The sequence below is a fragment of the Streptomyces sp. NPDC024687 genome (assembly GCF_055559055.1).
Genome location: NZ_JBVHLJ010000005.1, coordinates 410785 through 467262 on the forward strand (window position 1 = coordinate 410785; position 56478 = coordinate 467262).

The window sequence follows — 56478 nt, forward strand, 5'->3', positions numbered from 1 at the left end:
GTCACCGTGGGGGCGACGAGTCCCGGCAGTTTGTCGGCTCCGATTCCCGCCCGTGCGCTGGCACCGTCGAAGACCAGGCTGAGCTGCCGGGCCAGCAGGTCGGGATCGGCTGCCCCGCCCTGTTCGGCCTCTCCGCGGAAGTAGGCGGTCAGGTTCTCCTTGACCCGGTGGGCCACCCGGCTCGCGGGATGGTTCTGGTCCTTGAGCTCGATCTGCGCGGCCAGGTAGGGACAGCCGTGGAACTCGGGCGCGGCCGACTGCGACTCCACCTGCGCGAAGACGTGCAGGATCCGCTCCCGGGGCGAACGGTCGTCGTCCGCCGCGGGCAGGAGGGTCGCCACATAGTCGGAAGTACGCTGCTCCAGACTCGCCGCGAGCAGTTCGTCCTTGCTCTCGAACAGCTGGTACATGGAGCGCTTGGACACCCCCGCCGCCTTGCACAGCGCCTCGACGCCGATGTTGACACCGGATCGGTAGGTCAGCGCGGCCGCCGCGTTCAGCAGACGCTCTCGGGGGCTCGGCTTCGCTTGGGTGGTCATACCGCGAGATTAGCTCGATTCCGACAGAATAGAAACTGATCGGTTTCCAGGGGTGTCGGTCGGGGAGCATGGTGAGATGTCCGACTTCACGGATCCACCGCTCGTGGTCGACAACCGCGGCAACGCCCTGGTCGCGTTCGTCCGCGGCACCGAGGGAGCGCCACCGCGTGACGCCCCGCTGCCGGCGTCGTTGGTCGCCCTCTGGCACGCCGACCGTGTCCTCCTGGTCCTCGACCGGTACCGCGGGCACTGGGAACTGCCCGGTGGGCGTATCGAGGACGGGGAATCTCCTCGTCAGGCGGCCGCACGCGAGTTGTCGGAGGAGAGCGGTCAGGTGTTCGACGGGCCGCTCCGGTTCATCGGTTACGCGGGCTTCGTTCTCGCGCCGGACCGTCGAGCCGAGTACGCGGCCCTGTTCGCCGGCAGCACCACCACGATCCGGGACTTCCGGTCCGACGAGGAGATCATGGCGATCCGCTGGTGGAACCCGGACCCCCGGAAACCGTTGCCCGCAGGTGTTCACCCCTTGGACGCCCACCTGGCCCGACTCACACGCGACTGAGACACGGCCCCGGGGAGTCGGCGATCAGCGGGGAAGCCGTCCGGCGTGAGACCGGCTTCCTTCGCGTGCCCCTTGTCAAGCACAGGGCCGTCATGCCGGCCACCCCCGGCGCGGTCGACGACCTGCGGCGCTGGACGGGCGGGGGTCGTGTCGTGGCGCCGGAGAGCGCGGGGGACCGCCTGGGCGCGGCCCAGTCCGTCCGTGTCCGCTGCCAGGCGCTGGACGCTCGACCCTGCTCTCGCCGACGCCGTGACCGCAGCGTTTTCCGCCGAACGCGACACGGACGCGATTTCCACCTCCCGGAGAGTGGTGTACGGCCGACAGCCAGGACGCCGTGTCGTACTGCGCTCGGGGATCAAGTCGCGCAGATTTCCGGGGTGATGACCACCGAGTCCGGGTGCAGCCCTGGGAAACGAAGCATGGGGAGGGAGCCGGAGGTGTGGGTTCTCGCCGCCGACCGATCACACCGCCGGGCACTACGCCCGTGGGCTGAGAGCTCGCCCCGGCGGTGAGCTGTGGAGAGCTCTCTTGCTCGGAGCCGGGCTCGACCGGTCCGCCCGACCAACTCCGGCTCGCCGTGCGAGCGTTGCTGCTTCGCAGGGGGAACGACGATAACCCCTCTTTGCTCATACTTTAGTCTGGGGCCCGCGCCGGCAGCCGGTGGAACGTCTGTCGCAGTCTCAGAAGGGGGTCGCCTCATGGCGGATGAATTCAAGGTCGACCTCGGCCAATTGGACTCTTTTGGCCGGGTATTGAAGCAATCTGTCACTGATCTGGAGGAAGCCCGCAAAGCGCTCTCCGCTGTCAGTGCCGAGCAGATCGGGACTCCGCGGCTGGACGAGGCGTGTGAAACCTTCCAGAACAAGTGGAAGTACGGAACCGGCCAGTTGAAAGACATGATCAAAGCGGTGGACGAAGGCGTGGAAAAGACCGCGCTGAGCTACAAGCAGTTCGAGGAGAACCTCTCGAAGGCCCTCAAGAAGATGGAAGAGACCAACGCCGCGAATACCGGGGGGAAGTAACCGGTGGCCGACAACCCCTACCCGAGCCTCGGCTGGAACCCGGTCCCCGGCGTACCCGAGCAGGTCACCTCCCTCCACCGCAAGGTGAAGTCCGCGGCGGACACCCTCAACAACTGCCACCGTCAGATCGAGTATCTGCTCGGAGCGAGTTCCAGCTGGCAGGGAGACGCCGCGAGCGCGTTCCGCGACACCCTGGACGGCGACCTCAAGACCGCCATGAGGAACGCCGGGCAGTCGCTCGAGAAAGCCGCCGCGGCGCTCGGCACCTGGGAAGGCGACCTCACCTCCCACCGCGACCTGGCCAAGAAGTACGACGACGCCGCGCGCGAGAACAAGGCCGACGCCGACAAGGCCAGGACCCGTTACGACCAGGCCAAGGGGAACCCGGACCTCAAGCTCGCCGGCAAGGAATACCCCAGCCAGGCGGAGGCGGATGCCGCGACGGAGCGCCTGCGTACCGCCGAGCGCGAACTGAACGAGGCCACCACTCACCTCAACACCGCCAACACCGCCTACAACGACGTCATCGCGAAGGCGAAGGAGTTGGAGGGCACCCACACCGACGCGGCCGAGGCCGTCGCCCGCACCCTCGACGAGGCCGACGACAAGCTGGCCCCCAAGGAACCGGGGTGGTTCAGCAAGACCCTCAGCGCCATCGGCGAGGGCCTCAAGGCGGTCGGCGAGTTCCTCGTGGAGCACGCCGGAACCATCGGCGCCATCGCCGGACTGCTGGCCCTGCTCCCCACCCCGCTGGCACCGGTCTTCGCGGGTATCGCGGTCGCGGCGAGCGCGGTCTCCATGGCCAAGAACCTTGCGAGCGAGGACTTCAGGGACTCGCTGATGGGCGAGTACGGCTGGAAGGAGGGCGCGTTCGCGTGGGGCTCCATGGTCGGTGACAGCCTCGGCATGGTGCCCGGAGTCGGCGCCCTCGCCAGGGCCGGCAGCGAGGCGGGTCTCGCGGCGGCGGTCGCACGAGAGGGCGGCGAGGCCCTGTCGGTCGGCTCGAAGCTGGGGGCATTCGGCAGGGAGATCGTGCCCGCGTTCAACTTCAAGGCTCTCGACGTGGCGACCGACCCCGCGACCGGAGCGCTCCAGTACGGCATCAACGGCGTCAACGTGGCGGCGAACATGGCGTCGTCCCTGGAAAACATGGGCGTGTTCCCGAAGAACGGCCCCGGACACGACGCGTCCGAGATCACCAAGGGTGCGGCCGCCTCGACCGGCTTCAAGAGCGGCGCGCTGGCCATCGCGGAGGACATCGGTGAACTGGTGGGAGGCATTCGGCTGTGAACACATTCCTCGACACGGTGGAGGCCGAGCCGAAGCCGGAATTCTGGTACGGGCTGCCCTACGGATACCTACGGCTGGACCTCCAGCCGTCACCCGAGGGCATCCAGGAGGTGGCCCGGCAGCTCGACGCACTGCCCGATGCCGTCCGGGACCGCGCCGACCAGGTGTTCCGGCTCTACTCCGTCGTCCTGACGATGCTGCGGAGCCAGGCGGTGATGGGGTGCGCTCTCGGTATGCACCCGGACGAGCGCGGCGAGGCCACGCTGTCCGTCCTCACCGTCTCCACCGTCCCGACTTCGGGAGCGCACCCTGAAGCCGTGCTTCTCCAGATGCTGGGGGACGGCGGGACGGGGCAGGACAACGGCATCGTGCCCGTGGAGCTGCCCGCAGGGACCGGATACCTGTGGGAGACGGAACGGACCACGGTCGCGCCGACAGCTCCCCCCGAGGGGCAGGAAGGCCCCGCGGAGGGGACCGTCTGGCAGGGCACGGTGGCGATCCCGGTTCCTCGCACCTCGTCGATCATCACCGTGCAGCTGGTCACCGCGTCGGTGGAGCTTGCCGATGACTACCGCGGCGTGCTGCTCGGCGTCGCGCGTACGGTGACGTTCGAAGACCCGGCGGCACCGGACCCGGCCGACGTGGACAACGCGCCCGGGCCGTTCCCGGATTCCGGCTCAGGGGCACAGGAAAGGAGCCCGTTCGGATGACGGAGCGAGATCGACGGAGAGATCATCTGGTCTCGGACACCCCGCCCGCGCCGTACCCGACCGACGGAACGGACTTCCGGGGCGCGGTGCGCTACCACTACGGCGTCACGCTGAAGAAGTTCCTCAAGTTCTTCCCGGTGTTCCTGCTGCTGTGGGGCCAGATTTTCGTGACCCGGATCGGGTATCTGCTGCCGGTGGCCATCATCGGCATGCTCGGCCTCCTGTGGACGCTGTTCCTCTTCGCCGGTCGCATGGACCTGGTCCGGAAGTGCTCACGAGTGTTCAAGACCTACCCGCTGGAATTCCGCGCCCCGGTCGAGAAGATCGGCATGGAGTCGACCCACACCCTCTTCCTGCGCCTCGGAGATCAGAGCGGCACCCCCTTCACGCTGCGTGCGAGGGACGCCCTGGGCCGTGGTCGGTGGCCTGCCGGCATCGCGGACGGCGTCTGGTTCGCCGGTGACGAGCCCTTCGGCGGCGCGATCATCGTGCCGGGCTCCGGCGAGATGCTCTTCCTGCAGCCCAGGGACTGGGCCGCGAGGGACGAGGACCGCGACAACGCCGGACCGGAGCGGATCGAGAAGGCGGGGCGCGCAGGCATCAGGCGTCCCGCCCGTCTCAGGTAGTGCGCTGACCGGACGGAGGGGACGGGTCTGCGGGGTCCACCTGCGGGCCCGTTCGTCGTACGGGATCCCGTGAGGGTCCGCGGCCCCCCGATGGCGCAGGTCGGCGTTAGGTGACGGGTGGCGGAGGGTACCGGTGAGACGCGGTGACGCGTCAGGCGGCGGGGAGCGTTGGGGGGTTCGCTAGGGAGGCGGACATGGATGCTTCGGTGGACCGGATCGCCCGACCGTGGGGAAGCCGGACTCCGTACGGCCGGCACGAGCCGTGGCCCGACCGCGTGGACACCTTCCTGGAGGAGGGCGTCGACCAGGGCATGGTGCAGCGGTGGGTGCAGACCGCGTCGATCCTGCACTCCGACGGGGACGCGATGGACATCGCGGTGGTGGACGGGCGCATGGTGGGCGTCCGCGGCCGCGCGCGGGACCGGGTCAACCATGGCCGGCTGGGCCCCAAGGACCTCTTCGGCTGGCAGGCGAACGCCTCGGCGGACCGGCTGACGACGCCGCTGATCCGGCGGGACGGCCGGCTCGTGCCGTGCGACTGGGAGACCGCGATGCAGCGGATCGTCGCCCGCTCCCGGGAGCTGCTGGACGAGCGCGGCCCGGGATCCATCGGCTTCTACACCAGCGGGCAGCTGTTCCTGGAGGAGTACTACACGCTCGCGGTGCTGGCGAAGGCCGGGATCGGCACCAACCACCTGGACGGCAACACCCGCCTGTGCACGGCCACCGCCGCCGAGGCGCTGAAGGAGTCCTTCGGCTGCGACGGACAGCCCGGCAGCTACGACGACATCGACCACGCCGACGTGATCGCGCTGTTCGGACACAACATCGCCGAGACGCAGCCCGTGCAGTGGATGCGGATCCTCGACCGGCTGGAGGGCGGCGATCCGCCCCGCCTGGTGTGCGTCGACCCGCGTCCCACGCAGGTGGCGCGCAGAGCGGCCGTACACCTGGCTCCGCGGCTCGGCACCAACGTGGCCCTGCTCAACGCGCTCCTCCACGAGATCATCCGTACCGACCGCGTCGACCACGACTACGTCGCCGCCCACACCGTCGGCTTCGACGAACTCGCCTCCCGGGTGAAGAAGTGCACCCCCGCGTGGGCGGCCGGTGTCTGTGACGTGCCGGCCGCCCGGATCGGCGAGGCCGCCGAGATCTTCGGCACCGCCGACCGGCTGCTGTCCACGGTGCTGCAAGGGGTCTACCAGTCGCACCAGGCCACCGCCGCCGCCGTACAGGTCAACAACCTGCATCTGATCCGCGGCATGCTCGGGCGCCCGGGCGCCGGCGTGCTGCAGATGAACGGCCAGCCCACCGCCCAGAACACCCGGGAGTGCGGAGCCGACGGCGACCTTCCCGGATTCCGCAACTGGCAGAACGACAGCCACGTCGCCGACCTGGCCGAGGTGTGGAACGTCGATCCCGGGACGATCCCGCACTACGCCCCGCCCACCCACGCCATGCAGATGTTCCGCTACGCCGAGCAGGGTTCCATCCGCATGCTGTGGATCAGCGGCACCAACCCCGCGGTCTCCCTGCCGGAGCTGTCCCGCATCCGTTCGATCCTGGAGCAGGAGCGTCTCCTCGTCGTCGTCCAGGATCTCTTCCTCACCGAGACCGCGCAGCTCGCCGACGTCGTCCTGCCCGCCGCCACCTGGGGCGAGAAGACGGGGACGTTCACCAACGCCGACCGCACGGTCCACCTGTCGGACAAGGCCGTCGAACCGCCCGGCGAGGCCAGGCCGGACCTGGACATCTTCCTCGACTACGCGGCCCGCATGGACTTCCGGGACAAGGACGGCGGCCCACTGATCACCTGGCACGACCCCGAGTCCGCCTTCGAGGCGTGGAAACGCTGCAGCGCCGGTCGGCCCTGCGACTACACCGGCCTCGGCTACGACCGGCTGCGCGGCGGCACCGGCATCCAGTGGCCGTGCAACGACGACGCCCCCGACGGCACGGAACGCCTCTACACCGACGGCATCACCTGGGCCCACCCGGACGTCTGCGAGAGCTACGGCAAGGACCTCGTCACCGGCGCCTCCCAGGACATCGCCGAGTACCGCTCCCTCAACCCCGACGGCAAGGCCATGATCAAGGCGGCCGGGTATCTGCCGCCCCACGAGGCGCCCGACGATGCCTACCCCTTCCAGCTGACCACGGGCCGCACCCTCTACCACTTCCACACCCGCACGAAGACCGGACGCGCCCCGCAACTGAACGCGGCGGCCCCCGACGTGTGGGTGGAGGCGTCCGCCTCCGACGCGGCCGGGCTCGCACTGGAGGAAGGGGACCTGGTCGAGGTGACGACGCCGCGGGGCGCCGTACGAGGACGACTGCGCCTCACCGACATCCGCCCCGGTCTGCTGTTCGTCCCCTTCCACTACGGCTACTGGGACACCGAGGCGGGGCACGCCCCGGACGGCGACACATCCGGCCGCGCCGCGAACGAGACCACCGTCACCGACTGGGACCCCGTCTCCAAGCAGCCCCTGTTCAAGACCGCCGCGGCCGCGCTGCACCGCGTGGCACACGCCGACGGCCACACCGCCCCGGCGCCGACCACCACCGCGTCCGCCCCCGCGCGCGCCGGCACCGTACCCGCCACGACCGGCGGCCCCAGCGCCCTGGCCACCCAGTCGGCCGCACCCTCCCGGGACCGCGACGAGGAGGACACCGCATGACCGGCATCGACCTCACCCTGCGCGCCCTCCACGGCGAGCGGCACCTGGCCAAGGAGCTGACGACGGTGGCCGAACGCCACCGCACCGAACACGAGATCCACTACGTCGCCGCCGACCTCGCCCGCTGGTCCCGTGAACACGCCCAACGCCTGGCCGACACCGGCCGGGACCGCGGCCTGCGCCTCGGCGACCTGTCGAAGGACCACTCGCCGGGCCTGCTGTCGGCGGTGCGGGAGAAGGCGGCCGAGCCACTCGGTCACCGGCCGGAGCCCGGTCTGCTCCTCTTGCGCGACCTGCGGGACCTCCATCTGGCCGCCGCGCAGAACTCCCTGTACTGGGAGATGCTCGCCCAGGCCGCACAGGCCACCCGGGACGACGGCCTCCTGGACCTGTCGTCCGCGTGCCATCCGCAGACACTGCGGCAGATGCGCTGGACCAACACCATGATCAAGATCCTCTCGCCCCAGGTGCTGTCCAGCCTGTGACCCGGTGAGGGACGGCGGACCCGTCAGGGCCGGGGCCGCAGGGCTCGCCCCGGCGAGGGCGGACTCCCGCCGATGTCTCTGATCAACTCCGCGCACACGTCCCGGAGTTTGACGTTGCGGCGCTGTGAGGCGGCGCGCAGCAGGTTGAACGCCTCGTCGACCCCGCACCGCTGCTTCCCCATGATCACGCCGATCGCCTGGTCGATGACACTGCGCGACTCCATCGCCGTCTGGAGGTCGGCGGCGTACTCCTGCGCGTCGGCGATGCGTTGCGCGAGTGCGAGGGCCCCGGTGGCCTGGGCGGCGAGCGCGCGCAGGCCGGCGAGGTCGGCGTCGGCGAACCCGGAGACCTTCGGCGAGTACAGGTTGAGGGCGCCGGCGGTGTGCGTGTGGGCGGCGATCGGCAGGGAGGCCGACGAACGCGTACCGCAGGCGGCCGCGTAGGCCGGATAGGGCCCCCAGCGGTCCTCGCCCAGCATGTCCGCGACGACGACTTCCTCGCCCGTGCGCAGCGCCTGGAGACAGGGCCCGTCGTCCTGCCCGTACTGGGCCTCGTCCAGTTCGGGAGCGCTCGTACCCACGCTGGCCACGGTCAGGGGCCGCCGCTGCCGCTCCAGGGTGATCCCGACCCCCTGGGCCATGGGCGCCATGGCCAGCGCACTCTCTGCGAGAACCCGGAGAAACTGTTCGAGGGAGTCGGTGCTCACGAGGAGAGAGGTCACGTCCGGCAGTGCATTCGGTTGATCGGTCATGATCGCTGTGTCCTTCCGGGCGTGAGACCCGCCGGCCGGCGTGGTGGGGACCGCCAAAGACCACGGGGATCCAGCCCGAAGGGATACCTCCAGCGAGGTGGCCGCCCCACTCCGGCCAAAGACCCGAGCGACGGCCTGCTCCTCCCACTGTCCTCCCTTTTCCCGCGCACTCCTCCCTCGCATGACGGACGACGCGACCGCCGTCCGCTCCGAACTGTCGCGGCCGGCCCTCCATCGCCGTTCGAGGTGGATTACCGCACCGTTCGACGCGCGAAAATCTACCGTGGCTGGAGTAGACATTGGGTGCCGCCATGGTTATGGTTTCTCTCGTAGCCCAGAGAGACAGAAGGGCCCGGCAGACATGAACTGCCGGGCAGTAGCACGTAGTTGCAGTGCGCAGGACGGTCCGGTGGTGGAGTTCCGAAGCCAGGGTTTTTGCGGTACGGCGACGGGGCTGACGACCGGACCGGGTGGCCCGCAGTGATCAGGGGCCGCCGTTGGCGGTACCGAGTTGGCAGTACCCAGCAGTGAAGTCAGTGAGCAGTACCTCGGTGAAGGCGTCGGCTGCGGGCGCGCGCACCGGGAGGTTCGGCAGTGGGGTTCCAAGCCAGAGCAGACGCAGGACGGGCGACGGGGCTGGCTGCCGGAGAGTGGCGCTTCGCGAGGCCACCAGTGGTTCGCAGTATCAGTAGTGCGAGCAGTACGCAGTACCCGTTTGGCAAGTGATTGGTTCAGAGGGAAGAACGGAGGAGCCGAGCGCCATCAGGATCGCCCGGGCGGAGGTCTCGAGCCCGGGTACCGCAGGACATCGACAGCGAGGTGGTCTCCGGTCAGGCAACAGCGATCCCAGCAGCCCCGACAGCATCTCGGTCGGGTCAGCGGAAACAGAAGGCCGGCGCAGTACCAGGGCCGGCAGATGGTGTAGCAGTTCCTCCGGGGTCCTGGTGCCGCACGGCACCAGGACCCCTCCACGCGTTCCGCAGAGAGGTGAGATGACAGCAGACGATCCCATCGGCCGTCTCGACGACGACGATTACCCCGCCTACACCATGGGCCGGGCTGCCGAGATGCTCGGCACCACCCCGGGCTTCCTCCGCGCCCTCGGCGAAGCCCGCCTCATCACCCCGCTCCGCTCCGAGGGCGGACATCGCCGCTACTCCCGCTATCAGCTGCGGATCGCCGCCCGCGCCAGGGAACTTGTCGACCACGGCACCCCCATCGAGGCTGCCTGCCGCATCATCGTCCTCGAAGACCAGCTGGAAGAAGCCCAGCGCATCAACGCCGAGTACCGCCGCGCCGCCTCCCGGCACACGGTCGGCATCTGACCCGCAGTCCGCAGCGAGTGGCCAGCCGCACTCATCCTTCGATCTCAGAATACGGGCGCATGATCGCCGAAGACACTCAGCCGCCGGAACGCAGGCCCGATCCCCAGCCTCGTCCCGGCACCGCTCCCGACCTCCTGCGACCCGTGGTCGATGCGCCTGCCGACCCGACCGGCGCGACCGACCCAGCCGACCGAAGCGACCCGACCGGCCGGCCGGCTGACGCCGCTCCGGAAGGCGCGGCGGAGCGTGTGGCGGCCGCGCTGAAGCCGAGGATGCGTGGCTGGCTGCACGCCGGCGTGTTCCCGCTGTCCCTGGTCGGCGGCATCGTCCTGATCGCCGTCTCGCGCTCGGCGGCGGCAGTGGCGGCCTGCTCGGTGTACGCGCTGTCGGCCTGTCTGCTCTTCGGCACCAGCGGGGTCTACCACCGCGGAACGTGGGGTCCGCGCGGGGAGGCGATCCTGCGACGGCTGGACCACGCGAACATCTTCTTGATCATCGCCGGCACCTACACCCCGCTGGCGGTACTTCTGCTGCCCACAGGTCAGCAGCGGGTGCTGCTGGCCGTGGTGTGGGCGGGTGCCCTGGCCGGCATCGCCTTCCGCATCCTGTGGATCGGGGCTCCCCGGTGGCTGTACACCCCGTGCTACATCGCACTGGGCTGGGTGGCCGTCTTCAACCTGCCCGACTTCGCACGCAACGGCGGCACCGCGATCGTCGTACTCGTCGTCGCCGGCGGTCTGCTCTACACGGCGGGCGCCGTCGTGTACGGACTCAAGCGGCCCGACCCCTCACCGGCCTGGTTCGGCTTCCACGAGGTCTTCCACGCCCTCACCATCGCCGCCTTCGGCGCGCACTACACGGCCATCCTCCTGGCCGCCGCATGACCGCGGGTCGAACGCGGCCCTGGTGAAGTCCTGGGCGTCATCGAGCAGTGAGGAACCGACGTGACCGCACGAGGGCCGGACGGCGGGCGGGCCTCCCGCCCTCGCGCGGACGAAAGTCGCCAGGACAGTCGCCAGGGCAGTCGCCAGGACAGGACGATGACTCTGGCCGGGACGATGACTCTGGCCGTGACATTGGCGGCGGCGGAGGCCGCGGCGCCCGTGGAGTCGCTCGACGTGGTCGCGCGCATGCTCAAGGAGCACCTCGGGGCGGTGTCGGTGTCGTTCCTCATCACCGACTTCACCGGCGGCTCGGTCGTACGGCTGGGGGCGGCGGGCAGCGTCGAGACCGATGAACCGGCCCGGCGGATCATGCTGCGGGGCACCGTGTACGACGACGTGATCCGCACCCAGCGGCCGAGCGTGGAGGAGCGGGGCGAGGGCGCGCTGGTGCGGATCGTCGCCCCGGTGACCAACCGCGGGGACGCCATCGGGCTCCTCGAACTGTTCCTGCCCGCGGCGCCGGACGCGGAGGTGATGCGGGAGATCGGCGAGACCGCGCACGCCCTGGCGTACATCGTCATCGCCAACCGGTCCTACACGGACGTGTACCAGTGGGGCCGCCGTACCGTCCCGCTCAGCCTGGCCGCGGAGATCCAGCACCGGCTGCTCCCGGCGTCGCTGGCGTGCGAGGCGGCGCAGTTCGCGGTGGCCGGGGCGCTGGAGCCGGCCGACCACGTCGGGGGTGACACCTTCGACTACGTGATCGACCGGGACACGGTCCAGCTCTCCGTCACCGATGCCATGGGTCACGATGTCGACGCCGCGCTGCTGGCCACCCTGCTGGTGGGCGCTCTGCGCCGGGCCCGGCGGGCCGGTGGCGGCCTGGACGAACAGGCGCGCCAGGCCGACCGGGCCATGCACGAGCACGGCCGCCAGGGCTACGTCACCGGCCAGCTCCTGCGTATCAGCCTGATCGACGGCACCACCGAGTTCGTCAACGCCGGGCACCCCTGGCCGCTGCGGATGCGGGACGGGCAGGTGCGGGAGCTCACTCCGAAGATCGACATGCCGTTCGGCTTCCCCGCCCCGCACAGCTACCGGGTCCAGTCGCTGGACCTGCGGCCGGGCGACCGGCTGGTGATGCTGACCGACGGCATGCTGGAGCGCAACGGCAGCCTCGATCTGCCCGACCTGATCGTGCGCACGCGCGATCTGCATCCCCGCGAGGCCGCCCGCACACTCATCGCGGCGGTCGTCGACGCCCACCACGGCCACCTTCAGGATGACGCGACCGTCATGTGCCTGGACTGGAGGGGCGTCGGCCATGCCCAGCGTGTCGCCGCCACCGGAGCCGACCTCACCGACGCCTCCGCCGCGTCAGGGCCCGACAGGGGTTGACCCTCTTGGCTATGGCCATTAGCTTCTAGCTAATCAAATTAGCTTACGGATGGCCGTGAGCGAGCTGGGAGATGTCATGGCTGAGTTCGTCTCCGTCCCGGGCGGCACCATCGCCTACGAGGTCGCCGGAGAGGGCCCGCTGATCGTCCTGGCCCACGGCATGGGGGACAGTCGTGCGGCGTACAGGTTCGTCCTGCCGCGTCTGGTGGCGGCGGGATATCGGGTGGCAGCGGTCGACCTGCGGGGCTGCGGCGAGTCGAGCGCGCAATGGGCTTCCTACTCGCGCACCGACATCGCGGGCGATCTGCTCGCGGTGATCCGCCACATCGACAGCGGCCCGGCCGTCCTGGTCGGCCACTCGATCTCCGGCGGCGCCGCCACCATCGCGGCCGCTCAGGATGCCGGACTGGTCAGGGGCATCGTCGAACTGGGTCCTTTCACGCGCGCGCAGTCGATCAAGCTCGGCGACTTCCGCTCGAAGAGCTACCGCAAGGGTGCCTTCCGGCTGCTCGGCGCCAGCCTCTTCGGCAGGGTGGGGCTGTGGTCCCGCTACCTCGACCACGCCTACCCGGGCCGAAAGCCGGCCGACTGGACCGACCGGCTGGCCCGCGTCGAGGCGATGCTGGGCGAGCCCGGCCGGATGCGGGCGCTGCAGAAGATGGGGCAGTCGGCACCGACCGACGCCGGCGCCCAGCTGGGCAACGTACGGTGCCCTGCCCTGATCGTGCAGGGCTCGCTCGACCCCGACTGGGTCGATCCGCGCGCCGAGGGCGAGGCGATCGTAGCTGCGATGCCGGACGGTGTCGGAGAGCTCGCGGTGATCGAGGGAGCCGGCCACTACCCGCACGACCAGTACCCCGAGGAGACGGTGTCCCTGATGCTGGCCTTCCTGGAAGCACACGCCCGTGCCTAGGGCGGGCCTCGACACGAGCACCGTCGTCGCGGCGGGAGCGGAGCTCGCCGACGAGGTCGGTCTGGCCGACCTGACCATGGGTCTGCTGGCCGACCGGCTCGGCGTACGGCCGCCGTCCCTGTACAAGCACGTCGGCTCCCTGCAGGAACTGCGGCACGGCATCTCCGTCCGGGCCAAGCGCGAATTCGCCCATCAGCTGGCCCGGGGGTCCGTCGGCCGTTCCGGCCCGGACGCGGTCCGGGCGTTCGCCGACAGCTACCGCCGCTGGGCCCTGGAGCATCCCGGCCGCTACGCCGCCACCCTCCCCGCTCCAGCGGCCGGTGACGAGGAGGACCGCCGCGTCAGCGAAGCGGCGCTGCAGGTTCTGCTCGACGTCCTCGCAGGTTTCGGCCTGCCCGACGAGCGCGTGGTCGACTCCGCACGGGCCATGCGATCAGCACTTCACGGGTTCGTCACCCTCGAGGGCGCGGGCAGCTTCAGGATGTCCCGCGAGGTCACGCGGAGTTTCCACTTCCTCATCGACACCCTGATCGCCGGCTTCCAGGCCGACCCTCTTCATCACGCCTCCGGGGGATGACATGACCGCCACGAATTCTTCGGCCGAGCCGTCGTCCTCTTCGGAGGCGCCCTTTGCCGATCGAGGTCAGGAGGCCGCCGTAAGCACCGTGAGGACCAGGACACAACGGCCGGGGCACGACTACGTCCGAGGCGGCGTGCGCGTCGCCGGCGAGGTGACCGCTTGGGTGTGCACCCCCTGGGCCCTGTGGTCGTACTCCATCCCACTGGCGATCGGCGCCGTCCTCCTGCTGATCGGACTGCCCGCCGTCTTCAGCACCCCGGGCGACCGGCCCGGCGCGGACGCGCCCGTTGCGGTGCCGGGCATCGTCACCATCTTGCTGGTCGTGCTCCACCTGGTGGCGGCGGCAGCGTCCGCGTGGGCCCTGTGGGGAACGTGGGTCGCTGCAACGGTGACTGTCCTGTGCGTGATCGTGCCGTTCACCGAACTACCGCGCTGGCGGGCGCTGTTGAGTGGGCCCACGATCAAGTGACAAGGAATGGACCAGGTAGGGGCGTGTGAGGTCGTTGGTACATGTCCATGAAGCGCACGAACGTCTACGCGGACCCCGAGGACTGGCCATCATCGAAGAGGCCGCCAAGCGCCGGGGTATAAGCGAGGCCGAGATCATCCGCCAGGGCATCCACCTTGCTGCCATGGCGACCCGCATCTGGGACGAGCCGCTGCGAACGCGGCCATCATGGCGGCGGGCCTGCTGGTCATGTCCCCGCTCGCGCTGGTCGAACTGGATCACGCGGCCACGTGTGAGCTCGGCAGGGATGAGTCAGACGAAACCATCCCAAGATGCCTGGCGGCCATCGCCCTCGCTTGGGCGGACGATACCTACCGCGCATCAATCGCCACAATGGATGAAAATGGTCGAAACATACGCCAAAACCGCGGAGGCGTGGCGATGCGCGGCAACGTCGAGAACGACGAGGGCTCCGTCGAGGACTACGACGACGAACACGGTGACGAACTCGATGCCGAGGACAGTGACGAGTACGCCAATGCCGAGGCTTACGACGAGGAGCCGGCGTCCTACGACGAGGAGGACGCAGTCGGTGCGAGCCCCGACGTCTTTCTCGACGTTCCGATCCTGAAGGTCGACGAGATCGACCTGGACGTCGAGGATCTGCGGGCGCATGTCTCGCTGCAGGCCGAGGTGCTGGATCTGCTGAAACTGAATGTGGGTGCCGACGTCTCGCTCGGCCGCGTGCACCTGGGCATCTCGGGTGTCGAGGCACAGGCCCAGCTCAAGGTGCGTCTCCACCATGTCGCACAGATCATCGACCGAGTGCTCACCACGCTCGACCGCAACCCGGAGATCCTTCACGAGCTGGCGCGTGGAGTCGGGTCCGCCGTGCAGGATGTCGGCGTCGGAGCACGTCACGCCGTGGGGGAGCTGGGTACGGGCGCCGGAAGGGCCGTCCAGGAGGTCGGCCGGGGTGCGGGGACCGCTGTCCAGGACGTGGGCCGGGGCGCTGGGGCTGCCGTACGGGATGTGGGGCAGGGCGCCGGGGCTGCCGTGCAGGATGTGGGGCAGGGTGTTGGTTCCGTGGCGCGGGATGTCGGTCAGGGAGCCGGGAGAGCCGTTCAGGACGTGGGCGGCGGCGCCGGGCAAGCGGTGGAGGATGTCGGCCGTGAGGCGAGCCGGACCGTAGGCAGTGCCGGTGAGGCGGTGGGCGGCGCCGCCGCGAGCGTGGCCGAACCGGTTGCGGGTGTGACGGAAGCGGCGGGTGACGCGGTACGAGCCGGCGGCGACTCCGTCGCGCACGTTGCGGAGACTGCCCACGCCACTGCGGATCGGACCGAGCCGGACGAGCCGCGTGCGGCGCGCAAGGGCGCGGAGGGAGAGCGGGGCCGGGCCGGCCGGAGTCAAGGCGGCACCCGCACGCGCCGGGTACGCGGAGAGGACGGGAAGCTGCCGCCAAGATCCAGTCGCCGTACCGCCAGGGAGCCGGAGGAGCCGCCCTGAACGCGAGGAGCGGGAGCCAGGAGCCCGGTGGGAGACATCTCGTTCCGGTCGACGGTCCACGCCGAACGGCTCCGTTTCACGCAGGAACCCCAGACAGTCGTTCGCTTCCCCGGCACCGGGAAGCGAGAGTCGACGAGCCACAGCGAACGGACCCGGCTACCCGACCCGGTCGTCCCCGGTCAGGAATACCAGGACGTCACCGTCGCCTACCACCTTGCGACCCGGCTCACCAGCGAACCGGAGGCCGGGCGGAGCGGTGACGACGACACGGACGGGTGATGCGCAGTGCCAACGGTCGCGGAGTCGGCAACATGGCGATCTCCGCTTCGGGTGGGACCGGAGTCGGAGGAGGTCCGGGAGCGGTCTCCGCGGCGGCGGGCATTGAGGCGAGTGGCGGCCAAGCAGTGCCGGATGGTGTGGACAGAGAGCCGCAGAGCTGGCCGGAGATCAGCCGGCGGCCTCGCTCTCATCGGTACGAGAAGTCCGCACTGATCTCCCAGCACTCCGACGACAAACGGCAACGGGAGGTCGCCGCCGGTCTTGGCAACCTTGCGCACGCAACGTGCGACGCACCATAACGAGGCCGATGGTGCGGTTGTGCGCCCTTCGTGCCGGTCTGGACAGCAAAGAAAACCCGGGTGCTCGACGCACTTTCAGGGCAGAACCGGAGACGGCCGGTGAAGCGGGGGCGGCTGATCACTGAGGGGCACTCATCACGGTGACCGGCGAGGTCGGTGGCCAGGCCGCGGTCTCCGTGATGAGGACGGCGACGGTGGCCGGACCCGGGGTGTCGGTGGTGGCTGCCTCGGCTACCGCCTTCCGGACGGCGCGGGCGACTTTCAGTGGATGGTGTCCGGGGCCGACCGCGAGGTGAACCTCGATGTGTCGGCCGGGTGGATCATCATGGTTCTCCACTCTGACCGGGCGGCTGCCCAGCACGGCGGTGAGGCGGGCGACGCCCGGCACACCCGCTGCGACGTCCGCCAACTCCCTGACGAGTCCCCGCATGGACCCTGTTCCGGTCACCGGGGGCGAGCTCCGCGCGGCCGCAGCTTCCGGCGCGGGCCTCATGGCCGTCGCCGCGGCCCGAGAAGTCGCGCCTGCCTCCGGGACCTCACGGAGATCCGTTACGCGCAGGTCAGCCGTCACCGTGGGCAGCCCGAGCCGTTCAGTGGCCGCCCCCAGCAGAGTGCTCCTCAATTCGTCGGCGGTCTCGGGCAGCGGCCGCACCAGGGATGCGGTGAAGGCGGCCTCGATGGTGAGCGGACCGGGCGGTAGCGCGCTGGCCGGGGGACGGACGGTCGGCTCGGACACGGGTCGGAGCGGTGCCGACCCGATGCGCAGGGACTCCAGCCGGACACCGGGGACCTCGGCGGCAGTGCGCCCGAGGGCATGGACGGCCGCTTGCTCGGTGATCCACGTCCCGTCGTGGGGCCCGCCGAGCGGGAGCAGTCGGCCCAGTTCAAGCCGGCGTCGTACTGCCTGCGTCCACGCCTCGGTCACTGGCCTCTCACCCTTCTTCTCCTGGTCGCGGTCCTCTCCCCGCGGCGCTCTGCCCGGAGGGTCCGAGAGAGCTCGGGGCAGAAGCCTCAGGCCACTCGTTGGACCACATGGGTTCAGCTCGTAATTCGGACGAAAGGTACTAAAAAGACTATAATTCGAGTAATGGGTTCCCAGTGGCCTCGCGAGGGAGGAAATCCCCAATGACTCAGAACACCGGGGTCAAGGTCGGCGCTGCGCCCGGTTCTCGCGGCCGGACGACCATCGCCGATGTGGTGGTGGAGAAGATCGCCGGAATGGCGGCACGGGACGTACGCGGCGTCTACGCCCTGGGCAGCGGATTCGCCCGCTCGATGGGTTCCATGCGAGAGCGGATGCCCGGCGGCAGCGGCAAGTCAGCCACGCGCGGGATCAGTGTCGAGGTCGGAGAGCTACAGGCGGCCATCGACCTGGAGATCGTCGTCGACTACGGCGCCTCGATCACGGACGTGGCCGCCGCGGTGAGGGAGAACGTGATCTCCGCTGTGGAGCGGATGGCGGGTCGGGAAGTCGTGGAAGTCAACATCGCAGTCAGCGATGTGAAGCTGCCCGACGAGGAGGACGAAGGGGAAGAGCGGCAGCGGATCCAGTAGCCGGGGCGGCAGTCCGCTCGAGTGAAGGAGTGCGAAATGAGCAGGGCCGTGGTGGGCTTGATGGCCGGAATGGCGCTGGGTTTCGCCGCGTATTTCGGTGACTTCTGGGCTTTTCTGCTGGTGCTGGTGCTGGGCCTCGTCGGTCTCGTCATCGGGCGGTTCACGGAGGGTGATCTTGAGCCGGGCGACTTCGTCCGCCGCCGGGACCGGCAGGATCGCATCCGCGACGACCAGCGACAGGCTCGGGGAGACTGGCGGCGGTGAGCGGGGAAGCCGATGAGCGTCCGGGTGTCCCCCGCGGGGAGCGCGGGGCGACCACCGTCACCGACCGGGTCGTCGCGAAGATCGCGGCCCGGGTGGCGCGTGAGGCGCTGAGCCGGTTCGCCGAGTCGGCCGGCCACGTACCGCCCGGTCGCCGGACGCCACACGTGAGTACATCCGTACGGCGGGCGCCGGAACGGACCAGCGCAGGACGGGACGCCGAGTCCGCCGCCGGACGGCAGGCGGTGCTCGGCGAGGCACGGCTGCACATCACCGTCGAGCTCGGCTATCCGTCCGACATCGGGGCACAGTGCGCCGCGGTGCGCCGGGAGGTCGCCGAGCGGATCAGGGCATGGGCCGGCATGGAGGTGTCCGACCTCGCGGTGTCGGTCGAGCGACTGCACTCGGCGCATACGCGGCACACGGGCCGGGAGAGGGTGAGATGAGCGCGCACACCTCGCGGCAGCCGACCGACAGTGACCTCTCCTCCGGTCCGGAACAGGCAGCTCCGTCCGCAGACGGCACCCCGGGGGCGGCCGAAGGCGCCACGAAGGCGATCGACGGATCAGGGCGGTCGGCGCACCGTTTCTGGTCGGCGCGGCGGATCCCCGCGGCCTTGGCAGCCCTGCTGTCCGCCGCGGTTGTCGGATTTCTCCTGTACGACGTGGTCGCGGTGCGGGCAGGCCGGAACGCGATGCGCTGGCGGCGGCGGCTCGCCGAGGAACTGGCCACACGGCCCCTGGACGACGTCTGGATGATCGTCGGGGCCGCGGTGGCGATGGCCCTCGGGCTGTGGCTCTTCCTGCTGGCGGTGACGCCGGGACTGCGCCGGCTGCTGCCCATGCGGCGGCCCACCGGTATTCCTGGGACAGAGGACGTCCGAGCCGGGCTCGACCGGCGCGCGGCTGCCCTGGTTCTGCGCGACCGGGCCGTGCGGGTGCCCGGCGTCCAGTCGGCACAGGTGGGCGTCGGCCGCCGGGAAGGTCAAAGCCCACGCACAGGCCCATTTCCGCGATCTTGAGGAGGTCCGCGTGGACCTGGACGCCGAGCTGGGCGAAGCCCTGACGTCCTTGGGCCTGGCCCGGCAACCCACACTGGCCGTGCGCGTCCGGCGCCCCAAGAAGGGCTGAGGTGATCCGATGCTCAAGACGGTGAACCGGGTGCTGCTCGCACTGCTCGGCCTCGGACTGTTCGCCCTCGGCGGCGGCGTGCTGCTGGGCGCACTGGACCTGCAGCGCCACTGGGACTTCGACGTGCCGGGCTGGTGGCCCTTCCGTGGGCCGGACGACGTGGTGCTGGGCACCGAGGGACGCACCCGGTGGCGGGACGAGGGTTGGTGGTGGCCGACCGTGATCGCGGCGCTCGCCGTGCTGCTGGCCCTGCTGCTGTGGTGGCTCCTCGCACAGCGCCGACACCGCCTGGACCGTGTCCTCGTCGACAGCGGAGACGGCGCGGCAGCCCGGCTCGATGGCCGCACACTGGAGAACGTCGTCGAGGAAGAGGCGCGAGCCCTGGACGGGGTCTCGCGGGCTCATGTCCGGCTGACGGGCCGCCGTACCGCCCCGACCGCACGCGTGCGGCTGCTGTTGGAGCCTCACGCCGATCCAGTGCGGGTTCTTGGGCGGCTGAGCCGCGAAACACTCGCACACGCGCGGGACTCGGCCGGCCTGGACCGCCTCCCCGCGAAGATCCGACTCCGGGAAGCCCGCCACCGCGCCAGACGCACGGCCTGAGATCCCCAAGGCCGAAGCCCCATGGGGGTACCGGCCGCGAGGCACTCAGGATTCCTGGAATCCGCGCGTTCTGGCAGCGGAAGATCAAACGAACAGCACGCTGCCTGGCGCACTCGCTTTGCCGGCGCCGTGCTCGAAGACACGGGCCTGGGCCGTCGTCGGCATCACCTGTGCGCCGTGGCTGTCACGTACCACCCGTGTCCTGCCGTACCGAGAGACCACGCAGATCTCGCACGGTTCCTTCCCAGGAGGCATCCCGTCATGGTCCTCTTCCTGGTCCTGTTTCTCGCCGGAATCGCTCTGGTCGCCATCGGCGCGGCCGTCGACGGCATGCTCTACCTGATGTCCATCGGCGTACTGCTTCTCATCCTCGATCTGCTCTACCTGGCGTTCCGTTCCATCTGGCGCACCACCAGGCGCTCTGCCCGCTGACCGGCTCCGGGAAGGCCCGACCAGTCCCGGGCCCGATCCGATCCTCACGTCACTGGCGGATCATCTCTAGTGGACGACGACCCGGTGAGCGATCACGCTGACCATGCCCAAGCCCCCGGCCGTGCTCGGCGTTCTGGTCCTGGCGCTCGACCCTCGGGGCGCTGCTGCCACCCCCGTCGTCCCACACCGACAACGCGATCACAGCGCCCCGCGTTCGCGAATGGCGGGCCGAACGTCTCCGTCCCATCAAAGCCAGGACGACCGTCGCGGGTGTTTTGGAGGGTTTCCGGTTCAACGACCGACAGCAGGAAGTTGCTGCTGGACTCGACGCGACCGAACGCAAGACAGGTCAGGAGGCGGAGAAGCAAGGGCAGGACGCTGCTGCCGTGCCAGAACCGCAGACGCGACCGCTGATCACCACGAACAGCAAAAAGGCCCGGGTCTCTGACCTGGGCCTAAAACATGGAGCGGGTGACGAGAATCGAACTCGCGCTCTCAGCTTGGGAAGCTGCGATCATTTGGGGCTGATTCTTGCCCTGAACTGGGGAAACGGCGACGGTTTGACCCTCCCGGGCTCAGGCTCTCTCCCTGTGGCTCCCCGCTGTTCCCCGCCCCATCTGGTGCGCTTGTGGTGCGCGCCCGCCGCGCAGTCGTGAGCTTCAGCCCCGAGTGACTGAGCGTCGCGACCACCTGAGCCACTGACCCGTGAGAAGGCGGTTGCACCCCATGAGGAGCACGAAGCACAGAGCCATCAGGGCCAGTGCCTTGAACAGTTCGACGCTCAGGCCGCGATGGGACACAGCTAGGATCCCACTCGCTAGACAGAGAATGACGATGGCGAGAGTGAGGACGCCAGCGAAAAATACAATCAGTGGACGCAGTGCGCTCATGCTCGCCTTCCTTGACAACGGTCACCCTGATCCCATCAAGTCAGCACCCTAACAATCGAGTTGCTGCGGCTGTCTGCCCTGTCGCGGCTTGTGATCGGGGGGCCTCAGCCAAAAATCAGCTGCGACGGTGGGTTCGCCGACTGACCAGGCGCGCGTGTGTCTCGCTGCAGCCCCACCGGCTTCAGCCACGCTGCCATGCCGTCGACCAGAGCAAGTCGCGCCGACAGACGCGTGGCCGTGTGACTTTCCGCGATGACCTCTTCGTCCTGAAGCAACTTCTGTACGGGCGCTGCCTTGGGCTCGACTGGCTTTGACCTGCGTTGATGTTCCGAGGACGTCCGCGTTCGTCCGCCGTTGTTCGTCGGCGTTGTCACGCAGTTAGACACTCATGCATGCCGCCCGCAGCTCAGCAAGCTCAGGTCATTCGAGACCATGACCTGAGCGAGGCGTCCAGCACTAGCCACGACTTCGGGTCAGGCTGCTGCCTGCAGGTACTCAGCGTCGGTGTCGTTGGGTGCCTCTGCGGCGGCAGCGTTGAGCGCGACACTGAGGGCCCGCAGCTCAAGGCTACTGGGCTAATTTTCTTCATCACCGATAGGTTGCGCGGGTGAAGCAAATTCCACAGAGCCTCCTTGAATCACGGGCCCGTAGGAAGTGCCGTCCGTAATAACATTGGTGACTGTCCGCTGTTGGGGCGGCTGGTGAACCTCTGGCGGAGGGACATCCGCTGGAGTGCTAATTATGAGGCGACGCAGGGTAGTGAATGTGCGGTGGGTCGTTGAATTTGCCTCAAGGATAGTTGAGTGATCGCCAGGTAGGGCTGCACTCTGCGGGAATATCGACTGTGCGGACGCGGCACGCACCACTCGGTCACTCTCACCAGCGTATACGTTGATGTCGATAGGGCATGTGCGTTCACTGACAGACGTGGCTTGAACAACGTCGCGCAGCACTGTGCGCAAAGTGGCGGTCACTTGATCGTTAATCGGCCGCAGATCTTTCTCCTGAGGATGGCCAAGGCCAAATGCCTTTCGACGCAGTGACAACAGCAGTTCAGAGCCATTGTTGGGGCAAGCCAGCATCACTATCCGGCGAATACGAGTTAGTTTGTGGCCCGACCCGTCGGCCAACATTCTAGCCAGGTAGCGCTGTGCTACTAGACCGCCTTGACTATGCGTGACTAGCATCAGTCTCTCAAAGTCGCCAGCCTCCGTAATCAGAAACTCTTTCAAGCTATCCGCGATAGTATCGATAGATGGGAGGGCCCGTAGCGGATTGAGTCGCTTAAGTCCGGTGGCATATTCGAACGGAAGTGTCTGAACGAAGTTCAGTTCTTCATCATTCGCGATCAATTTCTGCAGGGGTTGCCACACCCTAGGACTGGAGTTGATGCCGTGGACCATCACGACTCCGAGCTGGCTGACACTCAAGGTCCGCACTCCTATGCTGTGTTGGGCAGAGTCTGAACATCATCGCCCCATGCCGGCGGAGCTGGACGATCGCTTCGCGGGTCTGGCGAACCTGTACCGGGAGAGAGTAGCGAGATGAGCAAGGACGGTGGCAACGTCGAGAACACCATCACCGGTGGCCTCTTCTTCCACACGGTCGTCCAGGGGCGCGATGTCACTGTGCACCTTCCACCGAAGATCACTCCGGCCCTGTCAGGACTTCCCGCACCGTCGACCACGTTCGTCGGCCGCGATGACCACCTCCGCGTGCTCCTGGGGCGCTTGGCACCGAGTAAACACCAGGAGTCGATCTTGGTAAGCGCGCTGGCGGGACTGGCCGGAATCGGTAAGACAGAGCTGGCCGTCCACGCTGCCAAAGCGGCGCTTCAACGAGACTGGTTTCCGGGGGGTGTGTTGTTCATCGACCTATTCGGTTACGACGTAGCACGTCGCCTATCGGCTGAGCGAGCACTAGAAAGCCTTCTACGCGCACTGGCCGTACCCGGTGAACATATTCCTGAAAGCCTGGAGGATCGACAGCGACTCTATCGCAGCGTCTTGGCTCATTATGCCCAGGAGGGCCGACGGATTTTGGTGGTCGTGGACAATGTCTCGACTGCAGAACAGGCCCGCCCGCTACTACCCACAGACGGCGCGACCGCGGCCTTGGTGACCTCTCGTCACACGCTAGACGGCCTTGATGCCCGCCTCCTAGACCTCAACCCGCTAGAGGAGGCTGCATCGGTTGTATTGCTCGATCAGGCACTACGTCACGCCCGGGGTGACCTCGATACTCGGTTCGCCGACGATGCCACGGCAGCGAGTGAGATCGCGCAGTTGTGCGCTGGCTTGCCTCTGGCGCTGCGTATTGCCGCTGCCCTTTTGGCAGCTGCTCCCTCCCGCCCTGCCAGCTCTCTCGCCGACGCATTGCGAGCGGAGCACAGTCGCCTCGACAAATTGCGACGCCCGGATCGGGCGGTACGTGCTGCGTTTGATTTGTCATACGGAGTGCTGGACGCCGATCATGCTCGTTTGTTTCGGCTTTTGTCGCTCCAGCCTGGACCTGACCTATCCACCGAAGCTGCGAGTCACCTAGCAGATATTGACGTGGAACGGACCGAAGAGATGCTTCAGCACCTTGCTGATGCACATCTCATCGATGTTGGACAAGTATGGGGTCGCTGGCGAGTGCACGATCTCGTGCGCATCTACGCCCGGGAGAAGATTGAGGCGCAAGAGGAAAAGAACGAGGCTTTGACTAGATTGCTCGATTACTACCTTCTTTTCTGCAGGGATGCGTCCACAGCCTTGGTCAGAGGTCAGTTTGACGGTGTCTTCCCCACGCGCGATGCTGCTCTTAGCTGGTTGGACACCGAGCGAGACAACCTGATTGCTAGTGTCTTCCTGGCGGCAGATGATGGGCATCCCTCTTATGCCGCAGAAGTCCCTCATCGACTTGCAAAATACTTGGATATGAGACGCCTCTTCGATGACTGGGAAGCGCTCATGCAAAAATCTCACTCAATTCTAGACGGCTCAGGGTATGTGGCATTCGAGGCTGGCGCGCTTGATAGCTTGGGAATGGTCGCCCGAATGTTGCATAAATATCCCGAAGCCGTCGACTATCATCGTCGAGCGATTGCTCTTGCGAGAGAATCGGAAGAGGATGACCTTCTGTGCCGATATCTCAACAATTTGGGAAACGCGCTGACGGCGTTGAGATATTTCAATGAAGCTTTTGCTGTGCACGATGAAGCTGCCAGCATTTTTTTGCGCCTAGGTGATCGTCTCGGATACGCGCGAGCCTCCGATAACGGGGCGAGCGCACTGCGAGAGTTGGGAGACCTTGAAAGGGCGCTCGAATATCACGAAAGGGCGATTGCCGAATTCTCGGAAGGCAGCACCCTTGAGAGTAAGGCCAGAGCTTTGACGCACATGGGGAGTACTTTGCATGGTTTGGAAAAGTATCCGCAAGCCGTAACAGCACATAGGGAGTCCGCACGCGCCCTAAAAAGCCTTGGCCTACTGAATGAGGCGGCTCATGCACTGAATAACCTCGCTAATTCCCTACGGGAGTGTGGAGAGTTGGAAGAAGCGCTCACCGTGATAGGCGAGTCCGAGGAGTTGTTTCGAGTTACAGAGGATCAATTTGGAGGTGCGCGTGTACTGAACCAAGCGGCTTTGATTCATATTGCATGGCAGGAATATGGGCTGGCTAGGGAAAAGCTAGAAAAGTCGCTGATATTTTTTCGAGGTTTCGGTGAATCGATTGACTCTGCTTATGTTCATGCCAACCTTGGTCTGGTTTTTTCGCTGACCGGGAACCCTGTGCAGGCAGTTGCGGAACTTCAAGTCGCACGCAAATTGTTCACGGCTTTTAACGCGTCCACGGATGCGCTGCAGGCGCAACGCTTGAGCGATTCCATGTACGTGTTGATGGTCGAAATGAATGAGCGACACCCAATAAAGGTCTCTGGTTCGAAGAGCGACGTTTGATTCCCGGTCGGTGGAGCGGCTTTGGGCTGGAGCTGCTTTGGCGCGAGTGATCATGGCCCCGTAAGCTTCCGGCGCGTCGGGCAGTCTGTGGACCTGCCCGGTAAAGCACGACGTTGGGGCCATGATCTTCGAGGCTCGCGCCAAAGTGGCTGCGTAAAGCCGCGGAGCCGACCGCCCCAGCCACGACGTACCCTTTCTCTGGCATCAGGTGGCTGAATGCTGTGAGCGCGGCACGGGCGTCGGCCGGGCTGGAGCGGGGCGGAGACAGGAGCCCAGGCCCGGCCGGGGGCCGTGCCGCGCGCGGTGAGCGGAGCGAGCCGCCTTGAACCTGCAGAGAAAGTTGTAACTCAGTCGGGTGCGGATCTCTGTCGCCTTTGAGACCTGTGCTGGCGACGATCAGGGCCACGGGTCGTGGCGTACCTGCATGGGAGGATTTCCAAGTGACTCATTCGCCGCGCCCTGTTGAGACGGCATCGACTGTGGCAACCGATGCTGGCATGCTCGCCCTGTGGGACCCTGAGCGCTTCACGGGCATCGTTGACTACGACACCTGGGACCCGGAGCTCGGTGAGGACGAGCATGTTGAGCGGCACATTCGTGCGGGTTCCCTGGTCCCTATCAACATCCGGAGCGATGGCGCCTACGGGGTTCTAGTCCGCGTCGGCGGCGCCGACGGGCCCGCTGAGCTGACAGAGCGTGAGAGCAGGCACTGTCTGGTTGCCTCGAAGCCCTATCTCTTCCTTTCGTCAGGACAAATGTGGCTCGGTGGTATCGAAGCGGTGTGCGCCGAAGCCTGGCCCGGGACCGTCCAGTTCGGTTTGCCCGTGGGCCGCTACTCGGTGGCGATCCACTTGATTGCGTGGGAGGACGAGGTGGGCGGCATCAACGCAGACGGGACTCCCTCCCCGACTGCTCTGCCTGACTTTGTCGCACTCGTCAATCCCGCTCCTCTTGGAGAGGGAGTCTTCCGCTCCGCGGTGGAGACTTTCGACAGGCAGGAAGGCTGACTATCACGATCCGGGTCAGACATCATCCATCGTTTTGGGGCCTGAACCCATATGCGCACGTCGGCAGTTCGGTGCCCTGCCGGTGGGAGAGCGGCAGGAAGATCACGGGCCGGATAGTCCAGGTGATGCGGGTGCTGGCCTGGGTGAGTCCCACCGCGCAGGAGTGCTTTTCTCGTTGCGATGCGGCCGTTGTGTAGCCACTCCGCCGACAACCTCGTGATCCGCGTCCGCGTCGCCGAACCTGAGCGCACGAACGGCAAGCGGGCTCCTGGTGAGACCAAGTCCGACGCGGGTGTCCGTGCCGTCGTCCTCCCGGCCTTTCTTCACAAGGAGGTGAAGCAGCACCTCGCCTGGTTCGCGGAAAAGGGGGATGACGGGCAAGGGGGCTCCATTTCGGCGCACTTCCTTCGGCCGGAAGTGGCGTCGGGCCCGCGCCGCCGCTGGTCTCCCGGACGGCTTCCGCTTCTACGACCTTCGTCACACCGGACACACGCTCTCGACCCGCTCGGGGGCCACGCTCAAGGACACGATGGTCCGTGCGGGTCAGTCCTCCGAGAAGGCAGCGCTCATCTGTCAGCACTCCGACGAGGAGCGGCAGCGAGACGTTGCGTCCGGCCTCGACGGCATGGTCCGTGCCGAGCGTGCGAAGCACCACAAGCAGCAGAGCGACCGCCCCGCGCACCACAAGGAGAAGTCCCCGGAAGCCAGCCGAGTGCTAATGGTGCGGTTGTGGTGCGCGCCCCGCCCACCGACCTAGACAACAAAGAACCCCCGGGCCGATGACCTGGGGGTTTGATGGAGCGGGTGACGAGAATCGAACTCGCACTCTCAGCTTGGGAAGCTGATGTTCTACCACTAAACTACACCCGCGCGTGACGCCGAACGGACCGGTGTCGGAACGCACTGTCACTTTACCTCATCCCAGGCCCCCGGCGCCGAAGCCGTGGGGCCTAAGTGTGTTCGTGGGGTGGGACGGGGCTGCGGGGCGCGGGAGTTGGGGCGTACGGTGGAGAGGTGGGAGAGGGGCCGGGCGGGGTCGGAGTGCCGCCTGGAGGACCGTCCCGTCCATCCCGTAATGTGGCTTTTGTCGTCAGGCGAGTAGTAGCCAGACGCGGCTCTTGGGGAAGGGACTCTAGGACTTGATGGAGCGCACCGTCGTCCGTTGTGCCGATGGGCACGTGTTCAGCACCGCTTCGTTCCCGATGCAGCAGGCCGAGCGCCTCGGCCCCGGACGGCTCGTCCGGTGTCCTCGCTGTGCCCGGCTTCGCAGCGTCGTTCCGGTGACCTTGGAGAAGCACTGAAGATCAGGTACCAGGCGCGCGGACCGTCCGATGGTGGTCGGTCCGCGCGCCTTGCGTATCCTCGGGGCGTGCTTCTCTCAGACAAGGACATCCGGGCCGAGATCGACGCCGGACGGGTACGGATCGATCCCTACGACGAATCCATGGTGCAGCCGTCCAGTGTCGACGTACGGCTGGACCGTTACTTCCGGGTGTTCGAGAACCACCGGTACCCGCACATCGACCCCTCCATCGAGCAGGCCGATCTGACGCGGCTCGTGGAGCCGGAGGGGGACGAGCCGTTCATCCTCCACCCCGGGGAGTTCGTCCTCGCCTCCACGTACGAGGTCATCACGCTCCCCGACGACCTCGCCTCCCGCCTCGAGGGCAAGTCCTCCCTCGGCCGGCTCGGACTCGTCACCCACTCCACCGCCGGCTTCATCGACCCCGGCTTCAGCGGACACGTGACCCTGGAGCTGTCGAACCTCGCCACGCTTCCCATCAAGCTCTGGCCGGGCATGAAGATCGGTCAGCTGTGTCTGTTCAAGCTCTCGTCGCCGGCCGAGTTCCCCTACGGCAGTGAGCGCTACGGCTCCCGCTACCAGGGCCAGCGCGGCCCGACCGCCTCCCGCTCCTTCCTCAACTTCCACCGGACCCAGGTATGAGCAGCGCAGACGTGCGGGAGAACCTCACCTACGAGGAGTTCGGCACCGCGGTCCGCGAGCTCGCGCAGACCATCGCCGACGACGGCTACGAGCCCGACGTCGTGCTCTCCATCGCCCGCGGCGGAGTCTTCGTGGCCGGCGGCCTCGCGTACGCCCTCGACTGCAAGAACATCCACCTGGTGAACGTCGAGTTCTACACCGGCGTCGGGACCACCCTGGAGATGCCGGTCATGCTGGCCCCGGTCCCCAGCCTCATCGACTTCTCCGACAAGAAGGTCCTCATCACCGACGACGTCGCCGACACCGGCAAGACGCTCAAGCTGGTGCGCGACTTCTGCCTCGACGCCGTTGCCGAGGTCCGCTCGGCGGTCATCTACGAGAAGTCGCAGTCCCTGGTGAAGTGCGAGTACGTCTGGAAGCGCACGGACGACTGGATCAACTTTCCGTGGTCCGTCCAGCCGCCCGTGGTCCGGCGTACGGGGCAGGTTCTCGACGCCTGAGTGGCGTCCGTCGTAGCGGAAGAACCGCCGAAGAACCTAGAACGTCCCCAGCTTCACGATCGACAGCAGTGCGATCAGCTGGATCGCCGACGCGCCCAGCGCCTTCGGCCAGGGGAGGTCGTGGGACCTGGACACCATCAGGGTGAGCAGGGCGCCAGCCGCCACCCAGGTCGCCCAGCCCAGGAGCTGGACGAAGGACGCGTCGCCGCCGAAGAACATGGCCACGATCAGACGGGGCGCGTCGGTCAGGGACATGATCAGCATGGAGAGGCCGACCGTGGGCTGCCACGCTCCGTCGCCGCCGAGCTGGCGGGCCAGGGCGTGGGTGACGACGCCCAGGACGAACGCCGACAGGACCATGGCGACGGCCGTGATCAGGACGATGGGGATCGCGTTCGACAGGGTGGCGTTGATCGCGTCCTTGCGGGCGCCCTCGAAGCCGAAGACCGCGAGCAGGCCGTAGAGGAAGGTCACGACGAGGGCCGGGCCCCACATCGTGTAGTCCCGCATCTGGAGGAAGGTCTGCCGGGGGGAGAGCAGGATGCCCTTCAGGAGTTCCTTCCAGTGCAGGCGGGGGCCCACAGGGCCGGCCGGGGCCGAGCCCGCGCGGTAGGTGCCGCCCTGGTTGTAGGGGTCGTCACCGACCGAGAACGCCTGGGTGTGGCCCGGGTTGTTCGCCGCGTACGGGTCATGGCCGCCCTGCGGGTGCGGGGCACCACCGGGACCCGCGCCGTCGCCGAAGTACTCCGGCTCGTCGTAGCCCCCGCCGCCGCCCTGGGTCCACTGGCCCGGGTGGGGCTGGGGCGCGGGGGGATAGCCGTACGGCTGTCCCTGGGGCGCCTGCTGCCCGTACGGAGGTTGTTGCGGTCGCGCGTGAGGAGCGCCGTTGTCCCGGCCGCGTCCGATCCTGAATCCAGCCACGTCTTCGAACGTACCTGGTCCTGGAGAGTGACGGGCGCGGCCGGGCGTTTCGGGGACGGCTTTGCTGCCGAGCTGTGACATCCCCTAAGGGAGTTCTCAGCCATCCCCTACGGGGCTCCCGCTCTCCGGGGCGAGGTCCGTCAGTCGGCCAGTGCGGCGCCGAAGAAGGCGCGGCTGCCCATGCCCAGACCGCCCACGGTCAGCGTGGTCGAGCCGGTGCCCGTCGGGCCGGAGGCGGTGCCGGGGAAGAGGTGCAGCCGGCCGATCTCCGGTGCGACGGCCACCAGTTCGGCACGGCCGTCACGGTTGTAGTCACGCAGCAGGACCGAGGCGCCGAACCAGGAGTCGCCTTCGTCGGCCGGGCGCTGGAAGCCGGCCGTGGTGTAGTCGACCTGGCGGGCGTTCGTGCCGGTGAGCCCGGACTTCCCGCCACGCAGGACGGTGACGGCGCCCGCGCGCCAGAACTCGCTGCCGAGCGTCTCCGACGGGGCCCCCACCGCGAGGTCCGGGTAGCCGTCGCCGTTGGTGTCCCCGGCCGAGACGTCGAAGCCGAAGTCGTCGCCGGTCTCGCGCACCCCCGGCACACCCGCGGTGTTCTGGGTGATCGACCTGACCGAACCGCTGAAGCCGGTGGAGCTGCCCTTGAGGAGGTGGACCGCCTCGCCCGTGCCTCCGCGGGCGGCTCCGACGGCCAGGTCGCCGTATCCGTCCTTGTCGAAGTCGGCGATCGTGGCGCCCGCGGCGTAGGAGAGGTCGGCTCCGCCCGGGATCGGCAGGTTGTACTTCCTGGGAGGAGCGGCCGGGCCGCTCCCGCCGCCGCGGTAGAACCAGACACGGTTGTGGTCGGTGTCCCAGTCGTCGCCGATCACCGCGAAGTCCGCGGTGCCGTCCTTGGTGACCTTGCCGGAGACGACCAGCGCGGGCCTGATGTCCTCGCCGTCGACCGGGTCGAGGTTGGTGGCCTTGCCGCGGGAGCCGGACCTGGTGAACGGGCCGCGCAGGAACCAGACGTAGTTGTCGCCGACCGAGACCACGTCCACCCTGCCGTCGGCGTTGAAGTCGCCGACGGCCACGTCCTTGGCGAAGCTGTCCGTGCCGCCCGGGATCGCGTACGCGCTGCCGCCGCTCAGGCCCGTCCTCGAGCCCCACAGGATCGTGAAGGTGCCGCGGTGGGAGGAGTCCACGCCCTCGTTGGGGGCGGTGGTGACGACGTCCGCGTAGCCGTCCTTGTTCACGTCGGCCGTGGTGATCTTGGCACCGAAGAAGTCCTTGGTCTCCGCCGCTCCCTCGACGCCCGGGCTGTTCTGGGTGACGACCGTGCGCCTGGTGAAGTCCAGCCCCTTCGACGTGCCCCACACGACCACCACCGCGCCCGCCTCCTTCTTTCCGCCGGCCGTGGCGGTGCGGTCACCGAGGGCGAGGTCGCGGTAGCCGTCACCGTTGAAGTCGTCCGCGTACTTCGCGGCCGCCGCGCCCGCCGGGGCGGTGAGGGCGAGCGGGCTCAGACCTGCGGCGAGGAGGGCGGCGGACAGGAGGACGGGCCGGATACGGGGGGTCAAGAGGGCTCCATGGGGGGCGTTCGGTGATGCCGGGATCGCACGGTGTCGCGATCAGCACATCTCCGATCGCGATCACTAGACCTCCCACAAGGGGTAGGGGTTGTAGGGGAGTTCGGCGATACCCCGGCGACACCTCCCTGATGCTCCCGGCGAGGTCAGGGGCTCAGGAACGCCGACGTGGAGAACGTGACGGCCGGTTCGGCGCTCATGAGCCCCTTCCTCGCGCCGGAGAACACCGCGACGGTGTCCTTCGTCTCGCTCCGGTACGTCCGCACGGCGAGGTCCGCGCGCCCGTCGCCGTCGAAGTCGCCGACCGCGACGACCCGGGTGGAGCCGGTGGCGGGGGGTTTGACGACGACCGTCGCCTTGGTGGACGGGCCCGTCGTACGGCCCTGGAAGACGCGCAGGCGTGAGCCGCTGGAGACCAGTTCGCTCAGGCCGTCGCCGTCGAAGTCGGCGGCGTCCAGGACCGAGCCGGGGGAGGACAGGGAGCCCTTCGCCCCGGTCGGGAGGTCGTAGCGCAGTGACGTTCCTCCCATGGCGCCGACCGCCGCGTCCAGGGCCTTGCCGCGGCCGAAGGAGCCGAGGGTCACGTCGATGCCGGAGGGCAGGACGGCTCCGGTGCGGGTGGGGCCCGCCGGGCCGCCGAGGACCACGGCGGAGGGGCCGGTGCCCTGGGTCGTACGGACGATCAGGTCGTCGTAGCCGTCGCGGTCGACGTCGGCGGCCGGGCCCGTGGGGACCTCGCCGGGCGACCGGATCGGGGCGCCGGCGGCGCTGGGGGCACCCTCGCGGGTGAACGGACCGCGCAGGTAGGTGAGATGGCCGCCGGTCGCGTGCAGGACCAGGTCCTTCGCGCCGTCGCCGTCGAAGTCGCCGCAGACCGGCTGGTCGGGCCAGTCGTTGCCGACGCGGGCGGCGGGCGGGACGGTGAGGTGAACGGCCTTGCCGGTCAGGCCGGCCGGGGAGCCGAAGAGGATCTGGAGCGGGACCGGGGGTTGGCCCTGGCCGTCGTAGGGCGGGTCGGTGGAGACGACGAGGTCCGTGAAGCCGTCCTTGTCCAGGTCGCAGGTGGCCTCCGCGTCGAACAGGGCGGGGAGTTGGCCGTCGGTGGCCGCGCCCTGCCGGGCCGGGGCGATCAACTGCCGGGCGCCCGGGGCGAGTCCGCGCTCGCTGCCGTAGACGATCCCGATGCCGGGGTCGTCGGCGTGGGCCTGCTCCTTGACCAGGTCGCCCAGGACGAGGTCGCGGTGTCCGTCGCCGTTGAAGTCGTCCGGGGTCCTGCTGCCCTTGCCCTTCGGGACGGGGAGTCGGGCCGGGGCGTCGGCGTTCCGTACCGGGGTGCGGTCCGCGGATCCGGTGTGCGGGGTGGGACCGCAGGCGGCCAGGAGGAGGGCGCCACACAGGGCCGCCGTACCCACAACACCTCTACGCCCGCGCACCGTTCACCTCGTCAGCATCGTTGACAACGACCCCGGCAATGATGCACGTGTTCGACAGGTGGCGACAGCCCCGTACGGCCCTGGAGGCATGTGGTGGACGCGGACGCGGTGTTGCACATCCTGGACCTGTTGCGGCGGGCCGGGGCGGAGGTCTGGGTCGGAGGCGGGTGGGGGATCGACGCGCTGGTCGGTGAGCAGACCCGGGACCATCGCGACCTGGACCTGATGCACCGGCGGGAACAGGAGCCCGCCGTGGTGGCGGCCCTGGCAGGCGCGGGCTTCGTGGAGAGCCTCGACCTGCGGCCGGTGCGGTTCGTGGTCACCGATCCCGGCGGACGGGAGGTCGATCTGCACCCGCTGGTCTTCGCCGGGGACGGTTCCGCCGTGCAGGCTTCGGGGGAGCCGGAGCGGCCCTTCGCGTACCCGGCCGCCGGCTTCGTGACCGGGAGCATCGGCGGGACGGCCGTTCCGTGTCTGTCCGCCGAGCAGCAGGTCTACTTCCACCAGGGGTACGAGCCCTCGGAGCGTGACCGGCACGACATGGCTCAGCTGCGGCGGGTCTTCGGGACCGCCACCCACTTCTGAGCGGAGGCCGGTTCTGAGTGGAGACCCCTTCTGAGCAGGGACCGCTTCTGAGCGGAGACCGCAAAGACGCCGAGACCCCAAAGACGCGGCGCCCCCGGGCCCGGTGGGACCCGAGGGCGCCGAACAGCACCGTCGTGAGCGCTACTTCACCGGCTCCGGCTCCGGCTCGCTCTCCGCCTCCGCCGCGTCCTGCGGGTCGCCCGGGGTCTTCACGGACTGCAGCAGCAGCTGGGCGACGTCGACGACCTGGATCGACTCCTTCGCCTTGCCGTCGTTTTTCTTGCCGTTGACCGAGTCGGTGAGCATGACCAGGCAGAACGGGCAGGCCGTCGAGACGATGTCGGGGTTGAGGGAGAGGGCTTCGTCGACGCGCTCGTTGTTGATGCGCTTGCCGATCCGCTCCTCCATCCACATCCGCGCGCCACCCGCGCCACAGCAGAAGCCGCGCTCCTTGTGGCGGTGCATCTCCTCGTTGCGCAGGCCCGGGACACCCGCGATGATCTCGCGCGGGGGCGTGTAGATCTTGTTGTGGCGGCCCAGGTAGCAGGGGTCGTGGTAGGTGATGATGCCCTCGACCGGCGTGACCGGGACCAGCTTGCCCTCGTCCACCAGGTGCTGGAGCAGCTGGGTGTGGTGGATGACCTCGTAGTCGCCGCCGAGCTGTGGGTACTCGTTGCCGATCGTGTTCAGGCAGTGCGGGCAGGTCGCGACGATCTTCTTCGCGGACTTCGGCTTGGCGGACTCCGGGACCACCTTGCCGTCGTCGTCCAGCTCCTCGCCGAACGCCATGTTCAGTGCCATGACGTTCTCCATGCCGAGCTCCTGGAACAGGGGCTCGTTGCCGAGGCGGCGGGCGGAGTCGCCGGTGCACTTCTCGTCGCCGCCCATGATCGCGAACTTGACGCCCGCGATGTGGAGGAGTTCGGCGAACGCCTTCGTGGTCTTCTTGGCGCGGTCCTCGAGGGCGCCCGCGCAGCCGACCCAGTACAGGTACTCGACCTCGGTGAGGTCCTCGATGTCCTGGCCGACGACCGGGACCTCGAACTCGACCTCCTTGAGCCACTCCAGGCGCTGCTTCTTCGCCAGGCCCCAGGGGTTGCCCTTCTTCTCCAGGTTCTTGAGCATCGTGCCCGCCTCGGAGGGGAAGGCCGATTCGATCATGACCTGGTAGCGGCGCATGTCGACGATGTGGTCGACGTGCTCGATGTCCACCGGGCACTGCTCGACACAGGCGCCGCAGGTGGTGCAGGACCACAGGACGTCCGGGTCGATGACGCCGTTCTCCTCGGCGGTGCCGATCAGCGGACGCTCGGCCTCGGCGAGAGCCGCCGCGGGGACGTCCTTCAGCTGCTCCTCGGACGCCTTCTCCTCGCCCTCCATCGTCTTGCCGCCGCCGGCCAGCAGGTACGGGGCCTTGGCGTGCGCGTGGTCGCGCAGGGACATGATCAGGAGCTTGGGGGAGAGCGGCTTGCCGGTGTTCCACGCGGGGCACTGCGACTGGCAGCGGCCGCACTCGGTGCAGGTGGAGAAGTCCAGCAGGCCCTTCCAGGAGAACTGCTCGACCTGGGAGACGCCGAAGACGTCGTCGTCACCGGGGTCGGTGAAGTCGATCGGCTTGCCGCCGCTCGTCATCGGCTGGAGACCGCCGAGGGCCGTCTCACCGGTCGCGTTGCGCTTGAACCAGATGTTCGGGAAGGCCAGGAAGCGGTGCCAGGCCACACCCATGTTGATGTTGAGCGAGACGACGATCATCCACACGAAGGACGTGCCGATCTTGATCGTCGCGACGAGGTAGACGAGGTTCTGCAGCGCGGAGACGCTCAGGCCCTTGAAGGCCAGGACCAGCGGGTACGAGGCGAAGTACCCGGCCTCGTAGCCGTCCACGTGGTGCAGCGCGCCCTCCAGGCCGCGCAGCACGTAGATGGCGAGGCCGATGGTGAGGATGACGTACTCGACGAAGTACGCCTGACCCGCCTTGGAACCCGCGAAGCGGGACTTGCGGCCGGGACGGGAGGGCAGGCTCAGCAGGCGGATCACGATGAGCGCGGCGATGCCGAGCACGGTCATGACACCGATGAACTCGATGTACATCTCGAACGGCAGGAACTCACCGATGACCGGCAGCACCCAGTCGGCCTTGAAGAGCTGGCCGAACGCCTGCGCGAGGGTGGGCGGCAGGGTCAGGAAGCCGACGGCCACGAACCAGTGGGCGAAGCCGACGATGCCCCACCGGTTCATCCGGGTGTGGCCGAGGAACTCCTTCACCAGCGTCACGCTGCGTGCGTAGGGGTTGTCGGTCCTGCTTCCGGCGGGCACCGGCTGGCCCAGCTTGAAGTACCGGACGAACTGGCCGATGGCGCGTGCGAGCAGTGCCACGCCGACCACGGTCAGGACCAGCGACACGATGATCGCGGCGAGTTGCATTTCGGGGCTCCTCGGGCCTGCGAGGGGTCTACGAGAGGTCCGCGAGGACGGAATCTCGTCATTACTAAGCGGTAACTTATGCAGTCCGTCTGAGACTACCCCCATCCTCCGCCGCACTGTAGCCGGGCACGCAGTGATCTGAATCGCTGAGGGTTACCTTAAAACCCGATCGTGTTATTCGTGATGAATTGGTACATACGGCGCTAATTTAGGCTCGTGCTCTACGGGATCCTTGCCGCCACCTCCGCCCTGCTCCTCGCCGCCGTGCTCACCGCCGTGCTGCGGGTGGCCGCCCTGCGCCTCGGGATCGTCGACCGGCGATGGCGACGGCCGATGCCGCTGTCCGGAGGTGTGGCGATGGTGGCGGCCACCTGTGGCGTGGCGTTCGTCGGGGACTGGCGGGGCGTGACCCCGCTCGGGCCCGACGTCGGACGGCTGCTCGTCGCGGGCGCCGGCGTGGCCCTCCTCGGGCTCGTCGCCGACGTACGGCGGGTCAAGGCACGGTTCCTCGTGGGCGGTACGGCCGTGGCGGCGGCGTGTGTCGTGCCGTACGAGGAGACGGGGGTGGCCGCAGGCCTCCTCGCGGCCGGCTGGATCGTTTTCGTCGCCCTCGGGTTCAAGGCGCTGGACCACGCCGACGGGCTCGCCGGGACCGTCGGGGTCGTCACCGCCTTCGGGGCGGGGGCCTGTGCGGCGGCCGAGGTGATGGACGGGCTCGCCGTGCTGCTGAGCGTGCTGGCCGCCGCGCTGACCGGGTTCCTGATGCACAACTGGCATCCCGCGCGCGCGGGACTCGGCGCGTGCGGGGCGCTGTTCACCGGGTTCGTGCTCGCGTCCGCGGCCGTGACGACCCGCGCGGGGCAGGAACTCGGCTCCGGCGCGGGGGTGTTGTTCGCGCTGACGGCCGTGGTGAGCGCCGACGTCGTGCTCGTCGTCCTGGCCCGGCTGCTGTCCGGGCGGCCGCTGCTGCGTGCCGCCCCCGACCATCTCGCCCACCGGCTGCGGCGGCTCGGGCTCACTCCGCAGGGCGCGTCCGTCGTGCTGGGTGTCGCGGCCTTCGGCGGGGTACTCGTCGCGGTCCTGGTGCACCTCGGGTGGATCGCCGCGACCGGCGCCCTCTGGGTGGCCGGGGGCGCCCTGATCGTCGTACTCGCACTCCTTCGTGTGAAGTCCGGCAGTGCACCTCGTCCGGTATCGACGCAGGTCAGAGCCCAGTTGCGTGTAAGGAACGGATAAGAGTTGAGTCTGGACGACTCAGGTCTGTTGACCGAGCCGGAGCTGTCGTGCACACTTGAGTCTGTTCCACTCAAGTCAGCTGGAGGAATCAACCATGGCACGTGCGGTCGGCATCGACCTGGGCACGACTAACTCCGTCGTCAGCGTTCTCGAAGGCGGCGAGCCCACCGTCATCACCAACGCCGAGGGTGCCAGGACCACGCCGTCCGTCGTCGCCTTCGCGAAGAACGGCGAAGTGCTGGTCGGCGAGGTGGCCAAGCGCCAGGCGGTCACCAACGTGGACCGGACCATCCGTTCGGTGAAGCGTCACATGGGCACCGACTGGAAGATGGAGCTGGACGGGAAGCCCTTCAACCCGCAGCAGATCTCCGCCTTCATCCTCCAGAAGCTGAAGCGGGACGCCGAGTCCTACCTGGGCGAGAAGGTGACCGACGCGGTCATCACCGTCCCGGCGTACTTCAACGACTCCGAGCGTCAGGCGACCAAGGAGGCCGGCGAGATCGCGGGCCTGAACGTCCTGCGCATCGTCAACGAGCCCACCGCGGCCGCGCTCGCGTACGGCCTCGACAAGGACGACCAGACGATCCTCGTCTTCGACCTCGGTGGCGGCACCTTCGACGTGTCCCTGCTGGAGATCGGCGACGGCGTCGTCGAGGTGAAGGCCACCAACGGTGACAACCACCTCGGTGGTGACGACTGGGACCAGCGCGTCGTCGACTACCTGGTGCAGCAGTTCAAGTCCGGTCACGGCGTGGACCTCGCCAAGGACAAGATGGCGCTGCAGCGTCTGCGTGAGGCCGCCGAGAAGGCGAAGATCGAGCTGTCCTCCTCGACGGAGACCTCGATCAACCTGCCCTACATCACCGCCTCTGCCGAGGGCCCGCTGCACCTGGACGAGAAGCTCACCCGGGCTCAGTTCCAGCAGCTGACCGCGGACCTCCTGGAGCGCTGCAAGACCCCGTTCTTCAACGTCATGAAGGACGCCGGCGTCTCCATCAACGAGATCGACCACGTCGTCCTCGTCGGTGGCTCCACCCGTATGCCCGCCGTCGCCGAGCTCGTCAAGGAGCTCACCGGCGGCAAGGACGCCAACAAGGGCGTCAACCCGGACGAGGTCGTCGCCATCGGCGCCGCCCTGCAGGCCGGTGTGCTCAAGGGTGAGGTCAAGGACGTCCTGCTCCTCGACGTGACCCCGCTGTCCCTCGGTATCGAGACCAAGGGCGGCATCATGACCAAGCTCATCGAGCGGAACACGACGATCCCGACCAAGCGGTCCGAGATCTTCACCACCGCCGAGGACAACCAGCCGTCCGTGCAGATCCAGGTCTACCAGGGCGAGCGCGAGATCGCGGCGTACAACAAGAAGCTCGGGATGTTCGAGCTGACCGGTCTGCCGCCGGCCCCGCGCGGTGTCCCGCAGATCGAGGTCGCCTTCGACATCGACGCCAACGGCATCATGCACGTGACCGCGAAGGACCTGGGCACGGGCAAGGAGCAGAAGATGACCGTCACCGGCGGCTCCTCGCTGCCGAAGGACGAGGTCGACCGGATGCGCCAGGAGGCCGAGCAGTACGCGGAGGAGGACCACCGCCGCCGCGAGGCCGCCGAGACCCGCAACCAGGGCGAGCAGCTCGTCTACCAGACGGAGAAGTTCCTCAAGGACAACGAGGACAAGGTCCCCGGTGAGGTCAAGACCGAGGTCGAGTCCGCCGTCGAGGAGCTGAAGGCCGCGCTCAAGGGCGAGGACACCGCGGAGATCCGCACCGCGACCGAGAAGGTCGCCGCGGTCTCCCAGAAGGTCGGCCAGGCCATGTACGCCGACGCCCAGGCCGGAGCGGCCGCCGGCGGCGAGGACGCCGGTGCCTCCGAGGCCAAGGCGGACGACGACGTCGTGGACGCCGAGATCGTGGACGACGAGCGCAAGGACGGTGCCGCGTGACGGAGGAGACCCCGGGCTTCGACGAGAAGCCCGACGTCCCCTCCGGCGCCACCCCCGACGACGCCGAGCCGAAGGCCGCCGACCCCTCTTCGGAGGCGGGGGCGGCCCCGGCCGGGGACGCAACAGCGCAGATCGCCGGCCTGACGGCCCAGCTGGACCAGTCGCGCAAGGCGCTCGACGAGCGCACCGCGGACCTCCAGCGGCTCCAGGCCGAGTTCCAGAACTACCGCCGCCGCGTGGAGCGGGACCGGATCACGGTCAAGGAGATCGCCATCGCGAACCTCCTGACCGAACTCCTGCCCGTGCTCGACGACATCGGCCGCGCACGCGAACACGGTGAACTCGTCGGCGGCTTCAAGGGCGTCGGGGAATCGCTGGAGACCGTCGCGGCGAAGCTGGGTCTGCAGCAGTTCGGCAAGGAGGGCGAGCCCTTCGACCCGACGATCCACGAGGCCCTGATGCACAGTTACGCACCCGACGTCACCGAGACGACGTGCGTGGCGATTCTGCAGCCTGGGTATCGCATCGGCGAGCGCACCATCCGCCCCGCGCGGGTGGCCGTGGCCGAGCCGCAGCCGGGCGCGCAGACGGTCAAGGCCGAGGACGGGTCCGAGGCCGGCGACGACAAGGACAACGGCCCTGAGGAGGGCTGAGGTCGAAGAGAACGATCGGGACACCGGAAAGGGGGCACGTCGAGGATGAGCACCAAGGACTTCATCGAGAAGGACTACTACAAGGTCCTCGGCGTCCCCAAGGACGCCACCGAGGCCGAGATCAAGAAGGCGTACCGGAAGCTCGCCCGCGAGTTCCACCCGGACGCCAACAAGGGCAACACCAAGGCCGAGGAGCGCTTCAAGGAGATCTCCGAGGCGAACGACGTCCTCGGTGACCCCAAGAAGCGCAAGGAGTACGACGAGGCCCGCGCCCTGTTCGGCAACGGCGGCTTCCGCCCGGGGCCGGGCGGCGCGGGCGGCTCCTTCAACTTCGACCTGGGCGACCTCTTCGGAGGCGGCGCCCAGGGCGGGGCCCAGGGAGCCGGCGGCTTCGGCGGCGGACTCGGAGACGTCTTCGGAGGCCTGTTCAACCGGGGCAGCTCCGGAACTACGCGCGTCCAGCCCAGGCGCGGCCAGGACATCGACACCGAGGTCAGCCTCAGCTTCACCGAGGCGATCGAGGGTGCGACGGTCCCGCTCAGGATGTCCTCGCAGGCCCCCTGCAAGGCATGCTCGGGCACCGGCGACGCCAACGGCAACCCGCGCGTGTGCCCGACCTGCGTGGGCACCGGCCAGGTGGCGAGGGGCTCCGGCGGAGGGTTCTCCCTCACGGACCCCTGCCCGGACTGCAAGGGCCGCGGCCTGATCGCGGAGAACCCCTGCGAGATCTGCAAGGGCTCCGGGCGGGCCAAGTCCTCCCGCACCATGCAGGTCCGTATCCCGGCGGGCGTGTCCGACGGGCAGCGGATCCGGCTGCGCGGAAAGGGGGCGCCCGGTGAACGCGGCGGCCCCGCGGGCGACTTGTACGTCACCGTGCACGTCGCTGAGCACCCCGTCTTCGGCCGCAAGGGCGACAACCTCACGGTGACGGTCCCGGTGACCTTCTCGGAGGCGGCGCTCGGCGGCGAGGTCAAGGTGCCGACGCTGGGCGGCCCCTCGGTGACCCTGAAACTGCCCCCGGGCACGCCCAACGGCCGCACCATGCGGGCGCGGGGCAAGGGCGCGGTCCGCAAGGACGGCACCCGGGGCGATCTGCTGGTCACCGTCGAGGTGAGTGTCCCGACCGAGCTGTCGGGGAAGGCTCGTGACGCGCTGGAGGCGTATCGCGAGGCGACCGTGGGTGAGGATCCACGGGCGGAGCTGTTCCAGGCCGCGAAGGGAGCATGATCTAGATGGACGGTCGTCGACGCAACCCGTATGAACTGACCGAGGAGACCCCGGTCTACGTCATCTCGGTGGCGGCCCAGCTGTCCGGACTGCACCCGCAGACGCTGCGCCAGTACGACCGTCTGGGGCTGGTGTCTCCGGACCGCACCGCCGGCCGGGGCCGGCGCTACTCGGCCCGGGACATCGAACTGCTGCGCCAGGTGCAGCAGTTGTCGCAGGACGAGGGCGTCAACCTGGCGGGCATCAAGCGCATCATCGAGCTGGAGAACCAGGTCGCGGCGCTGCAGTCCCGGGTGGCCGAGCTCCAGGCGGCTGTCGAAGGGGCCGCGGCGGCCATGCAGCAGCGTGAGGCGGCGGTGCACGCGTCGTACCGCCGTGACCTGGTGCCGTACCAGGAGGTGCAGCAGACCAGCGCGCTGGTGGTGTGGCGGCCGAAGAAGGCCAGGGACTAGGCACAGCACGAAGAAGGGGCCCGGAGATCTCTCCGGGCCCCTTCTTCGTGCGCCGTCAGCGGCTGTGGGGTGTGTCAACGGCCGCTGAAGAACTCCACCGAGGCGCTCTGTGTGCCCTGGCGGCCGTAGGCGTCCACGGCGTACACCTCGGCGACGCAGGGGCCGTTCCAGGGGGCCGTCCAGGAGAGGGCGCCGGTGGTGGAGAACCGGATGCCGCTGTCGCCGCAGGCGCCCGAGATCTCCCAGGAGTACCCCTTCAGGACGCGTCCCTCGTCACCCGCGCCGGGGGCCGCCGTGACCTGGACGGGGGCGCGCGCCGGCACCCCCTCCGTGACCAGGGTCAGCTTCGGCGCGGCCGGGCCGGTCGCGGTGGCCGGGGTGAGCCGGTCGACGGTGACCTCGGCGGAGGGCACCGAGTCGGCGTCCTGGGCGTCGACGGCGGCCACGTAGTAGGAGGCCTTGCCCTGCGGGGCGGAGGTGTCCTCGTACGACGTTCCCGCAGCGCTGCCCAGCAGGCTCCAGGCGCCGTTGACCGAGGTACGCCGGTAGACGCTGTAGCCGGTGGCGCCGTCGGCCGCGGTCCACGCGAGCGTGGTGGACGCGTCGGCGGGTGTGCCGGTGGCTCCGGTCGGGGCGGGCACCGCCGAGGCGACGGGACGGGTGACGGTGGCCGGGTCGGAGACCGGCGCGAAGTTCCCGGCCGTGTCGACGGCCTGCACCCTGTACGCGTACGCCGTCCCGGCGTCCGCCGTCACGTCCGTCCAGGAGGTCCCCCAGACCGGCTGGGGCCCGTCGGGGTCGGACAGTCCCACAGGCGCGCCCCACACCTCGTAGTGGTCGACGTCCTTGGACGAGGACGCCTGCCACGTGACGGAGTTGCCCGCCGTGGTGCCCAGCGCGGTCACCCCGGTCGCCGCGGCCGGGCCGGTGCGGTCAACCGTGGTCACGGCCTGGTCGGCGGTGCCGCCGGACTCGTTGCCGGCCTTGTCGTAGGCGCGAACCTCGTAGTAGTACGTGTCGCCGGTCACCGGCAGGGCGGTGTCGGTGTACGAGGTGGAGGTGGTCGTGCCGAGGGGCTTGGTGCCGAAGGAGGTCCCCTTCAGCCGCCGGTAGACCCGGTAGCCGGCGAGGTCCATCTCCTTGTTCTTCGCCCAGGTGAGTTTGGCTGTGCCGGTGGCCTTGTCGTAGGAGACCGAAGGGGCCGTCGGGGCCAGGGGCTTGACCTTGTCGACGTCGGCGGAGGTGCGGGGCGTGTAGGTGACCTTGACCTTGGCGGCGCCGGTCCAGTTGACGTAGTCGATCCGCAGGGTGTGTTTGCCGGAGGGGATCGTCACGTTGGCGGTCTTGTTGACCGTGGTGGAGACGTTCTTCCACAGGTCGATCTTGCGGACGCCGTCGAGGTAGACGCGGATGCCGTCCAGGCCGGTGGCGCCGAGCGCGAAGGGGCCGCCGGAGCCGAAGTCGCGGGTCACGGTCCAGCGGACACCGAAGTTGTCCTTGGGCAGGCCGGAGACGGGGGCGCCGCTCCAGCTCTGGTCGATCGCGGTGTCGCAGTCCGTTTTCTTCGGGGTGCCGGACAGGCTCGTGTTCGCGTAGAACTGGCGCTGGAACACGGGCGAGGCACACGACACGGCCGCCGAGGCGGGGGCCGCCGTCAGGGAGACGAGGGTGCCGGCGGTGGCGAGGACGACGGCGGCTGCGGTCGTCCGGCTGGCTGACTTCATTCGGTCCTCTGGTCGTACGGGGAACAGCAGTTGTGCGGCTGCTGTGATCACGACTCGCGAGGTGTGAAGTTGGTTGTACTAGTGTTCGCGCCAAGTCTTCACACCATCGGCGGAGAGTGGCGTTGCGCACTCGTTAAGTGATTCCGCTTGACGTCGATGGGCGGCCCCGCGTTGGCTTTTCAGACACATGGGCCGCAATGCCGCGCCCGCGTCCTGAAAGCACCAGAAGTGAGCAGCCCCATGCGTCGTATCGCCATAGCCGTGGCCGCGTCCACGATGACCCTCTCGCTGGCCGCCTGTGGCGCGCTCGGCGCCGCGAGCGGGAGCGAGGCGAGCCCGACCAAGGGCAACGACATCACCGTGGGTGTGCTCATGCCGGAGAAGACGAACACCCGCTACGAGGAGTTCGACTACCCGATCATCCAGAAGAAGGTCGCCCAGCTCACCAACAAGCAGGGCAAGACCGTCTACGCCAACGGCGAGGCCAACGCCAAGAAGCAGGCCGGGCAGATGCAGCAGATGATCGACCAGAAGGTCGACGTCATCCTGCTGGACGCCGTGGACTCGCACGCCATCGCGGGCATGGTGCAGAAGGCCAAGGACGCGGGCATTCCGGTCATCGCCTACGACCGTCTCGCCGAGGGCCCGATCGACGGGTACGTCTCCTTCGACAACGAGCTCGTCGGCGAGGTGCAGGGCCGCTCCCTCATCGAGGCGATCGGCTCCGGCATCGACACCTCCGACAAGATCGTGATGATCAACGGCTCGCCGTCCGACCCGAACGCCGGGCAGTTCAAGGCGGGCGCGATGTCCGAGCTCAACGGCAAGGTGACGATCTCCAAGACGTACGACGTCGACGGCTGGAAGCCCGAGACCGCGCAGAAGGACATGGCCGAGGCGATCAGCGCGATCGGCAAGGGCAACATCAAGGCCGTGTACTCCGCCAACGACGCCATGGCCGGCGCCGCCATCCAGGCGATGGGGGACGCGGGCATGAGCAAGCTCCCGCCCATCACGGGCCAGGACGCGGAGCTGTCCGCGGTGCAGCGGATCGTCGCGGGCGAGCAGTACATGAGCGTCTACAAGCCGTACCCGGACGAGGCCGAGGCCGCCGCCGAGATGGCTGTGACGAAGGTCCAGGGCAAGGGCATCCAGTTCGACGCCCTCGCCTCGGACAGCGTCGACAGCCCCACCGACAAGGACATCCCGGCCCAGCTCGTCCAGGTCGTCGCGCTGACGAAGGACAACATCAAGAGCACGGTCGTCAAGGACGGCATCTACACCGTCAAGGACATCTGCACCTCGGCCTACAAGAGCGCCTGCGCGGCGGCGGGCCTGCAGTAACCGGCCCGGCCCCTCCCCGCCCCTCCCGGAGTTCACGCCACCCGCGTGAACTCCACCGTCACCTCCGGCGGTGCCCCCGGCACCCCCCGGTAGATCCCCTTGTGCGGGGTCACGTCGTCGTAGTCCCGGCCCCGGCCCACCACCACGTGGGACTCGTCGGCCCGGACCCGGTTGGTGGGGTCGTAGCCGCACCACTCGCCCGCCCAGTACTCGACCCAGGCGTGGCTCTGTCCCGCGACCGGCCGGTGCAGCTCCGCGTCCCGTTCGGGATGCAGATAGCCGGAGACGTACCGCGTCGGCAGGCCCACGCCCCGCAGCAGCGCGAGGGTGACGTGGGCGATGTCCTGGCAGACCCCGGCACCCTGCTCCCAGGCCTCGGCGGCGGAGGTGTTCACGCCCGTGGTGCCGGGCAGATAGGAGACCCGGTCGGCGACGAGGTCGGACACGGCGACCGCCGTCCCGTGGACGTCGAGGCCGGCCGCGAGCTCCCGTGCCTTGTCGACCAGTGCGGCCGGGACGGTCGTCCGGACCGTCGGGTCGAGGAACTCCAACAGGCGTGAGTCCGCGGTCTGCCGGGCGAGCTCGGCCCAGGCGGGCGGCACGGGAAGCGGGCCCGCCGGGTGGGTCTCGACCAGGCTGGAGGCCGTGATGGTGAGATGGCCGTGCGGGTCCATCAGGTCGAAGCCGGTGACCTGGGTGCCCCAGTAGTCCCAGTACGACCAGATGGGCGTGGCCGGGCTGACGGTGACCCGGGAGTCCAGGGTGGTCTGGGCGGGCAGGGTCAGCGGGGTCATGCGGACCTCGTTGTGGGACGAGGCGACGGGCTGGGCGTACGAGACGTGCGTGACGTGCTTGATCCGGAGGCGGCTGGTCATGCTCACGCTCCTTCCTGGGCCCATTCGACGGGCCCCTGGTACGGGAAGAACCGCTCCGCCACCGCCTCCGCGGCAGCCATACAGGCGCTCTGCAAGTCCCCCAGCAGCAGCGGGAGTTGTTCCTCCAGAGCGTGCAGGTCGAGGTATTCGAGGCGGGTGCGCATCCGGCCGATGGGGCGGCGCGCGGGGTCCTGGCGGGGGCGGCCGAGCGCGGTCAGGCACTCCTCCGCCGTCGTCAGGGCGTGCAGCGCGGAGCGCGGGAAGTCCCGGTCCAGGAGCAGGAATTCGGCCACGCGCGGGGTGTCGCCGAAGCCGCCGTACACACGCGCGTACGCCTCGTCGGCGCCCGACGCGCTCAGCAGGGTCGGCCAGTCGGGCGCGTGGGCCGCGTCCAGGACCCGGACCGACAGCAGCCGCACGGTCATGTCCACCCGCTCCAGACTCCGGCCGAGCACCACGAAACGCCAGCTGTCGTCGCGGCTCATGGTGGAGTCGGCGAGCCCGAAGAAGAGGGCCGCGCGCCGCCGTACGAGTTCCAGATAGGCGTAGGGGCCGGTACGGCGGGCCGCGAGGCGCTGGTCGGCCAGGGCGTGCCAGGTGGAGTTCAGGCACTCCCACATCTCCGAGGAGACGGCCTCACGGGCGCTCCTGGCATTGAGCCGGGCCGCGCCGAGCGCACCCTCGATGGAGCAGGTGGAGCGGGCGTCGAAGGCGAGCTGGTCGAGGACCTGCTGCATGTCGACCCGGGGGCCGCCCGCGTCGACCCCGAGGATCGCGTACAGCGACCGGCAGGCCAGGTCCTCGTCGCGCCAGGGGTCCTCGAGGAGGCGGTGCAGATAGGCGTCGAGGATCCGGCCGGTGTTGTCGGCCCGCTCGACGTACCGGCCGGTCCAGGTCAGTGCCTCGGCTATCCGGGAGAGGATCACGTCGTTCACTGCTGTCCCCCTTCCTGTACGACGGTGGGAGTGCCGTCGGGACCGTGCTGACGTGGGGCGATGTCCAGGCGGGCGGTTCCGTTCGCGGGCGTGGGCGGTTCCGCGGGGCCCTCGGCGAGCACCCAGGTGTCCTTGGAGCCGCCGCCCTGGCTGGAGTTGACGATCAGGTTGCCCTCCTGGAGGGCGACCCGGGTCAGGCCGCCCGGCAGGACCCAGATGTCGTTGCCGTCGTTGACGGCGAAGGGGCGCAGGTCGATGTGGCGGGGGGCCATGCGTTCGCCCGCGAGGGTGGGGGAGGTGGACAGGGCGACCGGGCGCTGGGCGATGAAGCCGCGGGGGTTCTCGGCCACGGCCTTGCGAGTCCTCTCCAGCGTTTCGCGGTCGGCCTTCGGCCCGATGACGATGCCCTGCCCGCCGGCCCCGTCGACGGGCTTCACGACGAGCTGGTCGAGCTGGTCGAGGACGGCCTCGAGCTGGCCGGGTTCGTCGGGCCGGAAGGACTCCACATTGGGGAGAATCGGTTCTTCGGAGAGGTAGTAGCGGATCAGGTCCGGCACGTAGGTGTAGAGCAGCTTGTCGTCCGCGATGCCGTTGCCGACCGCGTTGGCGAGGGTGACATGACCCGCCATGGCCGCGCCGAGGATGCCCGGGCAGCCGATCACCGAGTCGGGGCGGAAGTGGAGCGGGTCGAGGAAGTCGTCGTCCAGGCGCCGGTATACGACGTGGACGGGCACCTCTCCGCGGGTCGTGCGCATCCACACCCGGTTGCCCCGGCACACCAGGTCGTGCCCCTCCACCAGCTGCACGCCCATCAGCCTCGCGAGCAGGGCGTGTTCGAAGTAGGCGGCGTTGCTGGGGCCGGGGGTGAGGACCACGACCCGGGCGTCCTGGACGCCGTCGGGCGCGGCCGCGCGCAGGGCGGCGAGCAGCTTCTGCGCGTAACCGTCGACGGGGACCACGTGCTGCTCGGCGAAGAGGGACGGGAAGACCCGGGTCATGGCGCGCCGGTTCTCGATGACGTACGACACGCCGCTGGGAACCCGGACGTTGTCCTCCAGGACCCGGAAGTCGCCCTGCTCGTCCCGGACCAGGTCGATGCCTGCGACATGGATGCGCACGCCGCCCACGGGTTCGAGCCCGTGCGCGGCCCGGTGGAAGTGCGGGGAGTTCAGCAGCAGCCGCCAGGGCACGACCCCGTCCTCGAAGGCGCGGGCGGGCCCGTAGGCGTCCGCGAGGTAGGCCTCCAGGGCCCGGACCCGCTGGCTCACCCCGCGGCGCACGAGATCCCATTCCAGGGCGTCGAGGATCCGGGGCACGAGGTCCAGCGGCCAGGGCCGCTCCTCGCCCGCGAAGGCGTAGGTCACGCCCCGGTCGGTGAACGCCCGGGCCATCTGGTCGGCCCGGAACCTGAGTTCACTCGGCTCGATCGGCTGGAGCGCGGCCAGTACCGGCTCGTAGGCGGTCCTGACCTCGCCCGGCCGCTCGAACATCTCGTCCCACGCGTCGGCCAACGCGTATGCGTCAAATATGTCCGCCATGACCTGACGTTAAGTGCGGCACGTAACGGGGTGATCACTGCGCGGTTTCCGGCAGTTGACGCGCGGAGCGGACGGTTCCGGCCGGGGGCGAAGGGCCTTGGCGAGACACTCGTGAGGGTGGCCGCGTCACCGTCAGCTTGTTGCAGAAGAGCGGGCGGAGGGCCGTAGGTAACGGGGTATACCGGCTGTTTTCCCCGCCCCTGACCCGAGGAGCCGTGTTGCGGAGCCGGTCCGGGCCGCGCATAGTTGCTCCGCCGAGGGGGCTTCGACGCTCCGCTGGGGAAACAGGACAAGAGGGCGGTAGACGCTGGAACCGGGGGTGGGATGGGCAATGACCGGGCTCGGGACGGACGACCATCCACACGGTGCTGACCGGCTGTGCGAGGCCGGGGACCGGGTGTACTCCCGGGCCGTACGGCGCGGCCGCGTGCCCCGCGCCGACGCCGGGCCGGTGCCCTGTCTGCTGGAGCTGGCCCTGCTCCACCCGGACCCCGACGACATGGACTGGCTGGTGCCGACGGCACCGCAGGAGGTCATGACCCGGCTGCTGCGCGAGGTCCACGACGAGGTCAGCGCGAGCCAGCGGCGGGTGGGCGCGGCGGTCGCGGCGGTGGAGCGGTACGCGGGCCTGGGACCCAGTCTGGTGCCGGGCGCCGGTGAGGGGACCGCGATCCGGGTCCTCGACGGTCTCTCCCGGATCCAGGCCGCGATGGACGAGGCGACCGAGGCGTGCACGACGGAGGTCCTCACGGTCCAGCCCGGCGGCATCCGTCCCGAGCACGAGCTGACGGAGGGCCTGCACCGGGCGCTGGCGCTGCGCGGCCGGGGCGTACGGATGCGGGACCTCTACACCCACGTCGCCCGGCACGGCCAAGGGCTCCTGAACTACCTGGAGTTGATGGGTGGCTCGGTGCAGGCGCGGACACTGGACGAGGTCATCGACCGGCTGATCCTCTTCGACCGCAAGGTCGCCTTCATCCCCGCGAACGCCGACCGCACCCTCGCCCTGGAACTGCGGCACCCGGCGCTGGTGGAGTACCTGGTCACGGTCTTCGAGCGGCTGTGGCGCCTGGCGATCCCCCTCACCGCCCCCCTGCCCGACACCGGCATCGAGGGCATCTCCCATCGCGAGCAGTCCATCGCCGCACTGCTGGCCGAGGGCCACCAGGACGCGGTGATCGCGGAACGGCTGGGGATCAGCGTGCGCACCTGCCGGGCCCATATCGCCCGCCTGTCGGAGACGCTGGGGGCGGCCAGTCGTACGCAACTGGGCGTCCGGATAGCGCAGGTGGGCCTGGACGGCCCCACCGCGGTGCCCCCGATCACGCTTCCCGGTCAAGAATCCCGGACCGTCCGATGAGGTAGCCGAGCTGGGCCCGGCTCTCGCTGCCGAGCGTCGCCGCGAGTTTGGCGATGTGGACGCGGGCGGTGCGGATGTTCATGCCGAGCCGGTCGGCGATGACGGCGTCGGTGTGGCCTTCGATGAGGAGCGCGGCGATGGCGCGCTGGCGGGGCGTGATGCCCTCGGGGGAGGGCGGGTGGACGGCCCGGGGATACATCGGCGTGGCCAGGCGCCACAGGCGGTCGAACGTGGTGGCGAGGAAGTCGGCGATGGCCGGGTGGCGGATCTCCAGGGCGAGCGTGCGGTCCTTGTTGGCGGGGATGAAGGCGACCGCGCGGTCGATCACGATCAGACGCTGGGTGACCTCGTCGAGGGTGCGGGCCTCCACATCGCCCCGCAGCCGCTCGTAGCGGGACAGAATGCTGGGCGCGTGGCGGAGGGTGTGCTGGTAGAGCGCGCGGATACGGCCGCCACGGTCGAGCAGGGCCTGGTCGCGCACGAAGGCCTCGGCGTGGATCCCGGCCGGGGAGTGGGTCTGACTGGTGTGCGGCTGGATGGTGAGGACCTCACCCGAGGAGTCCGCCACGGCCCGGTGAATGGCCTGCCCGATACGGTCGAGACCGCTGAGGACGCTGATGGTGTCCGCGACCGCGGTGGAGCGGCTGTCGATCTCCGCCAGCGACTCGAACACCGCCGCCAGCCGCTCCTCGCGGCGCCGTTCGTCCGCGACGCGGTCCGCCACGCCACGCAGCAGCCGGCGCAGGGCGAAGGCCGGGGCGAGGGGCCGCAGCCACCGCAGGTCCTCGATGTCCGGCTGCAGCAGACCGAGGTCGACGAGACACGGCGCCTCGTCCGCCTCCTTCGCGCTCACCCGCCCTTCGCGCAGCGCACGGGTGTACAGGTGCAGACCCGTCTCGCAGAGTTCTTCGGGCCCGTGGGTGTGCGCCCCGCTCACGGGTGGACGTCTCCCCCCGGCATCGCGTGGTCGGGCTTCAGGATGCCCGACTGGGCGATGAGGAAACCGAGCTGGGCGCGGCTGCCGCTGCCGAGCGCCGTGGCGAGCTTGGCGATGTGGGCCCGGCACGTGCGGACGTTCATCCCCAGCCGCCGGGCGATCGCCTCGTCGACATGGCCCTCCACGAGGAGCTTGGCGATGGAGTGCTGGATGTCCGTGATGCCGTCGGGGGCCGTTTCGTAGGGGGCGCCGGCGTTCAGGGGCACGGCACGGCTCCACATGAACTCGAACACCTTGATCAGGTACCGGACGAGACCGGGGTGACGGAGTTCGAGGGCGACCTGCCGGTCGTCACGGGTGGGGATGAAGGCGACGGTCTCGTCGCAGATGATGAGGCGCTCCACCAGTTCGTCGATGGTGCGGTACTCCGCCTTCCCGTCGGCGAAGTGGTCCACCCAGGCGAGCCTCTCCGGGCTGTACCTGGCCGTGTGCTGGTAGAGGGTCCGGATCCGCACACCGCGCTCCAGGAGCGGTCTGTCGCGCTCCAGCGCCTCCATGAGCCTGGTCTCGGAGCTTCGGCGACCGCTCGGCTGGACCGTGAGCATCTCGGTCTGGCACTGGGCGGTGGCCAGGTCGAGTGCCGCGTTGATGCGGTCGAGGCCCTCCAGCACGGTGATCGAGTGGGTGGAGGTGGTCTCCTGCGCGCTGAGCGCCATGAACGGCTCGAAGACCTCGGTGAGTGCGATCGACAGCCGCCGGTTCTCGCTGATCTCGTGCTCGATGGGGTGCAGGCGCTGCGCCAGGGCGACGGCGGGCGAGACGGGGCGCAGCCAGTTCGCGTCGTCCGGGTCGGGGTGCAGAAGGGCGAATTCCATCAGACACGGAGCGGGCTCGATGTCCGCTCGGAGGATTCGTCCCGTGCGCAGAGCGTTTGCGTAGAGGCGCGTTCCCTCTTCACACAACTCGGTCATCGCATGGGGATGTGTCGCCTTAATCCCATTTGTTGCCAAATCTCCACCCCCCAGGGTCCTGAACATGCAGGAACATGATGCACCGATCGTGTGGCCATGACGTGCCTGAATGAGCCATCGTCTTACTCGACGGGGGAAGAGGGGACCTTCAAGTGAGGACGAAGCCGACTATGCGTAAGAGAATGCTTCGCTCGGTGCTTGTCGCCGCCTTCTCCGCCGTTGTGGCCTTCGGGACTCTGAGTGGCCTCTCCGGTACGAAGAGCGATGCGCGCGAGACGGGTGGTGCGCAGTCTGTTGTTGTCGCGGATGACGATCTGATCGTGTTCCCGGCTGACAGTAAGTGGGACTGAGGCCGATGACCACCCCACCCGACGACCGCTCCTTCCGCAGAGAAATGGCCACCGCCTACCGCTCCGGCTGGCACTTCATCGATCTGGTCACCGCGATCCCCCACCCCGGTGACTCGTTGATGGTGACTGTCTTCGGCGAACCGGTGGTCGTCACGCGGGACGAGGACGAGGACGTACGGGCGTACCGGTGTCTGCGGCGGCCTCGGGGGGCGCCGCAGCCCGTACGGTGTGCCATCCGGTACGGAATGATCTTTGTGAACCTGGACCAACGAGACCATCGGCTGGTGGAACCGGAAACCCCCACCCCCCGGACCATCTCAGCCACCCCCCGCAGTGCCTGACGCGATTCCCCCGTCGTAACAGATCGCTCAGGCGCTTCCCCCCGCAGCGGCGTCACCGTGACCTGAACACGGTGACGCCGCTGCAGTTTTGGGCGACATTTCACGGTATCGGGTGATCGGGCCGTGGCTCGGAAGGCCGCTCGAGAGCCGCTCAGAAATGCCCCATCGCTCCGGTCAGCGAGATCTCGATGACCACGCGCAGCGGGTTCGGCGCCGGCGTCCGTTCGTAGCGCTCGGCGTACCGCCGCACCGCGTCCGCCACCCGGTCCGGCTCCGTGCGCACGCGCGCCCGCCCTTCCAGCGTCGCCCACCGCCGCCCCGCCACCTGGCACACCGCCACCGCCGCCCCGCTCTCGCCGGCCGCCAGGACGTGCCGTACCTTCGCGCTGGTCCGGCTCGTGATCACCCGGGCGAGACGGGCCTCGGGGTCGTAGGTCACCCCGACGGGCACCACGTGCGGGCTTCCGTCCGGGCGGGGTGTCGTCAGTGTGCACAGATGCCGTTCGCGCCAGAAGCTGAGGAACGACGGGTCCGGGGCACCCGGATCCTGGGCGTAGGAGGTCATGCCGGGACGCTAGCCCCTGATCCCTCCCACGGACTGCCTTGAGTGGAATAGACTCAACTTTATGTACGCTGAATGAGTCAGTGCAGGAGTCGGTACAGGAGCTGACACCGAGGAGGAGTACGGACCAGTGGATGCCGAGCTGACCAACCGGAGCCGGGACGCCATCAACGCGGCCAGCAACCGGGCCGTGACCGAGGGACACCCGGACCTCACCCCCGCCCATCTGCTCCTCGCTCTGCTCCAGGGGCAGGACAACGAGAACATCGTCGACCTGCTCGCCGCCGTCGACGCCGACCAGGCCGCCGTACGGGCCGGGGCCGAGAAGGTGCTCGGCTCGTTGCCCAGCGTGGCCGGGTCCACCGTCGCGCCCCCGCAGCCCAACCGCGACCTGCTCTCCGCCATCGCCGACGCGCAGGCCCGCGCCCAGGACCTCGGGGACGAGTACCTGTCCACCGAGCACCTGCTCATCGGCATCGCCGCCAAGGGCGGGCCGGCCGCCGAGGTGCTGACCCGGCAGGGCGCCACCCCGAAGAAGCTGCTCGAAGCGTTCCAGAAGGCCCGAGGAGGGCGCAGAGTGACCACCGCCGACCCCGAGGGCCAGTACAAGGCCCTGGAGAAGTTCGGAACCGACTTCACCGCCGCCGCACGGGACGGCAAGCTCGACCCCGTCATCGGCCGTGACCAGGAGATCCGCCGGGTCGTCCAGGTGCTCAGCCGCCGTACCAAGAACAATCCCGTCCTCATCGGCGAGCCCGGCGTCGGCAAGACCGCCGTCGTCGAGGGGCTCGCCCAGCGGATCGTCAAGGGGGACGTGCCCGAGTCGCTCAAGGACAAGCGGCTCGTCGCACTCGACCTCGGGGCGATGGTCGCCGGGGCGAAGTACCGCGGTGAGTTCGAGGAGCGCCTGAAGACGGTCCTGGCCGAGATCAAGGACTCCGACGGGCAGATCATCACCTTCATCGACGAGCTGCACACCGTCGTGGGCGCGGGCGCCGGCGGGGACTCCTCCATGGACGCCGGCAACATGCTCAAGCCCATGCTCGCCCGCGGTGAGCTGCGCATGGTGGGCGCCACGACCCTCGACGAGTACCGGGAGCGGATCGAGAAGGACCCCGCCCTGGAGCGCCGCTTCCAGCAGGTGCTGGTCGCCGAGCCCACCGTCGAGGACACCATCGCCATCCTGCGCGGACTCAAGGGACGCTACGAGGCCCACCACAAGGTCCAGATCGCCGACAGCGCGCTGGTCGCGGCGGCCGCCCTCTCCGACCGGTACATCACCTCCCGCTTCCTGCCCGACAAGGCCATCGACCTCGTCGACGAGGCGGCCTCCCGACTCCGCATGGAGATCGACTCCTCGCCCGTGGAGATCGACGAACTCCAGCGCGGGGTGGACCGGTTGAAGATGGAGGAGCTCGCGCTGGTCAAGGAGACCGACCCGGCATCCCGTGAGCGCCTGGAGCGGCTGCGCCGCGACCTCGCCGACAAGGAGGAGGAGCTGCGGGGCCTGACCGCCCGCTGGGAGAAGGAGAAGCAGTCCCTCAACCGGGTCGGTGAACTGAAGGAGAAGCTGGACGAGTTGCGCGGCCAGGCCGAACGCGCCCAGCGCGACGGCGACTTCGACACCGCCAGCAAGCTGCTCTACGGCGAGATCCCCACCCTGGAACGGGACCTGGAGGCCGCCTCCGAGGCCGAGGAGGAGGTCTCCAAGGACACCATGGTCAAGGAGGAGGTCGGCCCCGACGACATCGCCGACACCGTCGCCGCCTGGACCGGCATCCCGGCGGGCCGCCTCCTGGAGGGCGAGACGCAGAAACTCCTGCGCATGGAGGAGGAGTTGGGCAAACGGCTGATCGGCCAGAGCGAGGCCGTGCAGGCCGTGTCCGACGCCGTACGCCGCACCCGGGCCGGTATCTCCGACCCCGACCGGCCCACCGGCTCCTTCCTCTTCCTCGGCCCCACCGGCGTCGGCAAGACCGAACTCGCCAAGGCGCTCGCCGACTTCCTCTTCGACGACGAGCGGGCGATGGTCCGCATCGACATGAGCGAGTACGGCGAGAAGCACACCGTCTCCCGGCTCGTCGGCGCGCCTCCCGGCTACGTCGGCTACGAGGAGGGCGGCCAGCTGACCGAGGCGGTGCGCAGGCGGCCGTACAGCGTGGTGCTCCTCGACGAGGTGGAGAAGGCCCACCCGGAGGTCTTCGACATCCTGCTCCAGGTGCTGGACGACGGGCGCCTGACGGACGGTCAGGGCCGTACGGTCGACTTCCGCAACGCGATTCTCGTCCTGACGTCGAACCTGGGCAGCCAGTTCCTGGTCGACCCGATCACCTCCCAGGAGGAGAAGAAGGAGCAGGTCCTCGAGGTGGTCCGCGCCTCCTTCAAGCCGGAGTTCCTCAACCGGCTCGACGACCTGGTCGTCTTCTCGGCCCTGACCAAGGAGGAGCTGCGCCGCATCGCACGCCTCCAGATCGACCGCCTCGCCAAGCGGCTCGCCGAGCGCAGGCTCACCCTGGAGATCACCGACGACGCACTGGACTGGCTCTCCGTCGAGGGCCTGGACCCGGCCTACGGTGCCCGGCCGCTGCGCCGCCTCGTCCAGACCGCCATCGGCGACCGGCTCGCCAAGGAGATCCTGTCCGGCGAGGTCAAGGACGGCGACACGGTCCGGGTGGACGCGTTCGGTGACGGTCTGATCGTGGGACCGGCGACCGGCCGTCCGGAGACGGGCAAGACGCTCTGAGGGGCGTGGTGACGAGGGGGCGCGGCCCCCTCGTCACAGCGTGAACGCCACGAACCGCACCTCGGGCCAGTTCGCCCCGTTGTAGGTGACCTCCAGCTGCACGGAGGAACTCTGCCCGGCGACCGGACCCCGGTTCATGCACGCCTCGACGTCGGCGCCGCCGTCGCACTGCACGTTCCGCAGTCCCGGACCGTCCGGGTAGTTGGCCGCCACCCAGGCGCTCACCTCGTCGCGGGGCAGCCGGAAGCGGGCCTCGTAGCGGGGGTCCTGCCCGGCCTCCTGCACACACCCGAGGTCGCGCGCCCCGGTCGGCGGCTTCGCCCCGCCGTAGGCGAACGCCTCGGCGCACGAGACCTTCCTGACGCCCGTGTCGACCGAGTCGTCCGCGAACAGCCAGGCGACCAGCAGCGCGATCAAGCCCGCCACCACCAGGGTCGGTACGGCGAGGATCGCCGTAACGATGCCCCATCTGGTCCTGCCCGGCAGGACCGGGCCCGGCACGGTTTCGGTCTCCACCTGTGTCATGTGTTCCCCGTTTCTTCGGCCTCTGATTTCTGTGGCTGACCGGATCATGTCAGCCCTGGGAGGACAGGTTCCGTCTGGGCTTGCCACCCCCCTCCCCGGATGGGGGAGGATGGCGGAATCCGTACGAAGGGAAATTCACGGTGACCATCGATCCGTCCTCGATTCCGAACTTCGGGGGCCAGCCCGAGCCGCAGCCCCAAGGACCGGCGGGCCCCGTCGTCCCGGATCAGGATCTCGTGAAGCAGCTCCTCGACCAGATGGAGCTGAAGTATGTCGTCGACGACGAGGGTGACCTCGCGGCGCCGTGGGAGCAGTTCCGTACGTATTTCATGTTCCGTGGCGAGGGTGACCAGCAGGTCTTCTCGGTGCGGACGTTCTACGACCGGCCCCACCAGATCGACGAGAAGCCCACGCTGCTGGAGTCCATCGACGACTGGAACCGGCGCACCCTGTGGCCCAAGGTCTACAGCCACACCCACGACGACGGCACCGTCCGGCTGATCGGTGAGGCGCAGATGCTCATCGGCACCGGCGTCAGCCTGGAGCACTTCGTCTCCTCGACCGTCAGCTGGGTGCGCGCCGCCATCGAGTTCGACAAGTGGCTCGTCGAGCAGCTCGGCCTCGAGGAGGAAGTCAACGACGCCGAGAAGCCCGAGGACGACGAGTAGGCGTCCTCCGGCTACCGGGGCGTATCGGTTGACATGACCGGATACGCGCCGCAGGCAACGAGAGCCCGGCCAGGGCACCGGCCACCACGGCCGCGTGCCGGGGCCGGGCTCTCGCTGTCCGCCCGTCCACAGCCTGTGGGTAACTTTCCGACGCGGAACCGGTTCCCCCATAAGCGAGCATTGGGTCGCCGGTGTCTTCAGCCGCTTCCGCCCCGGATCCTGGTCGTGAGCTAGAAGGCCGCCGTTCGGTCTTCGCTGCGCGGGTCGATCACCCGGTGCTCGGTGTAGACGTCGGCGCGCGCCTCACGACGCCAGGGACGCCCGTAGGTCACTGCGTCGGCGGCGGCCTCGGAAGTGTCGTCCAGGTTCACCACGGCTACCGATGGCGAGTCGTCCGTGGGACACCGGGCAAGCCAGTCGCCGTTGGGCGCGACGATTCCGGACGGTGCCTTGGCGCTGTGCTGTGCCGGCACCGCCAAACTGACCCAGTAGCTGTTGACCGCGGCGTGGCCCTGGGCCTGCGCGGCGGTGTTGCCCGGGGTGCCGCTGGTGGAGAACAGGACGCAGTCGACATCCAGCTTCTCGTATTCGGCGAACAA

The 56478-nt window shown here is 68.8% G+C and carries 52 protein-coding genes, 1 tRNA gene and 4 pseudogenes (2 of these 57 cut by a window edge); 38 read left to right on the forward strand and 19 right to left on the reverse strand.

Annotated elements, in window-relative coordinates; genetic code table 11:
* On the reverse strand, positions 1 to 539 hold the 5' portion of the coding sequence (locus ACZ39I_RS22020; protein WP_467246024.1) for a TetR/AcrR family transcriptional regulator. Its footprint begins 31 nt before the window's first position; 539 of the gene's 570 nt are visible here — the first part of the coding sequence; it begins with the start codon at positions 537 to 539; the stop codon falls past the left edge of the window.
* Between the two features lie 76 nt (positions 540 to 615).
* Here ACZ39I_RS22020 and ACZ39I_RS22025 point away from each other — a divergent pair, with 76 nt between their 5' ends.
* From ACZ39I_RS22025 to ACZ39I_RS22055, 7 genes are all read left to right on the forward strand, one after another.
* Entirely contained in the window at positions 616 to 1101 is a 486-nt protein-coding gene (locus tag ACZ39I_RS22025) for an NUDIX hydrolase (protein ID WP_467246025.1), read from the forward strand.
* Positions 1102 to 1799: 698 nt separating this feature from the next.
* Positions 1800 to 2123 (forward strand): hypothetical protein, encoded by a 324-nt coding sequence (locus ACZ39I_RS22030; RefSeq protein ID WP_403656143.1) that lies wholly within the window; start codon positions 1800 to 1802, stop codon positions 2121 to 2123.
* 3 nt (positions 2124 to 2126) lie between these two features.
* Positions 2127 to 3413 carry a WXG100 family type VII secretion target gene (locus ACZ39I_RS22035; RefSeq protein ID WP_467246026.1) on the forward strand — a complete coding sequence of 429 codons (1287 nt, stop codon included), beginning with the start codon at positions 2127 to 2129 and terminating at the stop codon, positions 3411 to 3413.
* Positions 3410 to 4123, forward strand: a complete 714-nt coding sequence (locus ACZ39I_RS22040) for a hypothetical protein (protein WP_467246027.1) — start codon at positions 3410 to 3412, stop codon at positions 4121 to 4123. The genes ACZ39I_RS22035 and ACZ39I_RS22040 overlap by 4 nt, the downstream gene beginning before the upstream one ends.
* Entirely contained in the window at positions 4120 to 4749 is a 630-nt protein-coding gene (locus ACZ39I_RS22045) for a hypothetical protein (RefSeq protein WP_467246028.1), read from the forward strand. Before ACZ39I_RS22040 ends, ACZ39I_RS22045 begins: the two co-directional genes overlap by 4 nt.
* Positions 4750 to 4943: 194 nt before the next feature.
* A complete protein-coding gene (locus tag ACZ39I_RS22050) occupies positions 4944 to 7433 on the forward strand; it encodes a molybdopterin oxidoreductase family protein (protein ID WP_467246029.1) in 2490 nt (829 codons plus the stop codon).
* Positions 7430 to 7918 carry a hypothetical protein gene (locus ACZ39I_RS22055; protein ID WP_467246030.1) on the forward strand — a complete coding sequence of 163 codons (489 nt, stop codon included), beginning with the start codon at positions 7430 to 7432 and terminating at the stop codon, positions 7916 to 7918. The genes ACZ39I_RS22050 and ACZ39I_RS22055 overlap by 4 nt, the downstream gene beginning before the upstream one ends.
* Positions 7919 to 7941: 23 nt before the next feature.
* On the opposite strand, the gene ACZ39I_RS22060 is transcribed toward ACZ39I_RS22055, so the two are convergent.
* Positions 7942 to 8670, reverse strand: a complete 729-nt coding sequence (locus ACZ39I_RS22060) for a GAF and ANTAR domain-containing protein (RefSeq protein WP_467246031.1) — start codon at positions 8668 to 8670, stop codon at positions 7942 to 7944.
* A 992-nt stretch (positions 8671 to 9662) separates the two neighbouring features.
* Here ACZ39I_RS22060 and ACZ39I_RS22065 point away from each other — a divergent pair.
* From ACZ39I_RS22065 to ACZ39I_RS22105, 9 genes and pseudogenes are all read left to right on the forward strand, one after another.
* A complete protein-coding gene (locus ACZ39I_RS22065) occupies positions 9663 to 9995 on the forward strand; it encodes a helix-turn-helix domain-containing protein (protein WP_352387542.1) in 333 nt (110 codons plus the stop codon).
* 59 nt (positions 9996 to 10054) lie between these two features.
* Positions 10055 to 10879 carry a PAQR family membrane homeostasis protein TrhA gene (gene trhA / locus ACZ39I_RS22070; protein WP_467246032.1) on the forward strand — a complete coding sequence of 275 codons (825 nt, stop codon included), beginning with the start codon at positions 10055 to 10057 and terminating at the stop codon, positions 10877 to 10879.
* Between the two features lie 174 nt (positions 10880 to 11053).
* On the forward strand, positions 11054 to 12277 hold the full coding sequence (locus tag ACZ39I_RS22075; RefSeq protein ID WP_467246264.1) for a PP2C family protein-serine/threonine phosphatase: 1224 nt from the start codon (positions 11054 to 11056) through the stop codon (positions 12275 to 12277).
* A 76-nt stretch (positions 12278 to 12353) separates the two neighbouring features.
* A complete protein-coding gene (locus tag ACZ39I_RS22080; protein WP_467246033.1) occupies positions 12354 to 13190 on the forward strand; it encodes an alpha/beta fold hydrolase in 837 nt (278 codons plus the stop codon).
* On the forward strand, positions 13183 to 13767 hold the full coding sequence (locus tag ACZ39I_RS22085; protein WP_467246034.1) for a TetR/AcrR family transcriptional regulator: 585 nt from the start codon (positions 13183 to 13185) through the stop codon (positions 13765 to 13767). The genes ACZ39I_RS22080 and ACZ39I_RS22085 overlap by 8 nt, the downstream gene beginning before the upstream one ends.
* An 88-nt stretch (positions 13768 to 13855) precedes the next feature.
* Positions 13856 to 14239 carry a hypothetical protein gene (locus ACZ39I_RS22090; RefSeq protein WP_467246035.1) on the forward strand — a complete coding sequence of 128 codons (384 nt, stop codon included), beginning with the start codon at positions 13856 to 13858 and terminating at the stop codon, positions 14237 to 14239.
* A gap of 41 nt (positions 14240 to 14280) precedes the next feature.
* A pseudogene (locus ACZ39I_RS22095) lies at positions 14281 to 14441 on the forward strand (ribbon-helix-helix domain-containing protein); the annotation flags it as partial.
* A 5-nt stretch (positions 14442 to 14446) separates the two neighbouring features.
* Positions 14447 to 15724, forward strand: coding sequence for a hypothetical protein (locus ACZ39I_RS22100; RefSeq protein ID WP_467246036.1), 1278 nt, complete (start codon positions 14447 to 14449; stop codon positions 15722 to 15724).
* Between the two features lie 27 nt (positions 15725 to 15751).
* Positions 15752 to 16003: a hypothetical protein gene (locus tag ACZ39I_RS22105; RefSeq protein WP_467246037.1), complete on the forward strand. Its 252-nt coding sequence runs from the start codon at positions 15752 to 15754 to the stop codon at positions 16001 to 16003.
* Between the two features lie 417 nt (positions 16004 to 16420).
* Here ACZ39I_RS22105 and ACZ39I_RS22110 read toward each other — a convergent pair whose 3' ends face one another.
* Positions 16421 to 17227 carry an Asp23/Gls24 family envelope stress response protein gene (locus tag ACZ39I_RS22110; protein ID WP_467246038.1) on the reverse strand — a complete coding sequence of 269 codons (807 nt, stop codon included), beginning with the start codon at positions 17225 to 17227 and terminating at the stop codon, positions 16421 to 16423.
* Between the two features lie 200 nt (positions 17228 to 17427).
* Between ACZ39I_RS22110 and ACZ39I_RS22115 the strand changes: the two genes are divergently transcribed.
* From ACZ39I_RS22115 to ACZ39I_RS22140, 6 genes and pseudogenes are all read left to right on the forward strand, one after another.
* Positions 17428 to 17856, forward strand: coding sequence for an Asp23/Gls24 family envelope stress response protein (locus ACZ39I_RS22115; protein WP_467246039.1), 429 nt, complete (start codon positions 17428 to 17430; stop codon positions 17854 to 17856).
* Positions 17857 to 17892: 36 nt separating this feature from the next.
* Positions 17893 to 18120, forward strand: coding sequence for a hypothetical protein (locus ACZ39I_RS22120; RefSeq protein ID WP_467246040.1), 228 nt, complete (start codon positions 17893 to 17895; stop codon positions 18118 to 18120).
* A complete protein-coding gene (locus ACZ39I_RS22125) occupies positions 18117 to 18563 on the forward strand; it encodes an Asp23/Gls24 family envelope stress response protein (protein ID WP_467246041.1) in 447 nt (148 codons plus the stop codon). The genes ACZ39I_RS22120 and ACZ39I_RS22125 overlap by 4 nt, the downstream gene beginning before the upstream one ends.
* Positions 18560 to 19247: pseudogene (locus ACZ39I_RS22130) on the forward strand (DUF6286 domain-containing protein). The gene ACZ39I_RS22125 and the pseudogene ACZ39I_RS22130 overlap by 4 nt, the downstream one beginning before the upstream one ends.
* 9 nt (positions 19248 to 19256) lie before the next feature.
* Complete coding sequence (gene amaP / locus ACZ39I_RS22135) at positions 19257 to 19850, forward strand: alkaline shock response membrane anchor protein AmaP (protein WP_467246042.1); 594 nt, start codon at positions 19257 to 19259, stop codon at positions 19848 to 19850.
* 261 nt (positions 19851 to 20111) lie between these two features.
* Positions 20112 to 20282, forward strand: coding sequence for a hypothetical protein (locus ACZ39I_RS22140; RefSeq protein ID WP_467246043.1), 171 nt, complete (start codon positions 20112 to 20114; stop codon positions 20280 to 20282).
* 69 nt (positions 20283 to 20351) lie between these two features.
* On the opposite strand, the pseudogene ACZ39I_RS22145 reads toward ACZ39I_RS22140, so the two are convergent.
* Together ACZ39I_RS22145 and ACZ39I_RS22150 are read right to left on the reverse strand one after the other, a co-directional pair.
* Positions 20352 to 20484, reverse strand: a pseudogene (locus tag ACZ39I_RS22145) (ATP-binding protein); the annotation flags it as partial.
* 1263 nt (positions 20485 to 21747) lie between these two features.
* Complete coding sequence (locus ACZ39I_RS22150; RefSeq protein WP_467246044.1) at positions 21748 to 22602, reverse strand: esterase/lipase family protein; 855 nt, start codon at positions 22600 to 22602, stop codon at positions 21748 to 21750.
* A gap of 114 nt (positions 22603 to 22716) precedes the next feature.
* Here ACZ39I_RS22150 and ACZ39I_RS22155 point away from each other — a divergent pair, with 114 nt between their 5' ends.
* From ACZ39I_RS22155 to ACZ39I_RS22165, 3 genes and pseudogenes are all read left to right on the forward strand, one after another.
* Entirely contained in the window at positions 22717 to 25116 is a 2400-nt protein-coding gene (locus ACZ39I_RS22155) for an ATP-binding protein (protein ID WP_467246045.1), read from the forward strand.
* Between the two features lie 440 nt (positions 25117 to 25556).
* Positions 25557 to 26123 carry a hypothetical protein gene (locus tag ACZ39I_RS22160; RefSeq protein WP_467246046.1) on the forward strand — a complete coding sequence of 189 codons (567 nt, stop codon included), beginning with the start codon at positions 25557 to 25559 and terminating at the stop codon, positions 26121 to 26123.
* A 207-nt stretch (positions 26124 to 26330) separates the two neighbouring features.
* Positions 26331 to 26880, forward strand: a pseudogene (locus ACZ39I_RS22165) (hypothetical protein); the annotation flags it as partial.
* Positions 26881 to 26919: 39 nt separating this feature from the next.
* Here the strand turns inward: ACZ39I_RS22165 and ACZ39I_RS22170 are convergent.
* Positions 26920 to 26993: transfer RNA gene (locus ACZ39I_RS22170), tRNA-Gly, on the reverse strand.
* Between the two features lie 499 nt (positions 26994 to 27492).
* On the opposite strand from ACZ39I_RS22170, the gene dcd reads away from it, so the two are divergent.
* Positions 27493 to 28068: a dCTP deaminase gene (dcd, locus tag ACZ39I_RS22175; RefSeq protein WP_352387564.1), complete on the forward strand. Its 576-nt coding sequence runs from the start codon at positions 27493 to 27495 to the stop codon at positions 28066 to 28068.
* A complete protein-coding gene (locus tag ACZ39I_RS22180; RefSeq protein ID WP_467246047.1) occupies positions 28065 to 28568 on the forward strand; it encodes a phosphoribosyltransferase in 504 nt (167 codons plus the stop codon). Before dcd ends, ACZ39I_RS22180 begins: the two co-directional genes overlap by 4 nt.
* 36 nt (positions 28569 to 28604) lie before the next feature.
* Here ACZ39I_RS22180 and ACZ39I_RS22185 read toward each other — a convergent pair whose 3' ends face one another.
* The 3 genes from ACZ39I_RS22185 to ACZ39I_RS22195 form a co-directional block, all read right to left on the reverse strand.
* A complete protein-coding gene (locus tag ACZ39I_RS22185) occupies positions 28605 to 29570 on the reverse strand; it encodes a Yip1 family protein (protein WP_467246048.1) in 966 nt (321 codons plus the stop codon).
* Between the two features lie 59 nt (positions 29571 to 29629).
* Positions 29630 to 31048: an FG-GAP and VCBS repeat-containing protein gene (locus ACZ39I_RS22190; RefSeq protein WP_467246049.1), complete on the reverse strand. Its 1419-nt coding sequence runs from the start codon at positions 31046 to 31048 to the stop codon at positions 29630 to 29632.
* Between the two features lie 155 nt (positions 31049 to 31203).
* Entirely contained in the window at positions 31204 to 32469 is a 1266-nt protein-coding gene (locus ACZ39I_RS22195) for an FG-GAP repeat domain-containing protein (protein WP_467246050.1), read from the reverse strand.
* Positions 32470 to 32583: 114 nt separating this feature from the next.
* On the opposite strand from ACZ39I_RS22195, the gene ACZ39I_RS22200 reads away from it, so the two are divergent.
* The gene (locus ACZ39I_RS22200) at positions 32584 to 33075 is read left to right on the forward strand and encodes a nucleotidyltransferase domain-containing protein (protein WP_467246051.1); all 492 of its coding nucleotides are present in this window, start codon (positions 32584 to 32586) and stop codon (positions 33073 to 33075) included.
* A 141-nt stretch (positions 33076 to 33216) separates the two neighbouring features.
* Here ACZ39I_RS22200 and ACZ39I_RS22205 read toward each other — a convergent pair whose 3' ends face one another.
* Complete coding sequence (locus tag ACZ39I_RS22205; RefSeq protein WP_467246052.1) at positions 33217 to 35499, reverse strand: (Fe-S)-binding protein; 2283 nt, start codon at positions 35497 to 35499, stop codon at positions 33217 to 33219.
* A gap of 216 nt (positions 35500 to 35715) precedes the next feature.
* Here ACZ39I_RS22205 and ACZ39I_RS22210 point away from each other — a divergent pair, with 216 nt between their 5' ends.
* The 5 genes from ACZ39I_RS22210 (at position 35716) to ACZ39I_RS22230 (ending at position 41006) form a co-directional block, all read left to right on the forward strand.
* Complete coding sequence (locus ACZ39I_RS22210) at positions 35716 to 36735, forward strand: MraY family glycosyltransferase (RefSeq protein WP_467246053.1); 1020 nt, start codon at positions 35716 to 35718, stop codon at positions 36733 to 36735.
* Positions 36736 to 36829: 94 nt separating this feature from the next.
* Positions 36830 to 38674 (forward strand): molecular chaperone DnaK, encoded by a 1845-nt coding sequence (gene dnaK, locus ACZ39I_RS22215; RefSeq protein WP_352387576.1) that lies wholly within the window; start codon positions 36830 to 36832, stop codon positions 38672 to 38674.
* Complete coding sequence (grpE, locus tag ACZ39I_RS22220; RefSeq protein WP_451472962.1) at positions 38671 to 39327, forward strand: nucleotide exchange factor GrpE; 657 nt, start codon at positions 38671 to 38673, stop codon at positions 39325 to 39327. Before dnaK ends, grpE begins: the two co-directional genes overlap by 4 nt.
* 45 nt (positions 39328 to 39372) lie before the next feature.
* Complete coding sequence (gene dnaJ / locus ACZ39I_RS22225; protein ID WP_467246054.1) at positions 39373 to 40554, forward strand: molecular chaperone DnaJ; 1182 nt, start codon at positions 39373 to 39375, stop codon at positions 40552 to 40554.
* Positions 40555 to 40559: 5 nt separating this feature from the next.
* A complete protein-coding gene (locus ACZ39I_RS22230) occupies positions 40560 to 41006 on the forward strand; it encodes a heat shock protein transcriptional repressor HspR (protein WP_352387581.1) in 447 nt (148 codons plus the stop codon).
* Between the two features lie 74 nt (positions 41007 to 41080).
* Here the strand turns inward: ACZ39I_RS22230 and ACZ39I_RS22235 are convergent, their stop codons facing one another.
* Positions 41081 to 42730 carry a fibronectin type III domain-containing protein gene (locus tag ACZ39I_RS22235; RefSeq protein WP_467246055.1) on the reverse strand — a complete coding sequence of 550 codons (1650 nt, stop codon included), beginning with the start codon at positions 42728 to 42730 and terminating at the stop codon, positions 41081 to 41083.
* 240 nt (positions 42731 to 42970) lie between these two features.
* Here ACZ39I_RS22235 and ACZ39I_RS22240 point away from each other — a divergent pair, with 240 nt between their 5' ends.
* Positions 42971 to 44074 carry a sugar ABC transporter substrate-binding protein gene (locus tag ACZ39I_RS22240; protein WP_467246056.1) on the forward strand — a complete coding sequence of 368 codons (1104 nt, stop codon included), beginning with the start codon at positions 42971 to 42973 and terminating at the stop codon, positions 44072 to 44074.
* 32 nt (positions 44075 to 44106) lie between these two features.
* On the opposite strand, the gene ACZ39I_RS22245 is transcribed toward ACZ39I_RS22240, so the two are convergent.
* Genes ACZ39I_RS22245 through ACZ39I_RS22255 form a run of 3 tightly spaced genes read right to left on the reverse strand, consistent with a single transcriptional unit; the run spans position 44107 to position 47422 of the window.
* Positions 44107 to 44949 (reverse strand): transglutaminase family protein, encoded by an 843-nt coding sequence (locus tag ACZ39I_RS22245; RefSeq protein ID WP_467246057.1) that lies wholly within the window; start codon positions 44947 to 44949, stop codon positions 44107 to 44109.
* A gap of 2 nt (positions 44950 to 44951) precedes the next feature.
* Positions 44952 to 45884, reverse strand: a complete 933-nt coding sequence (locus ACZ39I_RS22250) for an alpha-E domain-containing protein (protein WP_393602510.1) — start codon at positions 45882 to 45884, stop codon at positions 44952 to 44954.
* Positions 45881 to 47422 carry a circularly permuted type 2 ATP-grasp protein gene (locus tag ACZ39I_RS22255; RefSeq protein ID WP_467246058.1) on the reverse strand — a complete coding sequence of 514 codons (1542 nt, stop codon included), beginning with the start codon at positions 47420 to 47422 and terminating at the stop codon, positions 45881 to 45883. The genes ACZ39I_RS22250 and ACZ39I_RS22255 overlap by 4 nt, the downstream gene beginning before the upstream one ends.
* A 331-nt stretch (positions 47423 to 47753) precedes the next feature.
* Here ACZ39I_RS22255 and ACZ39I_RS22260 point away from each other — a divergent pair, with 331 nt between their 5' ends.
* Positions 47754 to 48782, forward strand: a complete 1029-nt coding sequence (locus tag ACZ39I_RS22260; RefSeq protein ID WP_467246059.1) for a helix-turn-helix transcriptional regulator — start codon at positions 47754 to 47756, stop codon at positions 48780 to 48782.
* Here ACZ39I_RS22260 and ACZ39I_RS22265 read toward each other — a convergent pair.
* Positions 48745 to 49719, reverse strand: coding sequence for a helix-turn-helix transcriptional regulator (locus ACZ39I_RS22265; RefSeq protein WP_467246060.1), 975 nt, complete (start codon positions 49717 to 49719; stop codon positions 48745 to 48747). The two genes, ACZ39I_RS22260 and ACZ39I_RS22265, sit on opposite strands and share 38 nt — an antisense overlap.
* Positions 49716 to 50756, reverse strand: a complete 1041-nt coding sequence (locus ACZ39I_RS22270) for a helix-turn-helix transcriptional regulator (RefSeq protein WP_467246061.1) — start codon at positions 50754 to 50756, stop codon at positions 49716 to 49718. Before ACZ39I_RS22270 ends, ACZ39I_RS22265 begins: the two co-directional genes overlap by 4 nt.
* Before the next feature lie 289 nt (positions 50757 to 51045).
* Here ACZ39I_RS22270 and ACZ39I_RS22275 point away from each other — a divergent pair, with 289 nt between their 5' ends.
* A complete protein-coding gene (locus ACZ39I_RS22275; RefSeq protein WP_028809089.1) occupies positions 51046 to 51381 on the forward strand; it encodes a Rieske (2Fe-2S) protein in 336 nt (111 codons plus the stop codon).
* A gap of 151 nt (positions 51382 to 51532) precedes the next feature.
* Here ACZ39I_RS22275 and ACZ39I_RS22280 read toward each other — a convergent pair whose 3' ends face one another.
* Entirely contained in the window at positions 51533 to 51946 is a 414-nt protein-coding gene (locus tag ACZ39I_RS22280) for a pyridoxamine 5'-phosphate oxidase family protein (RefSeq protein WP_393602515.1), read from the reverse strand.
* Between the two features lie 127 nt (positions 51947 to 52073).
* Here ACZ39I_RS22280 and clpB point away from each other — a divergent pair, with 127 nt between their 5' ends.
* Positions 52074 to 54686: an ATP-dependent chaperone ClpB gene (gene clpB, locus ACZ39I_RS22285; protein ID WP_467246062.1), complete on the forward strand. Its 2613-nt coding sequence runs from the start codon at positions 52074 to 52076 to the stop codon at positions 54684 to 54686.
* A 33-nt stretch (positions 54687 to 54719) separates the two neighbouring features.
* Here the strand turns inward: clpB and ACZ39I_RS22290 are convergent, their stop codons facing one another.
* Positions 54720 to 55211 carry a hypothetical protein gene (locus ACZ39I_RS22290; protein ID WP_467246063.1) on the reverse strand — a complete coding sequence of 164 codons (492 nt, stop codon included), beginning with the start codon at positions 55209 to 55211 and terminating at the stop codon, positions 54720 to 54722.
* A gap of 140 nt (positions 55212 to 55351) precedes the next feature.
* On the opposite strand from ACZ39I_RS22290, the gene ACZ39I_RS22295 reads away from it, so the two are divergent.
* Positions 55352 to 55879: a YbjN domain-containing protein gene (locus tag ACZ39I_RS22295; RefSeq protein WP_020119256.1), complete on the forward strand. Its 528-nt coding sequence runs from the start codon at positions 55352 to 55354 to the stop codon at positions 55877 to 55879.
* Positions 55880 to 56109: 230 nt separating this feature from the next.
* On the opposite strand, the gene ACZ39I_RS22300 is transcribed toward ACZ39I_RS22295, so the two are convergent.
* A protein-coding gene (locus tag ACZ39I_RS22300; RefSeq protein WP_467246064.1) for a carbon-nitrogen hydrolase family protein crosses the window boundary here: on the reverse strand, positions 56110 to 56478 show its 3' end. 507 nt of this gene lie beyond the right edge of the window; the window shows 369 of its 876 coding nt (coding positions 508-876); its start codon lies beyond the right edge, outside the window; the stop codon is at positions 56110 to 56112.

Excerpts from the sequence above, each read along its gene's own strand:
- ACZ39I_RS22025 (WP_467246025.1), top strand. The coding sequence starts at position 616 with ATGTCCGACTTCACGGATCCACCGCTCGTGGTCGACAACCGCGGCAAC.
- ACZ39I_RS22030 (WP_403656143.1), top strand. The coding sequence starts at position 1,800 with ATGGCGGATGAATTCAAGGTCGACCTCGGCCAATTGGACTCTTTTGGC.
- ACZ39I_RS22045 (WP_467246028.1), top strand. The coding sequence starts at position 4,120 with ATGACGGAGCGAGATCGACGGAGAGATCATCTGGTCTCGGACACCCCG.
- ACZ39I_RS22050 (WP_467246029.1), top strand. The coding sequence starts at position 4,944 with ATGGATGCTTCGGTGGACCGGATCGCCCGACCGTGGGGAAGCCGGACT.
- ACZ39I_RS22055 (WP_467246030.1), top strand. The coding sequence starts at position 7,430 with ATGACCGGCATCGACCTCACCCTGCGCGCCCTCCACGGCGAGCGGCAC.
- ACZ39I_RS22060 (WP_467246031.1), bottom strand. The coding sequence starts at position 8,670 with ATGACCGATCAACCGAATGCACTGCCGGACGTGACCTCTCTCCTCGTG.
- ACZ39I_RS22065 (WP_352387542.1), top strand. The coding sequence starts at position 9,663 with ATGACAGCAGACGATCCCATCGGCCGTCTCGACGACGACGATTACCCC.
- trhA (WP_467246032.1), top strand. The coding sequence starts at position 10,055 with ATGATCGCCGAAGACACTCAGCCGCCGGAACGCAGGCCCGATCCCCAG.
- ACZ39I_RS22075 (WP_467246264.1), top strand. The coding sequence starts at position 11,054 with ATGACTCTGGCCGTGACATTGGCGGCGGCGGAGGCCGCGGCGCCCGTG.
- ACZ39I_RS22080 (WP_467246033.1), top strand. The coding sequence starts at position 12,354 with ATGGCTGAGTTCGTCTCCGTCCCGGGCGGCACCATCGCCTACGAGGTC.
- ACZ39I_RS22100 (WP_467246036.1), top strand. The coding sequence starts at position 14,447 with ATGGCGGCGGGCCTGCTGGTCATGTCCCCGCTCGCGCTGGTCGAACTG.
- ACZ39I_RS22115 (WP_467246039.1), top strand. The coding sequence starts at position 17,428 with ATGACTCAGAACACCGGGGTCAAGGTCGGCGCTGCGCCCGGTTCTCGC.
- ACZ39I_RS22120 (WP_467246040.1), top strand. The coding sequence starts at position 17,893 with ATGAGCAGGGCCGTGGTGGGCTTGATGGCCGGAATGGCGCTGGGTTTC.
- amaP (WP_467246042.1), top strand. The coding sequence starts at position 19,257 with ATGCTCAAGACGGTGAACCGGGTGCTGCTCGCACTGCTCGGCCTCGGA.
- ACZ39I_RS22140 (WP_467246043.1), top strand. The coding sequence starts at position 20,112 with ATGGTCCTCTTCCTGGTCCTGTTTCTCGCCGGAATCGCTCTGGTCGCC.
- ACZ39I_RS22155 (WP_467246045.1), top strand. The coding sequence starts at position 22,717 with ATGAGCAAGGACGGTGGCAACGTCGAGAACACCATCACCGGTGGCCTC.
- ACZ39I_RS22180 (WP_467246047.1), top strand. The coding sequence starts at position 28,065 with ATGAGCAGCGCAGACGTGCGGGAGAACCTCACCTACGAGGAGTTCGGC.
- ACZ39I_RS22185 (WP_467246048.1), bottom strand. The coding sequence starts at position 29,570 with ATGTCACAGCTCGGCAGCAAAGCCGTCCCCGAAACGCCCGGCCGCGCC.
- ACZ39I_RS22205 (WP_467246052.1), bottom strand. The coding sequence starts at position 35,499 with ATGCAACTCGCCGCGATCATCGTGTCGCTGGTCCTGACCGTGGTCGGC.
- dnaK (WP_352387576.1), top strand. The coding sequence starts at position 36,830 with ATGGCACGTGCGGTCGGCATCGACCTGGGCACGACTAACTCCGTCGTC.
- dnaJ (WP_467246054.1), top strand. The coding sequence starts at position 39,373 with ATGAGCACCAAGGACTTCATCGAGAAGGACTACTACAAGGTCCTCGGC.
- ACZ39I_RS22230 (WP_352387581.1), top strand. The coding sequence starts at position 40,560 with ATGGACGGTCGTCGACGCAACCCGTATGAACTGACCGAGGAGACCCCG.
- ACZ39I_RS22235 (WP_467246055.1), bottom strand. The coding sequence starts at position 42,730 with ATGAAGTCAGCCAGCCGGACGACCGCAGCCGCCGTCGTCCTCGCCACC.
- ACZ39I_RS22240 (WP_467246056.1), top strand. The coding sequence starts at position 42,971 with ATGCGTCGTATCGCCATAGCCGTGGCCGCGTCCACGATGACCCTCTCG.
- ACZ39I_RS22245 (WP_467246057.1), bottom strand. The coding sequence starts at position 44,949 with ATGACCAGCCGCCTCCGGATCAAGCACGTCACGCACGTCTCGTACGCC.
- ACZ39I_RS22255 (WP_467246058.1), bottom strand. The coding sequence starts at position 47,422 with ATGGCGGACATATTTGACGCATACGCGTTGGCCGACGCGTGGGACGAG.
- ACZ39I_RS22260 (WP_467246059.1), top strand. The coding sequence starts at position 47,754 with ATGACCGGGCTCGGGACGGACGACCATCCACACGGTGCTGACCGGCTG.
- ACZ39I_RS22270 (WP_467246061.1), bottom strand. The coding sequence starts at position 50,756 with ATGTTCAGGACCCTGGGGGGTGGAGATTTGGCAACAAATGGGATTAAG.
- ACZ39I_RS22275 (WP_028809089.1), top strand. The coding sequence starts at position 51,046 with ATGACCACCCCACCCGACGACCGCTCCTTCCGCAGAGAAATGGCCACC.
- ACZ39I_RS22280 (WP_393602515.1), bottom strand. The coding sequence starts at position 51,946 with ATGACCTCCTACGCCCAGGATCCGGGTGCCCCGGACCCGTCGTTCCTC.
- ACZ39I_RS22290 (WP_467246063.1), bottom strand. The coding sequence starts at position 55,211 with ATGACACAGGTGGAGACCGAAACCGTGCCGGGCCCGGTCCTGCCGGGC.